The following is a 57,671-nucleotide window of genomic DNA, read 5'->3' as shown; positions in this document are numbered from 1 at the left end:
TGAATCATATTTATTTGTGTCTTTTTTGATTTTTTGTTGTCAAAATTCATTAAAATCTTGGTGAATTAAATTGATTTGATCATCTTTTTTGTTTAGTTTGACATTAATTTCAGCTACTTCGATAGCCTCTTGTTGAATTTCGACTGCATCAATTCTAAGTTTAGGATCACGATCAGCGAGAAAAATTGCTAGTGCACCGTTATTGGTTCCGATTTCCAAAATGTTTTTGATTTTCTGATTTATAAAAACAAAGTTACCAAGCAGAATTGTGTCGACAGAATAATTAAACATATTTTTATCTTGGTATACGTAAAGTTCACTATCAAAACCAAGAGAGTTTTTTACTAGTTTTCGATCTTGTATTGTTTTCATATATATCTATGCTATAGTTTTATTTTCACAATTTGCTAACATTGCATCAACTTTGCCACTAATAATGTCTGCGTTGGTAATTATTACATCAACAAAATCGCCGAGTTTAAATTTTTTGTTATCTTCAGCAATTAGTTCAGTTTTGAGTTCATTAGCTTCATATTTTTCGTCGCACATATTTGAAATATGAACGAGCGCTTCAGTTTTGTTTTCAAATTCTACAAACATACCGAAAGCAACTATGCTCACAATTTGAGCTCTGAAAGTTTGTCCAATTTTGTTTTGTCAATACTCTGCATATTTAAGATCATTTGTGTCACGTTCGATTTGAATTGCTTGCTGTTCTGATGAAGAATTTTGAGCGGCGATTTTTGGCAATGATTCAGCGATTAAGTCCTTATTATAGTGGTTTTCGCCAAAAACCAAATCTCTTAAAATGCGGTGAATAATCAAGTCGGGGTAGCGACGAATAGGACTGGTAAAGTGACAATAGAATTTGCTTGCCAAACCAAAGTGACCAATATTGTTTGGATCATACAAAGCTTTTGACATTGTTCGCAAAAATAGTAATTCTAGAAATTGATCGTCTCTGATCATTTTTATGTCATTCACAACTTTTTGAAATGTTTTTGGTGTGACATTATTTCTGTCGAAATCAACCTTAATATTAAGTTCGTCTAAAACATTTAAAAAGTAATCTAATTTTTCTTCACTTGGTTTTTCGTGAACACGATAAAGTGCTGGGAATTTTAATTTAGTTAATTCAAAAGCCACAGCTTCGTTTGCACGCACCATAAAGTCTTCAATTAGTTTTTCTGAAAAACCACTCTCACTGACTCGAATGTCTTTGACAGTACCATCTTCATTCAAAATCAAATTAGGTTCTTTAATATCAAAATTGACATAACCTTCATCTTCTTTGAATTTGCGTACAATTTTAGAAAGTTCAATGGCATCATCCAACATTGCATTAAGTTTTTCGTCTTCGAATTTCTTGCCATCATTGATATATTCATTAACTCGATCATAAGTTAAACGATACTTTGAATTAATAATACTTTGTGAAAGTTTTGTTTCCAAAGTGTTACCTTGAGGATCAATTACCATCACGGCACTTAATGTGAATCTATCAACATTTGGATTTAAAGAACAAATTCCATTCGATAATTTTTCTGGCAACATAGGAATGACACGATCCATTAAGTAAATTGATGTACCTCTTTTTAATGCTTCAAGATCAATTTGACTCTTTTCGCGTACATAGTATGAAACATCAGCAATATGTACTCCTAATTCATAGTTTCCGTTTGGCAACTTTTTAACATTAATAGCATCGTCAAAATCTTTGGTGTCATTACCATCAATAGTAACAATTAATTCATTACGAAAATCTATTCTGTTTTGCGTTGGTTCGTTTTCAATTGAGTCTGGAATGTTTTGGGCTTCATTAAGCACTTCGGCTGGAAAGTATTCTGGTACGTTTTGTTCAGTAATGTAAGCTTTGACATAACACATTTTGTCATTTGTGTTAGTGATTGCTTTTTTAACCTGAATTAGATACAAACCTTTGTTTTTGTCTTTAGGTTGATTAACAAATTCAGCTAACACCACATCATTATTTTTAATTGGAACATCAGAACCCTGAATTTTGAGTTTAAAAGTGTTGTAAAGTTTGTTAATTGGATTAAAAATTGGTGGTCCCATTTTAGGTCAAATTACCACTCCGGTTAAAGTTTTTTTCTTGCGTTCAACAACTTTTTTTATGCGCGCAAAAGTTAAGTTAGCACCATCTTCAATTAAGTAAATTTCGCCATCAACCACATCACCGTTAATTCCGCCATTGAATTCTACTTTAGGCACAAAATAACTTTCAGTTTCAGTTTCATTTTCAACTTCAATAAAACCAAACTTGCCTTCTTGAGCTAAACGAAACGTACCTTGAATGGTTTTTTGAAAAGAAATAGAACAAAAACTATCTCTTTTGTTCTCTGTGATTAATGATTTTGATTTTAATTCATTTAAAATTTGGGTTAATTCTCAATTCTTACGACTTGGAATTCTAAGTTTTTTCTGAGCTAATTCAAGATAGGAAATTCCAGGATTTTTTTTTATTACAGTTAAAACAGTTCGTGTATCAAGCATAGATTATTTCATTACCACTCTGAGTACTATTGCAAAAATTAATAACAAAATTCCTGTTACTAACATCGTATATTTAAGTACTTTTTTGATGCCCCTTTCCTTTGAATTTTTAAAAAGTTCTAAGTCATTTGATCCTACTAATGCACCTGAAAATGCGTTTGAATCTGGAGCCATCATTAAAGAAACAACAATAATTATGAGACTAAAAATTATCAAAAAGACTGTAACTGCAACCATTTTTTCTCCTATAAAATAAGCAAATTCAGATAAGTTAATATATTATAATAATAAAAATTTATTCTTACAGAAATAATGCAGAGAATACTAAGTTAAGAGGTTAGTATATGCCCGAAAAAAAGCCAATAATTATTTTCACAGGTCCATCTGGTGTTGGCAAAGGAACAATTGAAAAAGTTCTCTTTGCACATAAAGAACTAAAGCTTGCTTTTTCAATTTCAGCCACTACACGCTCACCAAGAGTTGGAGAACAACACGGTGTTGATTACTTTTTTGTTGACAAAAACACATTTGAACAATATCTTGCCAATAACGGAGTGATCGAATTTAGTTATCATTTCAACAATTATTATGGAACTTTATATAGTGAAATTGAAAGAATTCATGCTCAAAATCACATTCCTTTCTTAGAAATTGAAACCATTGGGGCTAGAAAAATTCTTGACAACCCACAAAATTTAGAAAAATACAACATTATTACTTTTTTTGTTTCGCCACCATCTTTTGCTGACTTAGAAAAACGAATTATTAACCGCAATACTGAAACCCCTGAGGTGATGAAAATTCGTCTCGAAAAAGCTAAACAAGAAATGGAAGAAAAAATTTACTTTAAATATCAAATTGTTAACGATGTTCCAGAACGAGCGGCAGCTGAAATTAGAGAAATTATTTTAAAAGAGATCAACAATGCTTAAGTATGCCACGTCGTCTTTAATTGGTAATTATCGAATTGAAAATCAAGATCGCATTAATTTTTTGCAAAAAGATAATTTTGCATTACTTTTAGTTTGCGATGGTATGGGTGGACATAGTTTTGGTGATAAAGCAGCCCAAATAACGGTTGATACATTTGCTCAAGAGTTTGAAAAAAATTACTTAGTTAGCGAATATCCTTTAAAAATAGAGTTATTTACTAAATCTTTAGAAAAAACAATTCAATTAGCACGTGAAAAAATGAAAGAAATCGCCAAGGATAACGAGGCGATGATGGATATGGGCACAACTCTCACCGGCGCGTTTGTTGATACCTTTTCTAACCAAATTTTCGTTTTTAATGTTGGAGACTCACGCACTTATGTTTTCACTAAAAAAAACGCTTTGTCTCAAGTTTCCATTGACCATAATTTATTGAACGAATTAATTACTGAATACAATTACACCAAAAAAGAAGCACTCGCTGTCCGCGAGTCAAAAAACTTAACCTCCGGGCTTGGCCCACTTAAAAAGGTTAAAATTGATGTCTTTAATTTAAGTGAGCATTACCACAAAGCAAAATATTTAGTTTGCACTACTGACGGTTTGCATAATTACGTCACGCCAAATTTTTTTCGTACCACGTTAGCTAACAATGATTCACTTGAGCAAAAAATTGAAACTCTTAATCACCAGGCTTTAAAAAATGGTTCGACTGATAATTTAACAATTGGTATTGTGAGTTTAGAGGATGAAGATGAATTATAAAATTCTCGAAAATAGCAATGTGTTTCGCAAGTACAAAATTATTAGTCAAATTGGGTCGGGCGGTTTTGCAAAAGTTTACAAAATTCAAAGAAAAGATGCTAAAGATAACACTTTTTATGCGTTAAAGTACACTACGTTGCCAGAAAATAGTAACTCAGAGTCAGTAAAAGTGCGATTTGAGCAAGAAGTTGAAATTTACTCGATGATTGCTTCTACTAAAGTGGCAGCTTTCATTGAAGGTTACATTGATGACTATGAGCAATATTTAATTATGGAATACATTGATGGTTTCAACTTGAAAGATAAACTTAAAGAAGGCCGTATTAACGTTTCCATTGCTGTCAATTATGCTTTGCAAATTGCCGAAGGTCTCCAAGAACTGCACAAAATGAATATCATTCACCGGGACATCAAGAGCAATAATGTGATGATCACAAAAGATCGTAACATCAAAATAATTGATTTTGGCCTCGCTCTAAATGACACCAGTCAACGTTACACGCAAGAACAAAAAATTGTTGGTTCAGTTTATTATATGGCACCCGAACTTTGTTCTTCACGTTCGCAACCAACAGTGCAAAGCGATATTTACGCACTAGGTATTTTGCTTTTTGAAATGCTTACGGGCGAGTACCCTTTTAAAGGCAAAAATTCCTTTGAAACAATGGCTAAACAAAAAAATGAGTCTTTGCCAGACATTATGAAAATGGTAGTAATTCCCCAAGCTTTGGCTAATGTAATTATCAAAGCCACAGCCAAAGATGCAGCCAAACGCCACGCCAGCACGGCAGACTTGATTGCAGATTTAAGCACTGCTTTAGATGTGAGTCGAGTTAACGAAAAACCACTCAATGCCAAAAAAATTAAAAGTAAATTAACTTTTCGTGGTTTTGTCAACAGTTTTGCGTTTATTTATTTAGGAATCGGGATAGTAAGTGCTTGTGTGCTGTTAGTAGTGGGTTTAATTTTAGGTTTAATGTAGGAGTCTATGCAAGGTAGAATTTATTTATCAATTGGCGGCAAATATCAAATTAAAGATACTGATGGAAATATACATTTGTTGCCAGCAGCGGGTGTGTTTCGTCACAACAACATCACCCCTCTAGTAGGAGATTATGTTGAATTTAACAACGGGTTTGTGAATCAAATTTTAGAACGGCGTAATTCGTTTGTGCGTCCGAAAGTGGCTAACATTGACCATATCATTGTGGTTATGAGTGCAGTTTTGCCTAACTTTTCAACTTTTTTGGTTGACAAATACCTTGCTTTAATTGAAGGTAACGGCGTTGAACCAATTATTTTTGTGACCAAAACCGACTTAGGCCATTGTCAGGAAAGCATTTGGTACCAACAACTTGGCTACCAAGTTTATGAAATTAATTACCAAACTTCAGAGTGACTTGAGACCACACGACAAATTTTTGACCACAAAACTTGTTCACTAATGGGTCAAAGCGGTGTTGGCAAAACTACTTTTATTAATAAATTATTAAATTTAAACCTTGAAACGCAAACCATAGCTAAGAACGCTCAACGCGGTAAACACACCACTAGAACAGTGCAAATTTACGATGTTTTTGCTGGCTACTTGATTGACACACCCGGTTTTTCTTCACTTGACATTCAACTTACCAAAGCTGAATTAGCTCGTTCTTTTAAACTCTTCAAAGAATTAGGCGCGTTCTGCAAATTCAAAACCTGTTTACACGAAAATGAACCAACAAATTTTTGTAATATTAAGTTAAATGTGGGAACTAAAATCCCGCAATTTCGTTATGACAATTATCTAAAATTACTAAAGGAGGCAAAATAATGAAAAAAAGAAGCGTAACACCATCAATTTTAAACGTTGAACCAGCTGACCGTGTTGCTATGGTAACACAACTAATTAGTCAAGGGATCGACTGGGTGCACTATGATGTTATGGACGGCAAGTTTGTTCCTAACACAGCAATTGAATTTGCTGAACTCGAAAACATCAATAAACTTTGCCCACAACACTTCAAAGATGTGCACTTAATGATTGAGAACCCGTTACAACAACTTGAAAAATATAAAGATGTTGCCGATATTATCACTTTTCACTTTGAAGCAACTGATGAAGATGAATTATTTGATTTTGTTCAAAAGCAGAAACATAACTTGAACTTAGGTTTAGCAATCAAGCCAAATACTTCAGTAACAAGCATTGAACGTTACTTGCCATATTTAGCTTTAGTTTTAGTAATGTCAGTCGAACCGGGTGCTGGCGGTCAAAAGTTTATTGAAACTACTTATGAAAAAGTCAAAGCACTCAAACTGTTAAGACTTAAGCACCAACACAATTTTCTAATTCAAGTTGATGGCGGCATCAACAATGTTACTGGTCCTTTAACTTTCAAAGCAGGCGCTGATGCGTGTGTGGCAGGAACATTTTTAATTAAAGAACCAACCAAAGAACGCATTGCCTCAATTTTGTACGGCAAAAAATAACTTTTCTAATTTAATTTTCATAAAAAATCTTAGGTACACCACCTAAGATTTTTTAAATAATTTCTAATTCTTTCAATTTTCAGTAAGCACCATCTTGTTCCACTTTGAGTGCAATGTCATCTGCGAGAGCAACTAATTTTTCGTCGTAAGTTCCTACTGAAACGCCATAAGCTGAATGTTCAATCATTTCGTAATCATTGGAACTATCACCAAAAGCAATTAAATTTTTATTTGCTTCATAACCAAGTTTCTTTGCGAGTCATTCTAAAGCGCTGTATTTGGTCACTCCAGTTGGTGTAATGAATAATCCTTTGTGTCATTTTGAATTCACATAAAGTGGCATTTTGTGTTTTTCAATGATTTTGTTAATAATTGTTTCTAGCTGTGCAGTAGTTTCAGGACCATAAGTTTGTAAGGTAATAATGTGAATGTGATTTTCGTCAATGGCCTCAAAGTCCATTAATCTCATTTTGGCTTTGTGTGAAGATAAAAATCAAGAACCTTTGTTAATACCTGGTGAGTGGTACAAAAAGTTTAAGTCAGTAACCATGAAACCTTCAAGTTGTGGCAAATCTTTAACTTCGTTGTAAATAGTTTCTAAGTCAGCTAATTTGATTGGATTTTCGTAAATTATTTTCTTATTTTTAATGTCGTAAACAAACATTCCGTTGGCGCCAATAAAATAATTTGCCGCAGGCACAAGATTAAGCAAAGAACCAATGGTAACAAACTCACGTGCACTATTAATCACAGATTTAATACCTTTTTGACTTAATAATTCAAACATTTTGATTGTGTTATCACTAAAATCTAAGTGCGCATAAGGCAAAATGGTGCCATCAATGTCAAACGAAGCAATTTTGATTACATTTTTAAGGTTTTGTTGCTCTGCTGTTAATTCTCTTTTTTTTATAGTTAGTCTCCTTAGTATTTAGTTAATCTATTTCCGAAAAGCCTCTTGACTTTTAATTGATTAGCGCATTGTTGCACAACCCCCAAAATGACATCAGGTTTTGTTTTGTCAGCGATAAAAAAATAAATTTGTTGAGTATTTTCCAAATGCTTAGCTTCGATAGTTAAACCATTTTTGAGTTGCGTGATTTCGAATTCTTCTAAAAAATAAAGTGGATATTGCAATTGTGGCGTTGGTACTGCTAAAAATTTTTCGTTTTGCATTTGAGCAAGAGTAAAATCAGCAATTTTTGTTCTTTTTAGTTCTTTTGCTAAGGCAAAAGTTTGTAAAAACAAACCTAAATCATTCGCTAAAGATCTTATATAAGTTCCATTAGACACTTCCAAAGAAACAGTTAGTTCTTGTGCTTGTTCGTCGAAGTCTAAAATTTTCACGTTTGAAACAGTAATTTTAATAGGTTTAAGGGCAATTTGCGCTTCAGTTTGATTGTTCCGAGCCAAGTGATAAGCCCTTTGACCATTGATTTTTTTGGCACTAAAAATAGGCGGTTGTTGTTGAGTTTGTGTTTCGAATCAAATTTTGATTTCGCTCAACATATCAGCAGTTACTTTGTTTTTGCTTGTGTTAATAATTTCACCGTCGCTATCAAAAGTATTGCTTTGATAACCGAATTTGATGGTAACTTCATATGTTTTATTTGAATTTTTAATGTATTGAATTAGTTTCGTGTCATCTTCAGTAGCAACTAGTAATAACCCGGTGGCAAAAGGATCAAGTGTACCGGTGTGACCAAGTGTTTTTATTTGATTTTGCCTTCCAAATTTTTTAATTTCTTGGAACGAGGAAACATTTTTTTCTTTATTAATTAAATAAAACATAGTTGCCTTTCATACTGAAAACTCGGGTTTAGTATTTTATAACAAAAACATCCAGATAGTATGCATTCTCTAATTAAAAGAATTGTTTTTGCTGTGATTAACTATTTAAGACAAAAAAATTTTGCACGAAATAAATTTTTGAACAACAAATTGTAAATACAATTTGTTCTATAAGACTATCTTTTAGATACGTTTGAATTTTGGTTTTTACAAAAAATATTTTTCACATTTTTAAAATGAAATGTGCATATAATAAGGCCTATGGCAATTAGTATGAAAAATGATAAAAAAAATTGTGACAACGACAAGTCAGTTTGCTTCAAATTAGGCGCTATGTGAAAAAACTTCGCGGTCAATGCTAGAAAAGGTTTTAAATTTCGCACAATAGATTTGGCGCTAATGGGAATTTTTCTTGGTCTGCAAATTATCGTTGTGTTTTTTGGTAAATATACTTTTTTTAGAAACTTTAATATTCGTTCTGAATTTCTTTTCTATATTCTTTTTGGCGCAGTTTTTGGTTTTTATAAGGGTGCAGTTCTATCTATTCTTTCAGATACTTTGATTCAGTTGATTATTTCAGGGATTGGAACTTGATTCTGAATGTATGCGATTATGCCGCCACTCATATCAATTACTTCTTCGCTTTTTGTTTATTTATTTTTCTTAAATAAAAAGAAAGATTCCATTTGAACTTTTGTCACAAGAATTGCTTTTTCATTATTAATTTTTGTTGGAACATTAGTAGCTCTCTTTTTTGTTTATTTCACAAGAATTAATGAAGATAATTCGTTTAAATTTACAAGCAAAATTTCTGTGAGTCAAGGTATAGTTATTACTTTTTTGGTTGCTTACATTTTGACAGCTTTTTCTGTTTATACTTGAACAATTTATAATTACATCAAGAAAAGACAACAAAAAATTCTTGATTACTTGTTAGTATTTACACTCGTGATTTTTATTTTAGCCATCTTTAGATGAATCTTAGATTCAATTGCATACATCAATTTTTACAATTGACTAAATAAAGGGACAACAGGAAAACTTAAAACTTACGGCAAAGATTTCACCATCACAGCTACAGGTATTATTGCTAAGTCAATTTTAACTTTACCAGTATATGTTTTGGTCTTAGTTCCTGTGTATCGCATCACATCAAGATTAAAAGATCAATATATGGTGAAAAACGTAGCTATAAAATATTAATTACCCATTTGTCTATATAATTTTCAAAGGTTTACTATGGAAAAGAAATTGTCGCAACATCAAAAACGAATACAAAGAATAAACGTTTTGTATCGTTATGAACTAATGAATTCACCAATTAACTTACAAGAAATTTTCGAGGATGATTTTATTTTGCTTAGCAACGAGCAATTTAAAAAAATTGAAGCAATTCAAAAAAATTACGATTACTACAAAAAAGTTATTAGTCGTTTTTTTAACTCTGGTTGAATTTGAGAAAGAATTGAACCATTTGTGCGAGGAATTTTGTTGAACGCCGTGAATGAATTCTTACTCGGTCTTGATCCTAAAATTGTTGTTAATGAAGCGATTAATGTTGCGAAAAAGTTTTGTGCTGAAAACATTCATAAGTGAATAAATGCAATTTTACAAAGTATTTATAAGTATTTTGTGCTTGCTGAAGTTGTTATGCAAAAAGAAGGTGTAATTAATGATTCTGAATCCGCGCAAAGAACAAATTCGAATCAGTAAAAAAATATTAATTCAAAATTCACTTTATAAAAACTACAAACTTGCCTTTGGTTTTAGAGGTTTTTATTTTAATCTGGAAAAAATTGTAATTAACTTTAAGTGGTCTTTTAATGATCAAAAATTAAGTGAGTTGAATCAAATGATTGGCGAAGGAAAACAATTTCACTTAAAAACTCTTCATAAATTAATTATGGATGTAATGATTATAAAAAATAAGAATGACTATGAAACTCGTTCTAATTTTTTCTTTTGATATTTGTATGCGATTTGTTCATTTGCTGTGCGCAAAAACAAAAAATTAAAGCTAATTCTTGACAATCCTTACACTACCAAATCAATTGATGAAGTTGACTACATTAAACGTAATTATTACTATGATTTTTTAAAAGGCATTCAAGTTTTAATTGGTTACAACCATATGATTAAAGACATTTTCAAACATATGCCATTTTTACTTACTCGCCCTTAATGAAAAAAAACGAATCAAGCTATTTTTAGCACTTAAACGCTAAGTTGAAAAAAGTGTTTTGGTTAAAAAAATGGTGTTTTTTAAAGATTTTTTTTAAAACTAAAAAGGCTTTCATTTATCTTCTTTGTTCAATTTAATTAGTATTATAATAACAATATGTTAATCAAAAATTAGCATATTTTTTATTATCGAGCAATTTGAGGGAGTTTTGGTGCTAAATGACAAGTTGTATGCAATCGTAAGTGTTAGTGTTACATTACTTTTATGTGCATTTTACCCATTGCAAAAACTTGGTCTAGCTTTAGGATTTTCGTTAGGAACTTGTTTTTCCTATCTTGCTTATGAAATAAGAAATTTTTTTGTAAACAAAACGATTGTGTCGAGGTTAAAAAAAGGCAAATTTAGCTTTAATTTTCGATATTTTCTTGCGTTTTTGCTAAATATGACAGTCGTTAGCATTGGTATTGTGAGTGCATTATTGATTAATAAACAAAGTCGTTACATTTTGGCTTATCGTTTGTATTTTGCACTTTATCCAATAAATATCATTGCATATTTATGTGGCCTTAGCCTCGCCCCCCTTCTTATTTGTTTGCAGCTATTATGACGACATTTAAAAGAAAGGAGGAAGAGTGGATAAATATGGCGAATGATAAATGAATGGCTTGAAATCAACCTCAACTTTTTTCATTGTTTATGACAGTGTTAATTTGTTTGATTATTTCACTTGTAATCTTTTTTCAAATTAAATATAAGTCTAAAAAAGATAAAGCTCCAACTGGTTTCTTAATAATAGCTGAAGGTTATGTTAACTTTTTTGATAAAACTTTTGATGAAACAACTCAAGGCAAATTATCAAAAACTCGCATTTATATCTTTACTTTAGCAACATTCCTTTTTGTCGGCAATTTGTTAGGTTTGATTGGCCTTGAACCAGTAGTGACTTCCTATTCAGTTCCTTTAACACTAGCTTTAGTTAGTTTTATTGGAATTTATGTGACTGGTATTTTTTATCAAAAATTCAGATTTTTCAAGCGGTATTTTAACCCGCTTGAATTGCTGAGTCAATTCACACCACTAATTTCCTTAAGTTTCCGGATTTTTGGAAACATTTTAGGTGGAGCAATGATTATGTTCATTGCTTATTCAGGATTTGGGTTCATTTGAGATGCCTTGTTCCAAACAACTACAACTTGGTATTTCTTTGCTCCAATTTTGACACCGTTCTTACATATGTATTTTGATATTTTTGGTGCTTTTGTTCAAGCTTTAGTGTTTTCAGTTCTCACGGTAATTTATTGAACTAGAGAAGCTGAAGGTGCTGTGGCAAAACCAAAAACAGATCAAAAACAAAATGTACAAGCAATTTCTTCACAATCGAATATCTATTAATTTTTTCTTATACGACTATAAAAAGTCTCTATTCGTAAAATCTACTAGGAGGTAAATATGGATGGATTAAAAGAAGGTTTAACTGCCATTGGCGTTGGACTTGCAATGATTGGTGTTTTCGGAACAGGTATAGGTCAAGGTTATGCTGCTGGTAAAGCTTCAGAAGCTGTTGGTAGAAATCCAGAAGCAGCATCAAAAATTCGTCAAATGATGCTTATCGGTTCTGGTATTGCTGAATCTGCTGCAATTTATGCACTTGTTATTGCTTTTGTTCTTCTTTTCAAAGGATAGAACTATTCTATAGAGTTATTCGTTAACTCTATAGTTTTAACGTTCGTAAAACCAATGACTCATCTTATGCAGCTGGCTGAAACTCAACCTGAAGGAGTAACGGCCCTTTCGCAAGATATTCGCGAAAAAGTAGAAAAAATCTTTCCTTCTGTGCCAATTATGATTGCCACCGTGATTGCTTTTTTGTTAACGATGGTAATTCTCTACTTTTTGGCATATAAGCCAATTAAAAAGGCGATTAAAGCTCGCCAAGATTACATTCAAAACAATATAGATAGTGCAAGTCAACTAAACGAACAAGCAGCAGAAAAACTTGTGCAAGCAAATCTTAAATTATCAGAAGCAAACTCACAAGCCGACCAAATCGTGCAAGATGGGATTGCAAAATCAAACAAATTAGTTCGTGAGTATGTGGACTATGCTCGAAAAACTTCAAAACGTATGATTGAAGAAGCACGTGTTAATATTGACAAAGAACATGCTGAATTTTTAACTTCATCACGCGTTTATATTGCGCAAGCAGCCACAGAGCTTTCACACAAAATTCTTGGTCAAAGTGTCAACCAAGAGATGCAAAGTCAAATTATTGATGCTTATTTGTGTGACGATTCATTATGCGAATCAAATCTCAATAAATTTGACAAACACGATAATAACTTAGACACAAACGAAAATGTTACAACTGTTACTCCCACACAAACTAGTGTAAAAAAAACTCAAAAGTAGGATAGGACTAGATTATGTATCAAAAAGTTAATTTAGATGCCTATGCGTTAGCAATTTTTGAAATTGCACAAGAACAAAATGTTGTTGACCAAACACGTCAATTACTAATAGCCCTATATCATAGTGTTAAAAACGACAATGAGTTAATTAATTCATTGCGTGATCCTGAAATTACCAAGCAAGAAAAATATAATTATTTAAAGCAAATTTTTGCGGACTTTCCGCAAAATGAATTAGTAATCAATTTCTTGATGGTGATTATCGAACACGGAGCAATTAGTAACTTACGCTGAATTTTGTCTACCTATTTAAAAATGACTAACGAAATGTTAAATGTTCGTTATGCCAAAATTTTTACCGCATTCCCGCTTTCAAAAGAAGTACTCAACAAATTTAAAGTGCGTTTGGAAAATGATTATCACTGTAAAGTTGACATTGTCAACATTATTGACCCCAACATAATTAGTGGTTTTAAAATCAAGATGGATTCAGTAGTGATTGAACATTCATTAGGTAAACAATTACAACAACTTAGCAAAACAATTAAAAGCGAAGGAGATCTCAATGGCTAATTCAATTCATGATATAGCAACCATCATTAAAGAACGCATCAAGAATTTTAGTTTGAGTAAAATCGATTATTCTGAAGTCGGACATGTGATTACCATTGGTGATGGCATCGCACTAGTAAGTGGGCTTGAAAAAGCAAAAAATGGAGAAATTATTCTCTTTAAAAATAATATTTATGGTTTAACACTTAATCTCGAAGAAGAAGTGATTGGTGTTGCCATTTTCGGTAACGCCGAAAGTTTAATGGAAGGTGATGAGTGTCACCGTACTGGTGAAGTAATTAGTGTGCCAGTTGGCGATGCACTGCTTGGACGTGTTGTGAATGCGCTCGGTGAACCTATTGATGGTAAGGGGCCACTCCAAACAACCAAGAAAGCTGAAATTTTCAAAGTTGCACCTGGGGTAATGACGCGGAAAGAAGTAAACCAACCTTTACAAACAGGAATTTTAGCTATCGATTCAATGATTCCAATTGGTCGTGGCCAACGTGAATTAATCATTGGTGATCGTCAAACAGGTAAAACTGCCATTGCAACTGACACCATTATTAACCAAAAAGATAAAAACGTGAAGTGTGTGTATGTGGCAATTGGCCAAAAAAATTCAACTGTGGCTCAAATTGTGCAAAAACTTAGTGATTTTGGTGCGATGGACTATACCACTGTGGTAGTAGCGGGTGCTAGTGAATTGGCTCCTCAACAATACATCGCTCCTTACTCAGGGGTTACTATCGCCGAAGAATGAATGGCTAATGGACAAGATGTGCTCATTGTTTATGATGATCTCAGTAAACATGCTGTGGCATACCGTACATTGTCATTATTGTTACGTCGTCCTCCTGGCCGTGAAGCTTACCCAGGCGATATTTTCTACTTGCACTCACAATTACTTGAACGTGCCGCACGGGTAACTCCCCAATTTGGTGGTGGTTCAATTACCGCTTTACCAATTATCGAAACTCAACAAGGCGATATTTCCGCTTACATTCCTACCAATGTAATTTCGATTACTGATGGCCAAATTTTTACTAAGGAAAGTTTGTTTAATGCTGGTCAAAAACCAGCAGTAGACGTTGGTTTTAGTGTTTCACGGGTTGGTAGTGCTGCTCAAATTAAAGCAATTAAGGAAACGTCTTCTTCACTAAAACTTGAACTTGCCCAATACAACGAAATGTTAGCTTTTGCTCAATTTGACTCTGATCTTGATGAGAGTACCAAAAACATTTTGCAACACGGTGCCAAAGTTTATGAATTTTTAAAACAACCACAATATAGTCCAATTAACGAAGCTACTCAAGTGGCAATTCTTCTTGGCATCAAAGAAAAAGTAATTAATCCATTACCACTCGATAAAATCGCACTTTACCGCCAAGAAGTTTTCGACTTTGTAAATCATTCAGCTGCCGGTCAAGAATACGTAAGTAAGCTACAAGCCAATAACAAAGCCCTCAACGACGAATTGAAGTTGTTGTTAATGACCAACTTAGTGCAAATTGTGCAAAAAATTATTGCCACAATTCCTAACTATGACCCAAGTAACTTTTTACCAATTCCACAACAATGATTGGATGCAATTAACAAATAATGGCAGGACTTTCAACTTTAAAAAACCGAATGAATGCCGTGCATTCGATTAAAAAAATTACTCACGCAATGGAATTAGTGTCAGCTTCAAAACTAAAAAAGAATCGTTATGAATATAACAATGTCAAAGTTTATGCTGACGCGGTGAAACGTTCTTTTGATGCGATTTTTCAACACATTGAACCGCAAGAAGTCAACCGTTTACTGCAAAGTAACAAAACAAACAAACACTTATACATAGTTTTCACTGGTGACCTCGGGTTAGCTGGTTCGTACAATTCGAGTGTAATTAAGTTAGCTCGGCAAACAATTAAACCGAACGACAAAGTGTTAGTGATTGGTTCTAAGGGAATGGCTGGGTTACACAAGTACTTTGAAAAACAAATTATTTACTACAAAAAAAGTGAAGAATTTATTGATCACTATTTGTTAGTGAAAGAAATTGCGCAGTTTGTGCAATTGCTGTACCGTGAAGAAAAATTTGAAACTATTCGTGTAATTTATAGTAAGTACGTTAACAACTTAGTGCAAAAAGAAACTTGTGAAAACATTTTTCCTTACGAATTCAAAAACCAAAGCAATTTGCCTAAAGACAGCAAATTCTTACACGCAGCCATTGAATTTGAACCTTCACCTGAAATTGTTATTCAGGAAGCAATTCCACAATACTTAAATGCTCAAATCTTTTTCGCTTATTCTTCTTCCAAACTAAGCGAACTAGCAGCTCGTCGGAGTGCGATGGAAACTGCCACCGACAACGCCAACGAACTCTTAGAAGATCTTAATATTAAATACAATCGCAAGCGCCAAAGCAATATTACCCAAGAAATTAATGAAATTGTTTCTGGTGCAAACGCAGTTTAGGAGGTTATATGTCACAATCTCAAGTAGCTAATTATGGCAAAATCATTCAAATCGTTGGCCCAGTTGTGGATGTGCGTTTTCCCAAAGGTAAGTTACCTGCGATCAATAATGCTTTGGTGATTAACTTTGAAGGTCAAAAATTCACACTCGAAGTAGCTCAACACGTTGGCGACGAAACTGTACGTGCTATCGCGATGGTTTCAACAAATGGTTTGGCTCGTGGGCTTGATGTTTTAGATACTGGAAAACCAATTAGCGTACCAGTTGGTAAAGATGTGCTTGGCCGTATGTTTGATGTGCTTGGTGACCCAATCGATTTGATGCCATTAGCTGATAATGTTCCACGCAAACCAATTCACGCTAAGGCGCCAACTTACGAACAACAAAAAACAATTTCAGAAATTTTTGAAACCGGAATTAAAGTTATTGACTTGCTCATCCCTTATGCTAAGGGGGGTAAAATCGGACTCTTTGGTGGTGCCGGCGTTGGTAAAACAGTTTTGGTGCAAGAATTAATTAATAACATTGCCACCCAACACGGTGGTTTGTCAGTGTTTGTTGGTGTGGGTGAACGTACCCGTGAAGGTAACGATCTCTACCACGAAATGAAAGCTGCCGGTGTGCTTGACAAAACCGCGCTTGTGTTTGGGCAAATGAACGAACCACCAGGGGCACGGATGAGAGTGGCTCTTAGCGGTTTAACGATGGCTGAACACTTCCGTGATGAACAAAACCAAGATGTGCTTTTGTTCATTGACAACATCTTCCGGTTTGTCCAAGCCGGTTCGGAAGTAAGCGCACTCTTAGGTCGTATGCCTAGTGCGGTTGGTTACCAACCAACTTTAGCAACAGAAATGGGTCAGTTACAAGAAAGAATCACTTCAACACACAAAGGTTCAATTACTTCAGTTCAAGCAGTCTACGTACCAGCTGACGATTTAACTGACCCTGCCCCAGCAACTACTTTTACACACCTTGATGCTAAAACCGTCCTTGACCGGAACATTGCTGCACTTGGTATTTACCCTGCTGTGGATCCACTTGAGTCATCTTCGCGTTTACTCCACCCATTAGTAGTTGGTAATGAACACTATGAAGTAGCTCACAGTGTAATTAACATTTTGCAACACTTTAAGGAATTGCAAGACATTATTGCCATCCTTGGTGTGGGTGAACTTAGCGAAGAAGATAAATTAACCGTGATTCGTGCGCGGAGAATTAGAAACTTTCTCTCGCAACCTTTCACAGTGGCAGAAAAATTCTCTGGTAAAAAAGGTCAATATGTCAAACTTGCTGACACCATTCGTTCATTCCGTGCAATTTTAGATGGTAAATACGATGATGTACCGGAAGATATGTTCTTCTATGCTGGTAGCATAGATGATGTTGATGCTCGTTACCAAGCTTACAAACAACAGCTTGCTCAAGCCAAAGCTACGCAAGCAGCTCAAAGTCAAGACACCACCTCAACCAAAGCGACTAACTAATGGCAAAAACTTATTTAACAATTATTACTGTTGACAACATTTTGTTCAAAGATGATGTTGATGCCGTGCAGTTACGCACCAAAGCTGGCGGAGAAATTGTCTTTTTACCTAACCACACACCATTTTGTAGCAACATTGATGTGTGCAAAATGACTGTTTTTGTTAACGACAAAAATAAACAAGTCTACTCAGTAGGTTCAGGTCTAGTTTATGCCGATGCTAAAGATGTTTACATCATTTCCGACGATGTGATTGCGCAAACTGACATTGACATCGAACGTGCTCGTAGTGACAGAGATTTATTTACCAAAATGGTTTCTGATGCTAAAACCGAAAAAGATCGTAAACTTTCTGAATTCAAATTACGCAAGGCCTTGAGCAGAATTGATATTTACAATCAGAAGTAGCACATAGTGCTATTAGTCAAATAATAAAAAAAGAAGTGCTAGTTTTTAAACACTTCTTTTTTATTTTTTTGAGAGTTTTTATAAGTAAAAAAAGATTTTATTTAAGTTGTAATTTGCTCTTAACTTTTTGAAATAGTTTTGTGTTTAAACCTTTGCCGTAGATAGATTCGCAAAAATTAAATAGTAAAACAAGATAATAAGACACTAGTAACTTGTGATTTTCGAAATATGATAAATAATATTCATCATAGTTATTTAAAAACAGTTCTTCTTGCTCCAAACTTAAGTTATTTATAATGCAAAATAAGGCTAAATCTCAATGTTTATCGCCCATTTCTCTAAAGTTTTGATTAAAATCCGCACTTTGATCTTTATTTCGCAAAATAACTCAACCATAATTAGGTCTTGTATCATTCATCTTAGCTAGAATTTGGTTAATTTTCTTAAATCAGGGATTGATTAAAGCAAAAATTTGACTATTTTTTGGTACGAAAGTTCTTAAAAATTTAACTTCACGAGCAATTAGATTTTTGTCAAAAGTTTCTTTTTGATTGTGTAATTCTAAAATTTTTTGAGCAAGAATTACGATTTCTTCGTTTGAAAATTCGTTTTGTAACGCAGTAAAACTTTCATTACTAAGTAAGCAATTAGCTCTTGCCAAAACTTTTTTAACCACTGGATCTTGAAGATTTAAATTTTCTAAGTTCATATTTTCTTGTGTCATTCTTGTTTCCTTTTTTAGGCATTGTTTGCCAAAACATCTATATTATAGATATTTTCGTAATTAAAAAAATTTCAAAAATTTATTTTCGTTTTTTCAGTTTTCGTATATTATTAACATACATTATATGCATATATTAGAGTTTTCGCAAACATACGGTAAGCAAGGCGGATTTATTTCGCTTTGTTTACTTTTATTGTTTACAAAAGTAGAGTAAAGGGGTGGCAATGAGTTTAGATGCTAAGCAATCTAATACAAATTACAAATTACGCAAATTTGGCCCAATCACCGAAAGACGTGATTATTCAACAACAAAACAAATTTTAAACATTCCTGATTTTCTTTCGACCAGCAGAGAATCTTTTGAATGATTTAAATCAAAGGGAATCGAAGAAGTTTTACGTGAACATTATCCAATTATTTCAGCAAATGGCAAGATTACCCTTGAGTATAAAGAAAATAGTGCTCGTTTGGAATTCCCAAAAGCTAAAGAGTATGACGCAATTCAAGATGCGAGAGTAAAAGGCATCAACTACGCAGCTAAACTTTATGCTAAATACCGTATCACAATTAATGACACTTCAGAAGTTAAAGACGATGAAGTGTTTTTAGGTGAAATTCCAATTATGACTTCAGGCGGAAGTTTTATTATCAATGGAAGCGAAAAAGTTATTGTTAGCCAATTGATTAGGTCGCCTGGAGCTTATTTTGGTCGTGCCGTTCGTAACAAACAATCTGATGACTTGTTCAACAAGCTTGAAATTTTGCCAAGAATTGGTTCGTGACTTGAAATTTCGCACAAAATTACTTCGAAAACTGTTGATACAGTTAAGATCAAAATCGATAAGAATAAAAACGTTAGCTTGACAACTTTTCTTGTGGCACTTGGTTTTACCATTGAAAGTATTTACGACCTTTTTGGTAATTCAGCTGAACTTGAAGAAACTATTCGTAGAGACAAACGGATTGATGAATTTCCAGAAGATCACTTAAAAAATGTGAAGAACTGTCAAGAAGAGCTTTTCAGAGTGATTCGTCGTGGTGACCGTTTAACTGATGAATCAGTAGCTAACTTAATTTCTGGCATTTTGTTCAACAAAAAACGCTACAGTTTAAGTCAAACTGGACGTTATATGCTCAACAAAAAACTTAATTTAGTTGACCGGATTTCAGAAACCATTTTAGCTGAAACACTAAAAATAAAAGATGAAGATGGTAGTGAAAAAATCCTTGAAGAAGGAACTTTTATTACTCACAAATTAGCTTTATTAATTCAAAAGAACTTTGATAGTGGCACATTGTCAGCGAAAGTAATTCCAGGTTTAGACGCTAATGTTGTGTATGGCAAGATTTTAAACCAATCACCAAAATTGGAAAAAATGATTAAGTACATTAGTCTTAATGTTTATCCAAGTCGTAAGTGAAAAGATCGAGGTAAAGCACCAGTTAAAGTTATTGGTAACGATCCTAAATCAACTGAAACACACTTAATTATTTCGGACATTGTTGCTGCGATTAGTTATTACTTTAACCTTTTAACCGGAATTGGTCAAGACGACGATCCTGACTCACTTACCAACAAACAGATTGTGGCTGTTGGCGAATTGTTACAAAACCAACTCAACGTTGTACTTGGTAAACTTGAAAAAACCACACGTGAAAGAATGGGTGCTAAGGAAGCAAACTTAATTACCCCTAAAAACATTACTAACAACAAACTCATTTCTAACCAAATGAAAACTTTCTTTAACTCATCAAAACTTTCACAATTTATGGACCAAATCAACCCTCTTGCTGAAATTTCAAACGAAAGACGTGTGACCTCACTTGGACCTGGTGGTCTTAACCGTGATACAGCGCAATTCGAAGTGCGGGATGTTCGCGCCACCCACTACGGTAGAATTTGTCCAATTGAAACCCCCGAAGGACCAAACATTGGTTTGATTCTTAATTTTGCTACTTATGCTAAAGTGAACGAGTACGGTTTTCTCCAAACTCCTTATTTTAAAGTGGTGGATGGCTACGTGCACTATGACAAAGTGGAATATTTAACAGCGACTGAAGAGTTAGGTTTTTACATTGCGCAATCAACCGTGGCAGTAGACGAAAACAACAAAATTGTTGATCCACAAATCACGATGCGTCACAACTATACCTATGTTTTAGGAAAACCGGAAGAAGTCGATTACATCGAAGCTGCGCCTAACCAAATGGTTTCAGTAGCTGCTGGTTGCATTCCTTTCCTTGAAAACGACGATGCGAACCGTGCCTTGATGGGTTCGAACATGCAACGTCAAGCTGTGCCATTGCTAGAAACTGAAGCGCCTTTTGTTGCTACTGGTCTAGAAAGTGCCATTGCTCGTTTTTCTTCAGCTAACATTACTGCTCGTCAAGCGGGAATCGTTGAATACGTTGACGGCGCCAAAATTAAAGTTAGAGACGATAAGGGCAAACTAGAAACTTACACACTGAAGAATTTCCAACGTTCAAACCAAGACACCGTGGTACACCAAAGGCCATTAGTTAAAATGGGACAACGTGTGGAAAAAGGCGACTTGTTAGTTGATGGATCTTCATTCAAAGATGGTGAATTAGCGCTTGGTAAAAACGTTGTGGTTGCCTTTACCACATTTAACGGATACAACTATGAGGATGCGGTCATCCTCAACGAACGTCTTGTGAAAGATGATGTCTTTACCTCGATTCACATTGAAGAACAAACCATTCAATTTAGAAGTTCGAGAGTAGGTGACGATGAGTTAACCGCTGACATTCCAAACGTGTCAAAATGAGCAACGCGGAACCTTGATGAACGTGGCATTGTCAAAGTTGGTTCGGAAGTGTTGCCAGGCGATGTGTTAGTTGGTCGCGTGTCGCCAAAAGGTGATGACAACCCAACTCAAGAAGAAAAACTTCTTTCTGCAGTGCTTAACCAACGGCAAATGAATGTAAAAGACACTTCACTCAAAGTCAAAAACGGTCATAATGGTACTGTTATTGATGTGGAAGTACTTGACCAGAAGAAAGATGATGTGCAATTTGAAGACGGTATTGAAACTATTGTCAAAGTCTCAATTGCTGTGAAACGGAAAATACGTGTTGGTGACAAAATGTCTGGTCGCCACGGAAACAAAGGCGTGGTTTCAATTGTGTTACCAGAAGAAGATATGCCTTACTTAGAAGATGGTACACCAGTAGATGTTATGCTCAACCCACAAGGTGTGCCTTCGCGGATGAACATTGGTCAAGTCTTAGAAATTCACCTTGGTATGGCCGCTCGTTCGTTAAACATTAAATTTGTTACACCTGCTTTCGATGGTATTAAGAAGGAAGAAATTTTCAATTTAATTCGTGAAGCCAACTTACCAGAAAGTGGCAAACAATACCTTATCAACCCAATTACTGGTCGTAAGTTTGACAACCCAGTTTCAGTAGGTGTGATGTACATGCTTAAACTTAACCACATGGTTGACGACAAGATGCACGCGCGTTCTGTTGGACCTTATTCACTCATTACTCAACAACCACTTGGTGGTAAGAGTCAAAATGGTGGTCAAAGGTTTGGAGAAATGGAAACCTGAGCGCTTGAAAGTTATGGCGCAACTAACGTACTGCAAGAAATCTTGACTTACAAATCAGACGACATCAATGGTCGGAACAGGTTGTATGCTGCCTTAGCCAAAGGGCAACCACTCCCAGAACCAGGTGTGCCTGAATCATTCAACGTGCTTAGTTACGAACTCAAAGGTTTGAAGATGAAACTTGACCTAATGCACGAAGCTGAACAAGAAGTTAATTACAACGCCCAAGGCGAGTCAGACTACCAACAATACTTTGAAAACTTAGAAATGCAAGGAGGCTTTAATGAGTAAGTGAATTAATAATAATCACACACACAAATTACTCGATGCTCCGATCAAACGGATTACTTTATCTTTAGCTAACCGCGAAGATGTTTCAGCTTGATCAATGGGTGAAGTCACCAAACCTGAAACTATTAATTACAAAAGTTATAAACCAGAACGTGAAGGTCTTTTTGATGAATTAATCTTTGGACCAACTACTGACTACAAGTGTCCAACTTGTGGTACTAAGTACAAAAAGAGCGACGAAAACTCAACTTGTACGAAAACTCCGATGTGTGAAAAGTTCCAATCAAAAATCTTGCCAAAAATTTCCCGTCGGAGCAGAATGGGACACATTAGTCTCCAGAACCCGGTAGTGCACTTTTGATTCTTTAAAATTGACCATTCAATTATTTCTAAGTTACTTGGTCTCAAAGTTGCTGGTACTAACCGTCCAGTTGCTAAAGCCGACCTTGAAAAACTCATCTACTACAAAAGTCACATTATCCTCGAAGACGGTGGTCTTAAGTCACTTAAGAAGAACACCATCATCGATATTAGTGAAGCAGCTATTATTTACCAGGAAGCTTTACTCGAATTAAGAAACCGTTTTGACCAAAGCACCGAAGAGTATGAACTCATCAACGAATCACTTGAAGAACTGCAAGAATATGCAACTTCAAAAGTCGGAAAAGACTATGGTATAGACTTCTACGAATACAACGAAGTAATTCACGAATACTCAGAAGCTAAAATTGACACTGGTTCGCGTGCCATTGAATACTTACTCAAAAAAGTGGATTTACAAGCCGAAGCTGCCCAAGTGGAAGAAGAAATTAAACGGATCAATAACCAAATTGCTCTTAACCCTGCTTCAACCAAAATTCAAGAACGTTCAAAACTTTACAAACGTTTAGCAGTACTAAATGCCTTTATTAATTCCGGTCAAAGTCCACTTGATATGTTAATTTACGACTTACCAGTCATTCCAGCCGACTTACGTCCACTTGTCCAACTTGATGGTGGTCGTCACTCAACTAGCGATATCAACGAACTCTACCGTCGGATCATCATTCGGAACAACCGTTTGCGTAAGTGAGAAGAAACTGACGCCCCAATGCTCATTAAACAAAATGAGTACAGAATGATTCAAGAAGCCGTTGACTCGCTTATCGATAATGCGCGGAAAAAACCAAACCCAGTCTCATCAAAAGACGGCCGTCCTTTGAAGTCAATTTCAGATGCGCTCACCGGTAAGAAAGGACGTTTCCGTCAAAACTTACTTGGTAAACGTGTTGACTACTCAGGTCGTTCAGTTATCGTGGTTGGCCCAGAACTCAAAATGCACCAAGTGGGAATTCCACGTGAAATGGCGGCTGAGTTGTTCGAACCTTGAATCATCAAAGAATTAATCCAAGGCGACAACCACATCAATTCAATTAAAGCTGGTAAAAAAGCAATTGAAAACCTTGATCCTATCATTTGACCTTACGTGGAAAAAGCCATCCAAGGTCGTCCAGTGCTTTTAAACCGGGCACCAACCTTGCACCGGCTTTCAATTCAAGCCTTTGAACCAGTGTTAATTCGTGGGAAAGCAATCAAATTGCACCCACTTACCTGTACGCCATTCAACGCCGACTTTGACGGTGACCAAATGGCTGTCCACGTGCCTATTTCTGACGAAGCAGTTCGCGAAGCGCGTGAATTAATGCTGGCTTCGAAAAATATTCTTGGTCCTAAGGACGGTGAACCAATCATCAACCCTGGCCAAGATATTATCTTAGGACTTTACTACCTCACCACCGAGCAAGAAGGCGTAGCTGGTGAAGGCCGTTATTTTGGTACTTACGACGAACTTATGACTGCCTACGAGAACAACCAAGTGCACTTGCACGCGCGTGTTGTGCTTCCACTCGAAGAAATCAATAAGTACTTCCACCTTTGAAACTATAACCGCAACAACCACTATGTGGTCTCAACTGTTGGTAAATTTATCTTTAACCGTTTGTTCCCAGAAAGCTTTGAATTCTTGTTTGGAAAATATGTTGACCCAATTTCAGGCAAGGAAGTGCAACACTCTTCAGCTGATTATGAACAAGTTAACCGTTATTTGTTGCCTTATGGTACTGATTTTAAAGCTTATATTAGCTCGCTTTCACTTAATGCACCACTAGGTAAAAAAGACATTTCTAAAATTGTGCGTAATGTTTACAACAGTTATGTCGCAACCATCAATATGGAATCACTTGCGAGTGTAATTAATGACATTAACGAAATTTTAGCTGACCCGACTTACGATGCACACGATGTGCAAAATAACTTGTTACTCCAACGTCTCCAAGGACTCCAAGACTACAAACACGAACCATTAGCATGATCACATGCGATCATCTTGGAAAACATTATTCGAAAAGAACACAAAGTCATTTTTGACCAAATCAAACGGCAAATGCACTTGAGTCAAAGCGAAGATGAACTTGGCAAAACTAACCACACTCAGCCTTTATGAGAAGTAAAACACTATACAGCTTTACTTGACAAAGTGTGATTCCAGTACACTAACATTGTTGCTTCAATCTTAGACCAACTTAAAGAAACCGGTTACCACTATTCAACTATTTCTGGTACCACTATTGCCGTTAGTGACGTGCTTACTGATCCAAATACCAAAACTAAAATTCAAGAGGGTGACAAGTACATCGAAGAGCTCAAATCATTCTTTGACCAAGGTTTTCTTACCGACGACGAACGTTACTCACTCACAATTGAAAAGTGAACTAGAATCAAGGAAGACATTGAGAGCGACCTCAAAAAACTCACCAAACAACACCCACATAACCCATTGTTCATGATGTTTTCATCAGGTGCCCGGGGTACTTCTTCTAACTTCGTGCAATTGGCCGGAATGCGTGGTTTGATGAACAACAACACCAAGATTTTAAAAGCCGATGCCGAAAACGAACGTGTCGTACGTTCAACGGTGGAAATTCCCGTGAAGTCATCTTTCCTTGATGGTTTGACTGCCTATGAATTCTATTCATCAACCCACGGGGCGCGGAAAGGTTTGACCGACATGGCGCTCAACACAGCCAAGTCTGGTTACCTTACTCGCCGTTTAGTTGACGTAGCGCAAGGAATTGTAGTCAAAGAAGACGACTGTGGTACTGACTATGGTTTTGTAGTTGAAGACATTCGTGATACCAAAACTAACACTATTATAGAAAGTTTACTCGAAAGAATCGAAGGTCGTTTTGCTAACAAAACTATCACTGATGCTGCTGGTAATGTTTTAGTGCACGCTGGTGAACTTATCACACCTGAGCTTGCCAACGATATTGTCAACGCTGGCATTGAACAAGTTGAAATTCGTTCAGTACTTTCTTGTTATACTCGTAATGGTGTATGTAAAAAATGTTATGGTAAGGACTTAGCACTTAACCGTGTAGTTAACATCGGGGAAGCAGTTGGTGTAGTGGCAGCGCAATCAATTGGCGAACCTGGTACCCAGCTTACCATGCGTACTTTCCACTCTGGTGGGGTTGCTGGTGTTGAAGATATTACCGGCGGTTTTGGTCGTTTGATGGAACTTATCGACGCCTATGATTCGCCTTGAGGTAAACCAGCAGTTATCGCCGCACACTATGGCACAGTGACAAAAATCGAACCTGTGTATGATCTCCAAAACAATCCAACTTCAGAATTAAGCATTACGTTGAGATACATTGACAATAACCAGACAACTTTCGATGATGTAATTTACGTCAAACGTGACCGTAAGTTACGGGTGGAAGAAGGTGACCAGGTGGCACCTGGCGACAAAATTGTGGAAGGCCCAATTATTCTTAATGAACTTCTCAAAGTCGCTGATACTCGCGCTGTGCAAAATTACATTCTTAAAGAGGTACAAAAACTTTATCGTTTACAAGGGATTACCATTAGCGATAAGTATATTGAAATCATTATTCGTCAAATGCTTTCAAAAATTCTCATTCTTGACCCAGGCGACTCACGCTTCTTCTCTGGTTCGTTAGTAGACATTTTGAATTACCAAAAAGAAAGTGCACGTTTAATCGCACAAGGTAAACGTCCTCCTTTTGGTGAAGTCAAAATTAAAGGTGCTAAACAAACGCCTTTACTTTCAGATTCTTTCTTGTCTGCAGCTTCTTACCAAGAAACACCAAAAATTTTGGTTAATGCCTCAATTTCAAGTCAAACTGACCGTTTAGAAGGTTTGAAAGAAAACATTATTTTAGGCCACAAAATTCCAGCAGGTACTAACGCAAACTTTGAAGACGGCGGTAAATACGATATTCGTGACCCACGTGTGTACTTTAAAGATAAATACGACTCAAGTCTTGAACCTGCTAAAGAAGAACTTGACCTTTCACTGGAAGAAGAAAACTTTGATATGGACGACGATAGTTTTAACCCGCTTTTAGGTCAAAGTCACGGCATTTCACGAAGTGGGTTTGAAAGTGATGACGAAGAAAACCAAGGTTTTAGCGACTTTGATCCTGACTTCGACACTGACCAAGTACAAGACGAAAACCAAGCTCCATTGTCAAATCTAGAAAAGTTTACTTCACAATTTGACTACGCCCAAGAAGATGAAACTGACGACGAAGAATCCGAATACGGCGGCGAAGTTACTTACCAAGACGAAGTTGACGATGAATACTAATTTTAATGAGATTACTCATTAGTTGTTATACAAAAAGCAAGCTTATTTGCTTGCTTTTTATTTGTTTTGTTCTAACTATCTTAAACAATACTTATTAAAGAGTCTACTAACTGTCAGTGTTAGCACGTGTTTGATTTAAAAATTTTTGATATTTTTCGTAATTTCTACTAAATGATTGAACAAGTGTTAAGAAATCTGTGTCTGCAAAGTCGATTTTATTAGTAGTAAGATATTTTTGTAAAACTGTTGCTAATTCATCGTAAATTGCAAGTCAAAGTTCAAGAAGTGACTTTATAGCATTGAGTTGAGCATTCGAAGAGAAGTCTTGTTGCACAATAAAATTGATAAATTCTTTTGTTTTTGCACTATGAGTTTTGAGTTTTTCGAAAAATTTTAAAAATTCTTTCTTGTTTACGGGATCTAGACTATCTAGACTAAATATAAAAATGCTAATACCAGCAGCATAAGATTTAAAAATTTCTTGGAACTCTTCATTATTATAAAGTTGTTCTCATTCCTCATTATTTTTAAAATGGGCCTCAAATTTTTTTTCCAAACTTCATATTTTATCAATTTTATAAGATGGAGGTAGTGTAATAAATTTAGATAGGTAAGATAATATTTTTTCCGCTGCAGAAAGCAATTTTAATAAGCTTTCACCATCCTCTTTACTAAAGGATAATTTTGCAGGTTCATCTACTTTGTAAAGCTCTCGTGACTCAGTTAAAATTACTTCGACAATTTCGCTTTCTACAAAAATTTTTCGTAAACCTGAAAAGGTGTTTGGCAAACCATTTTTCGTTTGTTCTCAAATTTTTTTTATGCCTTCGGCAAATTGGTTTGAATAAATTACTTCTTTATTTTCTTTCATTTTTTGAACAATAATTGCTAAAAATTCGTCAATTGTTCATGTTCAATTTTCGTTTTTTTCGTCCTTAACAGCAGCAATTTGACGTTGATTTGCGATGAATTTTGTTCAGAAACTATTTATCTGTTCAAAATGTTGTTCGTAATAAGCCTTGTATGCTTGTTCATTTAGAAAATAAAAGTCTTTTTGCTTTAATTTTGTTAAGTTAAAGTCATCTGAAGACTCAACTGTTTGAAAAGTCAACTTGTCAATTTCTTCTCGAACTTTCTTACTTATTACGGATTCAGGCACAACGTCTTTGTCTAAAGCAAGGGTTTTAGCAGCAGCAAGTGTCAACGAAGTCTTAAAATCAGCAATTTTATTATTAGTAACTAAAGAAGTGAAAAGAGGAAGAAAAAATTTTATTGTGAGTAAGTTGCTTCACTTTTCAGTTAAAATGGTGTAAGGATTTTTACCTTGTGAAACAGAATTTAAAAGCGTTTCCAAAATATTTGTTTCGCCAAGAAAAATATCTTTGTTTAAATAGTCTTGTAGAGCCTCAAATAGTGAATTTTGTTGTTTTACTTCTTTTTCATTACTTGCTTTTTCGTTACTTGTTTTTTCATCACTTGAATTGCAGGCAACTGTTACAAAGGCAACAGGAGCAGCAGCTGTAATTGCGACGGTCGATAGTCATAGTTTACGTAATCTCATAAATTCTCCTTATTTAAAAATGCTATAAAGCAATAACTTTTAAGTATATATTACTATTTGATTTATTAATATTATACGAATAATAGTTTTAATCACACAAATGAATGTCAAACATTTAATAAAATTCTATTAAAAGTGAAATCATTTTTTCAGGTGTGTCGTAATATGATGAATTGTGTAGTTTCATAGTTAAAAAACTGCCTTTGTAAGTTTGTAACTTATTTTTCGATAATTGATAATAATTAAATTTATTAAGTTCTTTCAAACCAATTCTTAACTAGCGCGTAAGTTTGTTTAGTTAACTTACGCAAGATTTTGTTTTTTTGTATTAAAATACTCTTACAATTAACTTTGTATTCACTGCATTATTAAACTGATAATGTCTATTTAAATTTCATAAAAAATCATTAAATTTATTTATGAATTTGAACGTTTACTATATAATAGTAAATGCAATTTTGCTAACTATCAAAAATAGAGGAGGAATCGTGAGACAAACAACCATTGTTAATCGAGAAAAAGCTAATAAAAAGTGATTTGTCGTTGATGCTGAAGGTCAAGTACTTGGTCGTTTAGCTGCTTTCGTTGCTTCTGTATTAAGAGGAAAAACTAAACCAACTTTTACTCCTAATGCGGACATGGGCGATAATGTGATTATTATTAACGCTGAAAAAATTGTTTTAACTGCAAAGAAAGAAGAACAAAAAGTTTATTACCACCACTCAGGTTATCCAGGTGGACTTAAAAGCATCACAGCAGCTAAATTGAGAGTTAAAAAACCAACTGCTTTAGTTGAAAAAGCAATTTCAGGTATGATTCCTCACACCAAATTAGGAAACAAACAACGTAAAAACTTATTTGTTTATGCTGGTCCAACACACAAACACGAAGCACAACAACCAGAAAGATTAGAGGTAAGATAATTATGGCTAACATTGAATACCGTGGCTTAGGACGTCGTAAGTCTTCAACAGCACGTGTTATTTTAAGACCTGGAAAAGGTAAATTTGTTATCAATAACCGTGATGCTAAAGATTACTTAACTTCTGATTTATACATTCAAGACGCTGAACAACCTCTTACAATTACTGAAACTAAAGGAACATTCGATATTACTGTTAATGTTCGCGGTGGTGGATTAAGTGGTCAAGCTGGTGCAATTCGTTTAGGTATCGCTCGTGCTTTATTATTAGCTAGTGAATCATATCGTGCTAAGCTTAAACCAGAAGGTATGCTTACTAGAGACGCGCGTGTTAAAGAACGTAAAAAACCAGGTTTGAACAAAGCTCGTCGTGCACGTCAATTCTCAAAACGTTAGTTAGTAAAAAAATTCTTTTGCTACGAATTAATAACAAATAATCAAAAAATGTGGTAAAATTCGTAGTACATTATGCGAGCGTAGCTCAGCTGGTTAGAGCACACGACTGATAATCGTGAGGTCGATGGTTCAAGTCCATTCGTTCGCACCATTCCAATTGAAAAATTGTCCAAAAAACTACTCTGGTGAGTAGTTTTTATTTAACACTATGAATTAGATACAAACAAAAACTTTGTTCTTTCAAACAAAGTCTTGGAAGTATTCAAAATTTAAAAACAAAGTTTAAATAATTCAATCAATGATGCTTCGAACAAAATTTCTGCAGAACCATTTTGGTCTTGAAAAGCGGCAAAGGTTTGACTTTTACCAAGGTTCTCAAAATCTTCGTTGGCATCAAAATATGAACTAAAAGCAACTGACGAATTTAAGTTATCAAATACAAAGCGAACAAATTCTAAGTTAATAAAACTTTGAATTTGTGTCTCCTGCTTAGCTACAATTTGATTTTCAAAAGTTAAACGATATTCGTTTTGATATCTAACATAATTAGCAAAAAAGTGCATTGCAAAGTTATACAAATTTGAAAGAGCTAGCTGCGGGTCGTTGACTAATTCGAAGGTGAAAACAAAGAGTTGTTTTTTGCTGTTTTGCTGTTGGAAAAGATCTAAATTAATCAACTTAAATTTGGCATTTTCTTGCTTTTGATAGCTTGACATTAATGCGTATTTTGAAAGCTCTTGCAAGTTGAATTTTACCTTTTCTAAAGCATTAATTTCATTTGAACTAAAAAAATCTTTAAGTCAAGTTTCGAATTTTGTTAATTTTAAATTTGCATCTATAACAAAGGGTTGTTTGTCGCATAACGACCAATCTAATTGATATTTTTTATTTCCTAATTCTATTGGCAAAGCAAAATAAACTGTTGTATTTTTGATCTTCGTAAATTTCGTTAAATTCGTTAATTCAGCACTCATTGTTTTAGTCATTTTGCACTCTTCCTTGTTTAAAAGATATAATAACTTTAATTATACTTATTTTAGTTTGTAGAAAGTATCGAGATGAACCAAAAATCACGTAAAACTTCGTTTTGAGAAGTGTTTTTATTTGTTTTAAAAATTACATTTATTGGTTTTGGCGGCGGTAATGCTTTAATGCCTGTTATCAAAAATGAAGCTGTTGACCGCAAAAAATGACTTACCTTAGAAGAATTTGACAAAATGGTTATTGTTACTAATATGTTGCCTGGACCTTCAGTTATTCAATCAATTAGTTATATTTGTATTAAGCATTTTGGCAAATTTCTTGGTTCGATTTTAACTTTAGTAGCTATTTTGCCTCATGTTTTGATGGCTTTTGGCCTCTATTTAGGTGTTTCAAAATTACCTTTACAATACCTTTATGTTATTGCAGCAGGTGTTTTAACTGCTATTAGTGGTGTTCTTTTTGCTTTTGGTTGATCGTATATGAAAAGTTCAAAAAATAAAATTAACACACCGCTTTGACTGTTTCTTTTCATTTTCACCTTTGCGTTTTGTTTCTTTGTGCCTACCCCATACAACATTCCAGTTATAGTAATGATTGCGATTTTTTTCATCGTCGGTATTATAGAATTTGTGCTTTATCGCAAAGCTAAAAAAATGCGCAGTAACAAAAACAATAATAATGAAACACAAAATTCAAATAACTCTGAGGTGGCATAATGCTTTATTTAGTGGTTGCTTGTGCAGTTATTTTAATTTCACTTTCTGTTTTTGGCGGCGGACAAGTGTTCATGCCTATGTTTAAGTGACTTTGGGAACTTATGTCGGGAACATTTGGTGTGCCAATCACTGAAGAACACATTAATCAAGTTTTTACAATTTCTAACGCTACGCCAGGTGTTGTTTCCACAAAATTCGCCTTTTTTACTGGTTTTTTACTTGGTAACCAAGCAGATGGTTCATCAAGTTGAATTGGATATGTGGCAATGTTTATTACATATTTAATTTTCTGTTTACCAGCAATTTTAATTATGGCTTTAGCAATGAAATACATTAGTAAATTTGAAAAGAAAAGTTTCATGAAAAGAGTTTTATTGTTAATGAAACCAGTTGTGGCAGGCATAATAGTTGCTGTTGGTGTGCAGTTATTTCTTGCGATTTTACTTCCTTTTTTCAAATTTAATGACACTAATGGTTATTGACAATACAACAAAGAGTTTCCTAAAGCAAAATTTTTCAGCGGGTGAAGAGGAATTGTACTTTACATTTATGCGCCGCTAAATGTCATTGTTTCCTATATTCTTTACAAAAAGAAAGTTTCATTATTTGTTTTAATACTTGCAAGTATAGCAATTTCGTTAATAATTTTTCAACCGTGGTTGTAATTCATAGTTTGTCAATACCCCTATAAAATTAAGTCAATTTAAAAATGACGTTTTCTCAGAATGTCATTTTTTTAAAATTTGTTTCAGTTTGTTTTAGGAAATGTGTTAAAAGGTAATTAAAGAGGTTTAGTTTTGATATCTTTGTTTAAGAAAATTTTTGCAGTTTCATACTATTTATTTATCTTCTGCAGATACTTCTTCATAAGATTTTAAAATTGCTAGTCCGATGGCTTTTCCTAGCAAGGGTGGCACAGCGTTGCCGATTTGCACTAATTGTCATTTTTTAGCGCCCTTAAAAATAAAGTCATCAGGAAATGATTGTAAAGTCGCCAATTCTCTTGGAGTCATTAACCTATTTAATATAGGGTGAATATTAACACCGCCATGGTTTTCTTTTACGGTGCTCGAAGGTTTATCTCAAAAAACTTTTTTTCAACCATCACTATAATTTTTATATAAACTTTTTCCAATGGGCAATTCACGAATTTTTTCAAGTATTTTGTCACTTGTGTTTGCAAAAATATGATTTTTCTCAATGTTTTCCGGCATATCTAAATATTTTGCCAAAACATCACCAACGGTGACTCTGTTAGTTTCATCTAAAAAAGGTTTGGGATGGTAATTAATTGCATTAATTCTATTTCCGACAAAAATTACTCTTTCGCGATACTGAGGCACTCCATAATCAGCGCTATTTAATACTGTTACATTGATGTCGTAACCAATTTTTTTATAATCTTGAATTATTTTTTCTTCAATCTTGCCATTTAACATGGATCTTAAACCCTTAACATTTTCCATTAAAACAAAGTCAGGCTTAAGAGATTTTACAATTTCAAGCATTTCTAAATATAACGAATTTCGAGGATCAGTGACGGCGCGATTACCAGCTAAGCTAAATCCTTGACATGGAAAACCGCCAGCAATAAGATGAATATGTTTACCTTTCACTGAGTCTTTTAGTGTTTTTTTAACTTCTGGGTCGCAAATATCTCTATCGGTAATATTATCTTCGAAATTTCTTACTTTTGAAAAGTTATATTTATATGTTTCGACTGCAGGTTTAAGTATTTCAACCGATCCAACAGGAGTCATTCCTGCCATTACAAGTCCACACGACAAGCCACCTGCTCCTGTAAATAAATCAATAAAGAAAAAGTCTTTTTGTTGCCCTCTATCTTGCCAGGCATCTACTCTTTTCATATCTTCTTTGACTTCAAGTCAATTCACTTTGTCAACTTTTTTGCGAATTACTTCTTTTTGTTTCGATGATTTTTTGATTTTTCTTCCTGGTTTGTCTGATTTTAAAGTTTCAACCCAAGTTTTAAAATCAAGTTCATTAATAATAAATTTGTTTTTTTGCTTCTCAGCTTTTAAAGCTCCAAGTGCAATTTCTCGTCTGATTGATTTTATGGTTTTTCCAGTTCTTTTTGAAATGTCCATAATGGAAGAAAAATTCATATTTCCTCATTCTTTATTTTGATTTAGTTTTAAAAGTATTCACAGTGAAATAAATAATTAGTTATTTTGTTTAAGGAAAAAAAGAAAATTGAAATTAATTTTCAATTTCTTCTTCTCAAATTGATGTCAATTCAACATCTGGTTTACTTGTTTGTTCTAAAAGGTTCAATTTTTCTTGTTCGCATAATTCTTTATCAACTTCTACTCTTGCTCTGCGAATTGCTTCGTGAATAACCGGTTTTAAATTAACTCAATTTTGGCGAGTCAAATGAAACACGTTGTACTTTTTGGCACGAATAAATTCAATAGTGTCAAGGTATTTTAAATAAGCATCAATATTTCCAGCATATTCGTAAGTGTCGACAAGGAAGCAAATTTGGTCGCTTTGTTCAGAACCAATTGTCAAGTCAACTCGAATTGTTCCGATGTTTTTGTTCTTTTTCAAAACTAAATTTGAACTTTTAATCATTTGTTCGAGTTCAAAAATCACTTTTTTGTAAAAAGTGTCATTTTCTAGGTGCGATAAAGATGAACTAGATTCGAGTCTTCTTTCAACATAAGTTTTACGATCTTCGTCTGAAAGTTCAAGAAAAGCAAGTCAATTTCGGAAAGTTTGTAAGTCTAAATTGTCGTTGTTAAAAATTGTAACTTGGTTGGATTTAATTGACTTAATAACAATAATTTTATCTTTAGCACGACTAATAGCCACATTGAGCGCGTTGCGCCCCCCAGGACGTCCCACATAAGTTCCGTGGATTCCAGTAGTAGCATCGTAACAAACTGTAGCAATAACTAAATCAGCTTCATCACCTTGAATGTTTTCAATGTTCCGAATAATCAGTTGACGAGTATTCATTGCTTCTTCGATTTGACTATATTTTTCAAGCACGATAGTTTGAATTAAGTCTTGTTGCTTTGAGTTAAAACACAATAAGATAATTTTTTCGTAAATTGGTAAGTATTTCAATAATAAATCAATAGCAAATTCTGCTTCCTTAGTGTTTTTGTTATCTTCTCACTTACCGTCAATGTCATAAACTTCAATTGGAGTTTTGCTTACATTACTAAAATTGTCAATAACATCTAAGCTTTCGTTATAAAACTCTTTGGAACTAAATGTCATTAAGGCCGCATAGTTTGAACGGTAGTTTTTGTCAAGCAAAATATTGTGTCCTACTGTTCCTTTGGCATAATCTAACAACGATGGCACTGATGAATAAACGGTATTGTCATCGCTAATTCTGATGCTAAACCAGTTAGTTGGTTTCATTTGTTGGTCATCACCTGCCAAAATTTTGATTTTGGCCAAATAGAGTAACGGCAAGCCCTTTTCAAGGAAAAGTTGGCTTGATTCGTCAATAATTGCATAGTCAAATTCTTCTTTGTTTCAAGGTGTCAAGTCAATATCTGGGTTAACAACAATCACTGGAAACATTTTTTTAATAATAGCCGCGAATTTTTTAACAAAGTTGTACACTGGCATTTTTTTCGACTGCACCACAACAGAAAATTCAGTGAGTAAGGCGTTTTCTTCATAAGAAAAGTTCTGAATTTTTTCGTTAATTTGTAAAGCAATCATTGCTTTAATGAGTTTAATGTCATTTAATCTTTTATTATGTTCCGGAGTTTTGTTATTAATTAACAAATCACATTTTTCATAATCATCAAGACTTAAACCATCAAAGTAAGGTAACACATCGTTCAAATTTCAGTTAAATTGTTTGAACATTTCAAACATTGCTTTAGCTTCTTTTTTGATGTATCTGTTCTTTTTATCAAAAGTTTTTCATTTTACATGATTGAGACTAAGTAATGCGTTTTGAAATTCGTTGGCTGTTTCAAAATTAAATTCATTAGGCAGCTTAATTTCACGGTCAAAAGTGACCAATTTTTCTCACATTTCTTTTGTAATTAAGTGTCAAACCGGCGCAAAGTTATCAAAAATATTTTGCAATCTATCAAGGTTTTCTCAAGATTTAATTTGAGCTAAATTATCCAAATAATCTACTTCACTTTGGTTTAAAAAATGTAGCGGACGAAGTTTAACTTCTTTATTAATATCAAATTGACGCACATATTTAAGATACTTTTCAATTTGTTCATAGAAAGAAACTTTAGATGCTACTCTACTATTGTTGATTAAATTTAGAGTAAAGAGTTTGAGTTCACCTAGTCTTTCGATGATAACGTCGATAGCAGCTTTTTTCTCAGAACAAACAACAGTACTGCGACCAAAAAGCATTGCGTTAACTAAAACATTGACGATAGTTTGGCTCTTACCAGTTCCTGGAGGTCCTCAAATAATTGTGTTTTGAATTAAAGAAGAAACAATAGCACGATCTTGCGAGTAGTTTGTGTGTGAAATTTTAAAAATCGATTTTTTGGGGTTGAAAATGACTTTATTGATATTGTTTTTGTATACATTAATGTTGAAAGTATTACTAATTAGAATTGATTCAAGTTCTGCTTTGTTCAAAATTTCAAGCATTCTGTTACGAACATAACCACCTGCTGGTTGGAAAAGCCCAAGTACACAACCACCATAAAACTCAAGAAGTTTTTGGTTTTTAATATCTTCAGATTTAAAACGATTAATTTTTTGAATAACTTGTTCAAGAGAGACGTGAAAATTCAAAAATGAACCAAGCTCAACGTTAAGGAATTCAAGAATGTCTGGGAATTTTTTACCTTCAATTTTTTCGTTGGTTAAGTCAATATCAAAGTTTGACTGTTGGAGAATGAAAATTAGTTTTTCATTAAGTTTAAAATCGCCTTCAGATTTAAGGAAAACTTTCGAACCTTTTTTAACAAGACTTACTTCTTTAAAAATTAGAGGCGCATAAACTGACTTAGTTTCAATTAAAACTTTCACAAAAATATAACCAATATGCATTGGTCAAGTACTTGATTGTTGGAAAATATCTTCTGCTTTAACTTTAAATTTTTTTCACTTGTTATTTTGACGTTGAAATTCACTTTCAATTTCATCGATGATTTTATTTTTAGCAAATTCAAAGTTGTTTTTGATAAGCTTTTCACGATTTTCACTAAGTTCATAGTGTTCGTAATTTCTTAGTAAATTAATAAGCACAAATGGATCGTTAATGCGTTTGACTTTATTTTTTAAATCATCGTGTCAATTTTGTACTAATTCAATTTCAAAGTTAGGATCATAAACAATTTTTTCTACTGCTTTTTTACCAAAAGTAGTTAAAAAGTCAAAATAACTAGTATTGTCAATGTTGGTGAAAATACTACTGTCAAATTGCTTAATATCAAGTAAATTAGATAAGATATTTTTATATTCTTGCTTTTTATTCATATGTCAAGCCTCTATATTTAATTATTAATATATAGTAAAATTATAAACATGAATGACACAATTACAGCGATAAGTTCGGGCGGAAAAATTAACCAAGCTATTTCAATTATTCGGATTTCTGGTGATCAAGCCTTTGCTGTAATCTCGAAGATTTTTTCTGGAAAAATAGGGAAAAATCGAGAAGTTACTTTTGGAAACATAATTGATAATTTTCATAATAACACCATAGTTGATGAGGTTTTGGTTGCTTGATTTTACGGGCCAAACACTTTCACGGGCGAAAACACAGTGGAAATTAATTGTCATGGTGGCGTTGTTGTTACAAACCAAATTTTGAAATTAGTCTTAGCTAACGGTGCGCGCTTAGCTTTGCCAGGCGAATTTTCACAAAGATCGTTTTTAAATGGCAAAATGGACTTGATTAAAGCTCAAGCAATCAATGATTTAATTCACGCTCAAACTGAACGTCAGACGCAACTGGCGCTCAAAAAATTTTCTGGTGTTGTTTCGCAAATGATTAATTCTTTAATGAAAGATTTGATGTATTTAATTGGTGCAATTGAAGTTAACATTGACTATCCAGAATATGATGATGTCGAAAATGCTCTCGGTTCAGAGTTGTTACTGAAACTTAAAGCTTTCGACGAAAAGGTCAGCGTTATACTGGACAAAAGTCAAACAGGAAGGTTAATTTTCGAAGGTGTCAAAGTCGCGATTTTAGGGCAACCAAATGTTGGGAAGTCATCAATTTTGAATTGTTTGTTGGAAGAAGAAAAAGCAATTGTCACAGACGAAGCAGGTACTACGCGTGATGTCATAGAAGCTACTTACCAAATTGATGGCTTTTTATTCAAACTAATTGATACGGCTGGTTTACGAGAAACCACGCAAAAAATAGAAAAATTAGGTATTGAAAAATCACTTGATCAAATTGCTAAAGCCGACATTGTAGTTCATATTCAACAACCAAATGCGCCAGCCAATCAATTTGATGCAAAAATTATTGAAACTTGTCAGCAATTACACAAAAAGCGTATTGCTGTGATCAACAAAAGCGATCTGTTACCAGCTAATTTCGTGCAAGAAGCAGACAAAATTTATGTGAGTGCCTTGACTCAAAATATTACAGATCTTAAAAATGCTTTAGTTAACGCTTTTGATTTAAATTCTTTTGCTGAGTCAGAGGTAATCTCAAGCGCGCGTGAAATCGCACTTATTCAACAAGCACAACAAAATATTCGCGATGCTATTACAACTTTAAAAAATGGTTTAGATGCAGATCTGACTATTGTTGATATTAGACGAGCATGAGCGAATTTAGCTGATATTAGTGGCCGTGCTGATAATGAAGATTTATTAGATGAAATGTTTAGAAATTTTTGTTTAGGAAAATAAGGAGAAATTTATGGCAATTAAGTATGTTGATGCACACACCCATCCGTTAAAATGTTACTATAAAGATAATTATCAATATTGCGAAGAAGCCTACAATAAAGGAGTAGCCGTGATGATGGTCACAGGTTGCGACCCGCAAGAAAATGAAGAGGTTTTACAACTTTGCAAACATTTTGATCATACTTTTCCAGTAATAGGAATTCACCCAACGCTTGCAACAGGGAAACAAGATGGTGAAATTTTAGCAAAACAAATCACACCAGAAGTCAAAGCAATTGGCGAAATTGGTTTAGATTATTACTGAAAAAATGTGCCTCGTGAAATTCAAATTGAATCATTTGACGCACAAATTGAAACAGCGAAAAAATTTAATTTACCAGTAGTTGTGCATATGCGTGACGCCTATGAGGATTTATACGAAGTAATTAAGAAACGCGCTGACCAAGTTACTTTTATGATTCACACTTTTAGTGGTGATTTATATTGAGCTAAAAAATTCTATGAATTGGGTTGTTACTTTAGCTTTAGTGGCATTGTAACCTACAAAAATGCGCAAAAAACCATTGAAGTACTGGAATGATTGCCGGTTGAGCGAATTTTGACTGAAACTGACGCACCTTACTTGTCACCGGCACAAAAACGTAACGAATGAAATGATTCAACGAATGTGATTTATGTTACTACTTTTATTGCTGGGTTGAAGAAAATGCCTTTTGAAAAATTTGCTGACCAGGTGCTCAAGAACACGAAGGAACTATTTAAGTTAAATGTTTCAAGAAAAAAATAAACAAGTTTTTGCCAAGAAAAAGTTCGGGCAAAATTTTTTAATTAATCAGACTTTAATTAAGAAAATAGTTGCCTTGATCGAACCGGCGAACAAACACCTCATAGAAATTGGCCCAGGACGCGGTGCTTTGACGAAAATGCTTGCGCCACAGGCTCAAAGGTTAACTGCGTTTGAAATTGATCCTGATATGAAAAATTATTTACTAGCTCAAAACATTTTGAATGAAGAGCAAATTGTGTTGCAGGACTTTTTACAAACAGACTTAAATTCATATAAAGGTTATGAAGTAGTTGGTAATATCCCTTACTATATTACTAGTGATATTTTGTTTAAACTTTTTGATTATCGTTACTGTTTTAAAAAAGCTTATTTGATGGTGCAAAATGAGGTAGCAGATCGTTTGGTAGCTAAGCCAAATACTAATGCTTATTCCAAATTAACGCTTACAGCACAACATATTGCAAAGGTCACTAAGTGTTTTAAAGTTCCTAGTTCGGCGTTTAATCCTATGCCAAAGGTTGATTCAGCAATTATAATGTTAGAATTTTACCAAGATGAAACTGACAATTATGATCAACTCAAAGAGTTTTTTAAACTTTGTTTTTTGGCTCGTCGCAAAAAACTTTCATGAGCGCTGCAAACCAAATATACGTCAGCGGCAATAAAAAATACGTATAATATACTAAATTTAAATGATTTAACAAGAATTCAGGAGTTAAATTTAGAAACAGTGTTGAAACTTTACGAGTTGTTGAACGAAAGGACTAATGATTAATTACATTTACGAATACGACTTTTTAGATTTATTGAATTTGTATCATAATCGACCAGATCATGACGGCAAGAAGCAAAAAACTACCTATCGCCGCAAGCGTAATTGACGAATTATCGGTTTTAGCTTAGCTTTAATTTTTGCTGTAGTGTTTATTCTAGCGCCAGTACTTTATTATTTTGCAATCGCTAAAAAAACCATCGAAACTAATGACATAACAATCCTTGTTTTAACTTCAGTTGCGGGCACTTTTTTACTTATTGTTGGTTTTATGGTTTTAATGTTTCACGTTTTCGTGCAGAAAGCACTCCGCGCTGAACTTAAACATAATGATCGCACCACAGCCTTGGCGGCGTATCGTCAGGCGTGCAAATGAGCATTGAACTTTGGGGCAATCAAAAAAGCGGAACCAACACAACCAAAAGCAAAGAAAACAAAAAAGAAAGCTAACTAAGGAAAATTATGGCGAAAATTACTTTTATTGGAACAGGCGCCTGAGCAAGCGGCTTGGCAACAATTTTGGCAGAAAATAATCACAAAGTAACAATGTGAGGAATTAACCGGGACGAAATCAACGATATAAATCGTGGACTTAACCGTGTTTATTTTGGCAACAACAGTTTTAAGAACGCACGCAAAATTGAAGCAACTGATGATTTAGAAAAAGCTCTTGCAAGTGTGCACTTTTTAGTTTTAGCAGTACCATCAAGTGCTTTTGATAAAGTGATTCCAAACATCAAAACATATTTAGGCGACCGTCAAGTTGATGTTATTAACGTTGCTAAAGGTATTGATGCGCAGACACAAATGTTTTATTCAGAAATTGTGCGCAAAGAATTTGGTTCAGCACTACAAAATTACTGCACTATCTTGGGGCCTTCATTTGCCACTGAAGTATTTGCTGGTGATTTAACTGTTGCCAACGTGGTTGGTCCAAAGCAAAATTACTTGAAAAAAGTTGCTCGTACCTTTAATAATTCCCACTTCAAATTGGTTCCTCATAAGGACGAAAATTCTGCACAATTATTTGCTGCGTTGAAAAATGTTTATGCAATTGGCACTGGCATGGCGGGTGTGTTATTTCCAAGTAAAAATACAGAAGCGGCTTTGCTTACTATTGCTGTCAAAGAAATTAATGAAATTAAAAGTGTAATGTTCCCACATAGTTCTAAAACTTTTGGTTTTGAATACGCTGCGATTGGTGATTTATTTTTAACTTGCACTTCTCTTAAAAGTCGTAATTATAGTTTTGGTGTGCAAATTGCGCAAGTTGGTGTTACTAGTGCTCTTGAGTTAAACACTAAAACAATTGAAGGCTATCGTTCAGCTTCAATTTTTCGCGAACTAATTGAAGGTTCAGAGTATCAACACTTAAAATTGCCATTTCTCAAAAACATTATGAAAGTACTTTTTGAAAATAAACGTCCTGATAAATTACTTGTTTTCTTAGCTAACGTTGATTAAACAAAAATGACTCACTTGTGGAGTCATTTTTTTAAATTTGTTTTCTTTATTTAATTAGTGTTTTTTTGCAAGTTCAAGTAGGTCGTTTTCTACTTTTTGCAAAATTTCTGCGTTGCTTAGACCTGCATAAGCAGCTGTTTTTGTACCGGCAATTAGTAATGAATTAATTTTATTAACACCTAAAAAACGGAAAGTGCCTTCAAGTTGTTTAAGATGATTGCCGAAAGGATATCAGTCCGCTGGCGCTCCTTGTGTGCCCACAAGTAAAACACTCAAATTATCTAAGTATCCAATTGAGCGATGTTTACCAGCATACTTATATGAAAATGTTTTTTCAGCCACACAAATTCCGTCAATAAAGTTTTTTAAAACACTACTGTAACCAAAATTGCTCATTGGCGCACCAATGATAAGCACATCAGTGTTTTTGAGTAAATTAATATAATAATCAGAATTTACTTTGGTCAAAAAACTCTTGAAACCATCAACCGCATTGAGAGTTGTAGTAGCAAAAGGTGTTTGGTTAAGGTCTAACAAACTTACTTCGGCGTTAGCGTGCACATTTTTAATGTTGTTTGCCACCGCTTGTGCTGCTTGTCACGAAAGTGAATTTTGATTCAATGAAGAATTAACTACAACAAGTTTAAGTGGTTTTGTCATCTTTGCTCCTTTAGGTAAATAATTTAAATTATAAAGATATAAAATTAAAATTCACATAAGTTCAGCAAATGTTATTAAATTCACTAATAATTGCTAAAATCAACAAAAATCAAGTTCCTCTAAGTAACATTTATTCTTGGATTTATTTCTCAGAAAAAATGGCTGTGAGGTAAGACTAAATTGAATTAGGAGACAAAAAATAATGAGTTTTACGAAGTTTAAACAAACTTATGTAAGTTTTCTTGATGGTGACGAAATCATACTTTTTACAAAAAAGATCCAAGTCAAGTGAGAAAAGTTAGCGATAAAAAAATCGAAAAAAAGTTTGTATGAATTAAACACAACATGCGAAACACCGTATGTAAAACTTTTTGTTCCGGAAAACATTGAATTAACAGTTGATGTTCGTAAAAAATATGTTTCTGATTTTTATAAAACAGTTTTAACTGCTTGTATTGAACCAATACAGCGCAAATACGAAAAACTTTTTGGTTTACCAATGGGCGACTTCATTGTGACAAAAAAATATAGTACTTGAGGCACATGAATTTCAAATTTGGTTAGTCTAAGGCCTAAAACTAGTGATTGAAAAATTTCATATTCACTCAGTTTAGTTTTACTTAATCAAAAATATATTGAAACAGTCGTTGTGCACGAATTAACACATTGTTTTTTCGATAAACATAACAAAGAGTTTATGCAGAAGACACAAGAAGTGTTGCCTGATTTTATGGAACGAGAATTTGAGTTAAACCACATTTGCGCTGAAATAAACTAAAAAATAAACTTTATTTTTGTCGCCGGCTGTTTCCATATTTTAGTAATGCAAATTAAAATTAAAATCAAGTAAAGTTTGCAAATATAATTATGTTATAGGGTTAATTGTTAAAATTATGGCAAATTTTAATTTTGTATAATTGCTTTAACTCACAAAATTATTTAGTCTATATATAATTTCATTATATATAGTTAAATTTTATTTTAACACTTGCCAAAGTGGAAAATTGAGGTGATTATGAGCACTAATAATGAATACGGCGCACAAAGTATTAAGATTCTTGAAGGATTAGAACCAGTTAGAGTTAGACCCGGAATGTATATTGGTACAACAGGACTTAAAGGTCTTCACCATTTAATTTGGGAAATTGTTGACAATTCCGTGGATGAATGTATGGCAGGTTATGCCAACAAAGTAAGTATCACTTTGACTCCTGATGGTTATGTGATTGTGGAAGACAACGGTCGTGGAATTCCTACCGCTATTCACGAAGCTACAGGCGTTTCTACTGTGGAAACTGTTCTTACAGTCTTACATGCTGGCGGTAAATTTAATCAAGATAGTTACAAAGTTGCTGGTGGTTTACATGGTGTTGGCGCCTCGGTTGTAAATGCTTTGAGTGCTGAATTAGAAGTTTGAGTTAAACGTGAAGGCAAAATTCATTATGCTAAATTTGCTAATGGTGGCCAAACTATTCAATCATTAGTTGTCATTGGTGAATGTGACGTAAATGAGACTGGTACCAAAATTAAATTTATCCCTGACTTTACCATTATGGAAAAAAATGCCTTTGACAAGGACGTAATTGTTGACCACATCAAACAAACTGCTTATTTAACGAAAGGCTTGACAATCTCATTAACTGACCAAAGAGATGGTACTTTCAAAGAATTTATGTTTGAAGGCGGGATTATTGATTATGTCAAAGAACTTAACCTTGGGCAAAAGTTAGTTCACAACGATGTTATTTATGCTGCAGGCGAATCTGCTTATGGCGGCCAATTTGCAGTCGGTGTTGAAGTTGCAATGCAATACAATGAAAGAATTCCTTCGAATGTTGTTTCGTATACAAACAACATTATCACCGTTGAAGGTGGCACACACGAAAATGGATTTTATGATGCCTTAGTACGTTTAATCAATAATTATGGTGTAGATCAAAATTTAATCAAAAAGGATGAAGATAAAGTTACTAAGGATGATGTCAAAGAAGGTTTAGTAGCTATTATTTCAATCAAACACAAGGAACCGATTTTCGAAGGACAAACCAAAGCAAAACTAGGTAACAAAGACGCCCGCGTGGCCGTGAATAAAGTCTTTAGTGAAGCTTTTGAACGTTTTCTTAACGAAAATCCTACCGAAGCTAAGTTAATTGTTCAAAAAGCTCTAGCGGCTAAAAAATCTCGTTTGGCCGGCCAAGCTGCTCGTGATGCGGCACGTAAGAAAACAGTGTTTGATGGCGGTGCAATGCCGGGCAAACTTGCTGATTGTTCATCTAAAAATGCCGAAATTAGTGAACTTTACATTGTCGAAGGTAATTCAGCTGGTGGTTCAGCTAAAATGGGGCGTGATCGCAGTTACCAAGCGATTTTGCCACTACGTGGTAAGGTTATCAATGCGGAAAAAGTTGCACCTTACAAAGTTTTTTCAAACGAAGAAATTCAGTCACTTATTACTGCTTTTGGTACTGGTGTACTTGATGACTTTAACATCAACAAACTCCGTTACCACAAGATCATCATTATGACTGATGCCGACGTTGATGGTGCCCACATTCGAACTTTATTATTAACTTTCTTATATCGTTACTTCCGTCCTTTGATTGAGTATGGTTTTGTGTATATTGCGCAACCACCTCTTTACAAAATTCAAGTTGGGAAAACTATTAATTACGCTTATAGTGATGACGAAAAAGCCCAAATTTTGGACGGACTTAGTCCTAATGTAAAAGTTACGATCCAAAGATATAAAGGGCTTGGTGAAATGGATCCTGAACAATTGTGAGAAACCACAATGAATCCAGAGACTCGTTTAATGATTCAAGTCCAAATTGACGATGCTGCACGCGCTGACTGGGCCTTTACTACCTTTATGGGCGAAGAAGTTTTGCCAAGACGTGAATTTATCGAACAAAACGCCAAATTTGTCAAAAATATTGATTTTTAGTATTTTTTTGTATCAAAAATGCACTTTTTGCTTTTTTGGTACTTTTTTTGTTCTATAATAATTTCAACTTTTATAGGAGGAAATATGCTTAAAGAAATTTCAGTACAACAATATCTTGATGAATATAAAGGACACAAGAAAGACTATGTTTTAGTATTTCACGCTGAATGATGTCCTGCTTGCAAAATGTTTAAACAAACTTTAGATGAAGTTGCTCAAAAAGAAAATGTGGAAGTAATCCGTTTGAACATCGACCACGACCCAGACAAGAAACTTGTGAGCGAATTTGGCGTTAGCTCAATTCCTTTCTGAGTAATGTTTAAAAACGGCGAAAAAGTTTTTGAATCATTAGGTTTCTTGCCAGTTGATGCTTTTACTCAAAAAATAAAAACTTACTTGAAATAAAACAAAAAGGCTGCAGCGCCTTTTTTTGTTACTCTTTTGCATTCAATCCTAACACATAGTTATATTGACAAAATTAGTGTGAAAACTGCTAATTCACTTTAACGGTGATAAAATTGTAATGTTATTCTTACATCTGTATCTATTTCTTAAATCTAATTCATAATTAAAGGAGTTGTTGTGGAGTATAAGCGCATTAAAGGTACTCGTGACATTTGTGGTCGTGAAGCCAGAGTCCAACAATACTTAAAAACATTGTTTTTTCTAGAGACTACAAGTTTTGGATGTGACTGAATAGAATTACCAATTTTAGAATCAGCCGAATTGTTTCGTCGCAACCTAGAAACTAGTGATATTGTTAAAAAAGAAATGTATGAATTTGAAGACAAAGGCAAACGCAAAGTTACTTTACGTCCAGAAGGTACGGCTGGCTTTGTGCGCGCGTTTGTGGAAAACAAATGATATGCTGACACAACATCATTCAAAAAGTTCGCATACTTAGGCCCAATGTTTCGTTACGAGCAACCACAAAAAGGAAGATATCGCCAATTCAACCAAGCTGGTGTTGAATTTTTATGTGATAAAAATCCTTTTAATGACGCTGAAATAATCATTTTTGCTTATACTTTCTTGCAAAAATTTACTCCTAACATTAAACTCAAGCTCAACTCACTTGGTGATAACGAAACTCGTGCGCAATATCAACAGGCTTTGAAAAACTATTTAACCAAGCACAAGAAGCAACTTTCTCCTTTAAGTCAAGAACGTTTAGAAACTAACGTATTAAGAATTTTGGATGATAAAGTCGATTCAAAACTTGAAATTATGGACAATGCTCCAAAATTAGAGTCATACTTAACTCCAAATTCAAAGGCATACTTTGAAAAATTAAAGACAATTTTGGCAGCAAATGGCATTGATTTTGAACAAGATGACAAACTAGTGCGCGGCCTAGATTACTATGATGAAGTGGTATTTGAAATTGTTTCGCAATCAGATCAGTCTGGTTCGCAAAACACTTTAATTGGAGGTGGCAGATATTCTAATTTAGTAAGCGAACTAGGCGGCCCACAACTTTCAGCATGTGGGTTTGCACTTGGTGTAGATCGTTTGGTCGATTTGTTACTTGAAGAGGAAACTTTGCCTTTCGTCAATTCACACTTGTTCAAAGTTCACAACCAAAGCATTGATTTATTAATGTTTGTTCAATCTGAATCTGATCTTGATTGAGCTTTTAAATTTGTGTTCCAAGCTCGTAAGGAAAGCATCAATATCGAATTAATTAAAGATACAGGTTTAAAAACAAAGAAAATTTTCGAACGAGCAAATCGCTATCAAATTCACAATCTTATTTTCTTTGATTCTTTTGCTTCGACGAATACTTATCTTTACAAAAATACTCAAACTAACGCAAAAGTTACGCTTGATTTTAATAATGTTGACTGAAACCAAATTATTGAAATGCTCAAACTTAACATCAAAGCGTAAGCTTAGAAAAGAGATTTTATGAAATCAAAAACAATTAATAACGGACAAATTAACAGCAAACATTTAGGCAAACAACTTACAGTTCATGGTTGAGTTGCAAACAAAAGACGTTTTGGTGAGTTAACTTTTATTGACTTGCGTGATCGTAGCGGTATCATCCAATGTGTCTTTAATCAAGACTTAAAAGTTAACAAAGAAAGCGTGATGGAAGTTACCGGCGAGCTTGTTCGTAGAATAAAACCAAATCCAAATTTGCCAACTGGGGAATTTGAACTGGTTGTAAATTCATTTGAAATTTTCACGCAAGCACCTGAGGAGCTTCCTTTTGCAATTCGTAACGACATTGATGTTAAAGAAGATTTGCGTCTTAAGCATCGTTACTTGGATTTAAGACGTCCAAAAATGCTTGAAAATTTAATGTTGCGCCACAAATTAATTACCACAATTAGTAACTTTTTAACTAAAGAAGGTTTTTTAGGCGTAGAAACTCCTTTGTTGGCTAAAAGTACACCCGAGGGAGCACGTGACTTTCTTGTGCCAACTCGAAACAAGGGAAACTTTTGAGCCTTACCACAAAGTCCACAATTATTTAAACAAATTTTAATGATTGGTGGCATCGAAAAATATTACCAATTCGCAAAGTGTTTTCGCGATGAAGACAGTCGTAAAGATCGTCAGCCTGAATTCACCCAACTAGATATTGAAGTTTCATTTTTAACAGTTAAAGACTTTCAAAAATTTATCGAAAAAATGTTCAAGCACACTTTTAAACAATTAGGGTTGGAGTTAGCTAAAGGGGCTTTCCCTCGTTATAAATATTTTGATGTTTTAAGAGATTATGGAACTGACAAACCAGATCTTAGATATGGTTACAAAATTCAAGATTGTAATGACTTTTGCGTTGATACTGAATTTAACATTATTAAAGATGCGCCCGCTAAAAGATATCTTTTCGTTGACAGTATTATCACCAAAAAAGATTTTGTTGAATTAGAAGAAATTGCCAAGAAAAATGGCGCAAACATTCTCTTTTACTTTGTTGTACAAAACGGAAAAGTTATTCTAACTAACTTTGCGAACAAAGTTCCAGAAGCTGTGCAAACGTTAATAACACAAAATGAAAATCACGACGGAACCTATTTTATAGTCGCAAATACATACGAGAATGCTTCTAAGGCACTTGGAGCAGTTCGTGTTAGTTTAAATGAGAAGTTTCACTATGCTAACGATGATATTTATCATTTTTCATGAATCACTGATTGACCAATGTTTGAAAAAGATGAAGAAAGTGGCACTTGACAAGCAGCCCACCATCCATTTACACAATTTGACCACGAGATTAGCAAATTGGACAAGTTGCCAATGGAAAAAATCAAAGCTAAATCATATGATCTTGTTTTAAATGGTTTTGAACTTGGTTCAGGTTCAGCGAGAATTTTTGACCCAATTGTACAAAAGAAAATGTTCGATTTAATTGGTTTAACAAAAGAACAACAGCAAGCAAAATTTGGTTGATTCTTAGAAGCTTTTTCATACGGTGTGCCGCCACATTGCGGCATTGGTCTAGGTCTGGAACGTTTGTTGATGATAATTGCTAAAGAGAAATCAATTCGTGATGTGATGGCGTTTCCCAAAAATGCAAAACAAATTGACGTATTTATGGAAGCTCCAAGTACTGTTGATGCCACACAGCTAAACGACCTTGGCCTTGAATTATCCGAAAAATAATTGTTTGATTTAGCTATACAATTTCACAAATTAGATTTTTGAATAATAAATTTGTAGATTTATTTTCTAAATCAGAATTTAGAAACAAAAAATTGAATATATTAAAAAACAAGCTTTGAAAAAAGCTTGTTTTTATAATCTTTATTTCTTTAGAGTTACAACTTTTTCGGCATAAATATTCGAATTTAGAGTTGAGTAAACTTTAACTTTAAATACAAGAGAAGTTTCATCAGCGTTAACAAATTCAGCACTATAAGCTAATGATGGATGTTTTAGAAGCAATGGCACATTTTTACCACCATCAATAGCATTTCCTGAAACAAGTTCACTTTTGAATTCAGATGCTTGAGAAATTTTTCTGTTCCCTAAATAGTTAAATCAAATTTGTTGAGCATCCAAGTATTTGTTGAGTTTGTCTGAAGTGAATTCTTCTTTTGCCAAACCAGTCAACTTAATGGCTTTTGAACGGGTAAGTTCTCATTCAGGATTAGTAGTGCTTATAAGAGTGTAATTAACATATAATTCACCCTTTGTTTCATCATAATAATTTTCAGGCAATGAAAACTTAACAAAAACTGGAATTTCTATATTTAACCTGCTATTTTTTTGTGGCAGCAATTCGTATTTATTGCCCCAAATACCATCGGTAGCGTCAAATTTAGCCTCAAAAGAAGGCAAGAATGACACATTTGGTTGTTGATTGAATGCTGACATTAAGAAATCAGTTACGTAAGGAACCGCTTTTTCTCACTTGTTATAAATTTTGACGGAGTCAGGTAGATCGTAAGCAAAGTTATTAGCAAATTTTAAAAATTCATTTTTTGATTTAATTTCTTTTTTAAACCCATCGAGAACAAATTCTTTGCTTACAGAATTAATAGTTCTTCCTGTGTTGGTATTGACCGTTGACACAGTTAATGTTAATTTAATTGTGCCTTCTTTATCGTTTGCAATCGCAGTATCAAGAGAAGATGCTATCTGGAAATGATTTGCAAAGGCTCCATCCTTAAACAAGAATCTTTGTTTTGCTAGGTTTTTACCTCATTGAACACTGGTTAGTGATGACAATCCTTCGTTGTTAACTAGCATAATTTTTAAATTGTCACGATATTGGTTTTTTAGTGAATTAAGAACTGCTGAGGCGCTTCTAAGAAATAATGGTGTATTTTCTCAAGAATTATTTCTTTCATTAAAAATAACGGCTTTTGTAAACTTGTTATCAAGAGTATCATTCAATTTGGCTTCTGTATCATATTTTTTACCAAAATTATAAGTAAATTTCCTTGTAACAGAGTTACCAAAAGTATCCAAAATTCTAACAGTATATTTCTTCGAGTTTTCAACAGAATCATCGTCCATATCATCTGATGATATTTTTACTACAAGGTTTTTAAAGTTACTATTGTCTCCAAACGGACGATAGTCTTTGACTTCTGGATCAAAATATTGCAATGACATAGAGTCATCAGAAATTGTTGTAGAACCCACTTGTATTTCCGTTTCCGATGACGATGATCAAGAAGATACATAGTTTATGTAATTGTCATAGCGATTTTCTTTTTCAAATGAAAGTCTTAAATTTGCTCAAATGCTGTCATCGACTTTATATGAATTTCTATTAATATTGAAACCAAAAATTGGCACAGTTTTTGTATATGTTAGTCCATCAGTTAATTTAAAAGTAGTTCTTAAATTATACGTTCCAAGTTGATCGTTATATGGGTTAACATCTAATCGTTCAAAACTAACTCCCTCAAAATTACTATATATTTTTGATAAGTTATGGTTTAAGTAAAGTCCATTGTTTAAATCTATTTTGCGTGATATAACAAGATTATCAAATTCGCTCGCTGTTAACTCATAGTAGTTTTGTTCATAATTGTTATTTGTTGGAATAATTACTTGCAGGTCGTTAAGAGCATCTACTTTTTTCTTAAGAGATGCAAAACCTTGAATTTCTGATGCCACAAAGTTGTTGATTTTAACATTTTCTTTATATTGAATATTTGGATCACTTTTTAAGCTAAATTTCGCCATTACTGTTGCATATCCTTCAGCATCATTTGCTTCGTAAGAAACGTTTGGAAGAAATTCAACATTGACATCTTTTGCATATTGATCAAACGCTAATTTTCTTTTTGTAATAATGTCAGAATCGTTTTGCTCATCTATAGGGATGTTTGTTGAGTTTAAATCGTCTACAGCAAGTTCGAAATTTAATAAGTTTGTCTTATTTTGATAATAAGAAGGTAATTGATTAATAGTTGAAATAGCGTTGGTTTCGTCGGTAGCTAATTTTGCATAACCTTCTAAATTAATTTTAGTTAAATAATTTTGTAAGGCCTTCACGCTTTTTTCAATTTCAAAACCATAAACTGTGTATTTCTTTGTATAACTTTCATTAGGATTGGTTTTTGACGTTATAGTAACATCAAAAGTTAAAGTTCCGTTCAGATCATCGATGCCATTTTGCGCTAACTTTCTAGTAATTGTATGTGAACGTCCATCGAAAACTGTGTTGTTTAAGTCGTTTAAATAATTAGAATCAGAATTAGTTTTTACTAATCTTATTAAGTTGATGTCATTATCAATGTTAATATATTTAACAGCTTCAGAAGGTTTTAAGCTTGTTAGAAATGTTCTTTTTTCAGGGCGTAGATACAATGCTGTTGCATCATTCAAAATGTTTTTAAAAGTATCATGATCAGGTTCGAAATTTTGAAAATTGTCTAAAGTGGTTAGGAAAGTTTTACTAGTTCCATCTTTATTAAGAGAAGAAATTGTAATTTTAATGTCTATTGAATTGTTAGTGTTTTGAGAAACAAATTCATACTTAAAAGTATTTTTTGGAAGCATAGAAGTAAGTTTTATTAATTCATCTTCGCTATATCATAATTGTTTGTTTTCAGAGTTTGCCAAAAGAAATACGTTAATTTCATCAGTAACAGTTGGCAAAGCATTCTTAAGTTGTTCTGGAGTGAAGTTGAGAAATTTTTCGTAGTTTTTGCTAGTAAGATTTAATGAAGCTATTACTCTGTTGTTTGTTCCAAAAATTTTATTTCAGTCTGAATCTGTTCATCCGTTTTTAATTACATCATTAAAGTTTTTGAAACCTCAAAGATCAACGGCATCTAAAAAGAAAGTATTATTTTGATTTGCTTCAGATATTTTTAGAATGACAGCTTTTCTTATAAGCCCTAATCTATCATTAGACATCGGTGTTGGTTTAGGATAAAGTTTTGCAACTTCATCGTTTTGATCAAGAAAAAAATTGAATATTTATTCGTCAATTCCTTTAAAGGGTCTATTTCAACAATTTGGTTATTTTCGTTGATAACTTTAGCTTTTACGCTAATTTTGCTGATATCAATTTTGGGAGTCTTTGTTTCTTCATCTTCTATCATTTCGCTTTCTGACAGAAATTTTGACGAAGCATCATTTAAAATCACCGAAAATCAATTCGGATTTTCGACATATTTAGCGAACATAGCTGGAAGAGCTTTAGTATCAACAAGGTTTTCAAATATAAAATCTTTTTGCGCTGTTCCAAGTACGAGTCCATCGTTACTATTTACAATTGCACGAATTATTATTTTGTTTGAAAAAGGATCGAAGATAGGCACTTCGTATTGAATATCAACATCAGGTACAATCAGCAAAATATCCTTTGTTAAATTGTCATCTTTACTTACTGTGTATAACGTAAAGAAGTTTTTAAGCGTTGAATTTACAAAATATTTTAACTCATTCCTATCTTCGTACATTTGTTGTCATGAACCAGAAAGATTCTTTTCTATAAAATTTGAGAAATTACTGATTTGTTCTCTAGCGAACACAAGTTTTGTTCTAGAATCATCAAGTAAAGCTTGCAAATCTTTAGATTTTTTTTCATCAGCTTTTGATTCTGCTTGTCCAGAAATGCTAGCTGCTTTTGCCCCTGAATCTTTTTCATCATCAGTAGACGATGAACCACAAGAAATTGCTAAAACAGGAGAAAGAGCAAGTATTGAGCTTGTTGCAAAAATTAAAGAAAATTTTCTTTTTAATTTCATAATTTTTTACCTCTTTTTTAAAAGAACGTTTTGTTTGCACACATCATAAAAAAAAAAAAAAAAAAAAAAAAAAAAAAAAAAAAAAAAAAAAAAAAAAAGACCACGTTTTTGACAAACTAAGCAAAAAAATTATGAAAATTTACAGAAAAGTCTACTTTTTTACATAACAAACCAAATTTGTTTACAGTTTTCGTCATCCTAGTTAGAGTGGTTTAGTGTTTAAGTTTTATCTTTTGGGCAGTTATTTTTTTGAAAAAAAATTGATAAGGTTCAAAATTCCAATTAAATGTAACTTACTTTGTTTATAGTGCTATGACATAGGGTTAACATTGAAATTTACTAAGAAATTTAAAAACCATTTATTCAAAAGTGCTGGTGCAACAAGGTTGTTGGAACTAATTTTCGAATACGCTTAGCTCATAGAGTTAGAAATGAAAATTGCATTAAAAAAATACTAGGGCAAAGCCTAGCATTTTTTTGATCATAATTAGTCTTCGTCTTTAACTTGAATGTTACGACGCTTGATGATTTCGTCAGCGATGTTCTTTGGACATTTTTCATAGTGATCGAATTGCATTTGGTAGGTACCTCTACCAGCAGTCATTGAACGAATGTCAGTAGCATAACCAAACATTTCTTTCAATGGCACAAGGGCACGAATCACGTGTGCGCCGTCGTTTCTGGTTTCGTTATCTTGAATTTGACCACGACGACGAGTAAGGTCGCCCATTACATCACCAAAGTAGTCTTCAGGAATTACCACAGCTACGTCCATAATTGGTTCAAGTAACACAGTACCAAGTAAATCTTTCGCTTTGGTTAAAGCTTTGGAAGCTGCAATTTTGTAAGCTAATTCACTTGAGTCAACATCGTGGTATGAACCATCATAAAGAGTAGCTTTAATGTCGATCATTGGGTAACCAGCAAGAATACCAGCTGCCATTTTGTCTTCAAGACCTTTTTGGATAGGTTTGATGTATTCCTTAGGAATCTTACCACCAACAATTTTGTCGATGAATTCAAAACCTTGGTCTGGGTTTGGCTCGAATTTAATTCACACGTGACCGTATTGACCTTTACCACCTGATTGTTTTACGTGTTTACCTTCAACTTCAGCTGATTTTGTAATCGTTTCACGGTATGACACTTGTGGTGCACCAACTTTGGTTTTAACTCCGTGTTCACGTCTAAGCCGGTCTACAATAATGTCAAGGTGTAACTCACCCATACCAGCAATGATGGTTTGACCAGTTTCATCGTCAGTGTAGGTTTTGAAAGTAGGGTCTTCAGCAGCTAATTTTTGGAGACCAAGCGCAAGTTTTTCCATTGCATCTTTTGATTCAGGTTCAAGCGCTTGTGAAATCACAGGTTCTGGAAAGACCATTTTTTCAAGAATGTAGTGTGGTGATTTTTCGCCTACTAAGGTGTCACCAGTAGTAGTTGACTTAAGACCTACAGCAGCGTTAATGTCACCAGCATAACATTCATCAATTTCTTGACGTGAGTTTGCGTGTATTTGGATGATCCGACCAATTCTTTCTTTGACATCCTTAGTTGAGTTATATACATAGCTACCTTTTTTAAGGACACCAGCATAAACTCTAAAGAAGGTAAGCGAACCTACATAAGGGTCGGTCATAATTTTGAAAGCAAGTGCGGCAAAATCATGGTCATCAGTTGCCGGTACTTCGATTTCTTTGCCATCAAGTTCAGCTTTAATTGCTGGCACATCAAGTGGTGATGGTAAGTAGTCAACCACAGCGTCAAGCATTTTCTTAACTGCTTTGTTTTTGAAGCTGGTACCGCACACAACTGGGAAGAATTCACTAGTTAAAGTTGCTTTCCGGATCACGCTTCTAAGTTCCTCAGCACTTGGGTTGTGACCTTCCATCACTTGCATCATAAATTCGTCGTCAAAAACAGCAACTGCTTCTACTAATTCTTGACGTTTTTGTTCAGCTACAGCTTGAAGATCGCTTGGAATTGGGATTTCTTTGGCAATTTCTTCAGGTTTGCCATCATATTCTCAAGCTTTCATTTCCACCAAGTCAATAATTCCGTTGAAGTTTGACTCAGCACCAATTGGCACTTGGATAGCAACTGCGTTAGCATTTAATCTTTCACGCACACTACGGACTGACACAAAGAAGTCAGCACCAGCTTTGTCCATCTTGTTAACATACACAATTCTTGGCACACGGTAGTTAGTTGCTTGTCTTCAGACAGTTTCAGTTTGTGGTTCCACCCCACTTTGAGCATCTAAAACAGCCACAGCACCATCAAGTACACGCAGTGAACGTTCTACTTCAACAGTAAAGTCCACGTGTCCTGGGGTGTCAATGATGTTAATTCTCTTACCATTTCAGTAAGCTGTGGTTGCAGCTGAGGTAATGGTGATACCACGTTCTTGTTCTTGCTCCATTCAGTCCATTTGTGAAGCACCATCGTGGGTTTCACCAATTTTGTGGATTTTACCAGTGTGGAGCAAAATCCGTTCAGTAGTTGTAGTTTTACCAGCGTCAATGTGCGCCATAATTCCGATGTTACGGTAGTCTTTTAATTGATATTCGCGAGCCATAAGTTTCTTTTCCTATCATCTAAAGTGAGCAAACGCACGGTTGGCTTCGGCCATTTTGTGTGTGTCTTCACGTTTTTTGATAGCTCCCCCTGTTTTGTTTGATGCGTCAATAATTTCGTTAGCAAGTCTAACGTCCATAGTTTTTTCGTTTCTAAGACGAGCGTATTGAACTAATCATCTTAAACTTAAGGTTTGTTTACGACGGTCAGAAACTTCGGTTGGTACTTGGTAGTTTGAACCACCAACTCTACGAGTTCTTACTTCTAATTGTGGTGTGATGTTAGCAATGGCTTGTAAAAATACTTCCATTGGGTCTTTGTTGGTTTTTTCTTTCACAATGTTGAAAGCTGAGTAAAGGATATCTTGGGCGATTGATTTTTTACCATCAAGCATAATGGTGTTAATTAATTTTGTGACTAAAACAGAATTAAAAATTGGATCAGCTAAAACTTCTCTCACAGGTGCACTTTTTTTTCTTGACATAAGTTTCTCCTATCTAGCTAAAAATTAGCTTTTCTTCTCTCTTTTAGTTCCGTAAAGTGAACGACCTTGTTTACGGTTGTTAACACCAGCTAAGTCTTGGGTACCACGCACGATGTGATATCTAACCCCAGGTAAGTCCTTAACTCTACCACCTCTAATTAACACCACTGAGTGTTCTTGTAAGTTGTGGCCTTCACCACCGATGTAAGCGGTAACTTCCATCCCGTTTGATAATTTAACACGAGCGTATTTACGCATCGCTGAGTTAGGTTTTTTAGGTGTCATTGTTGCCACCCTAGTACATACACCTCTCTTAAAAGGTGCTGACAACCTTAACTGTTTCTTGTGTAATGAGTTATAAGCTAAGTTCAAAGCAGGTGCTTTTGACTTACGAACCTTATCAACTCTTCCACTTGTAACAAGTTGATTTGTTGTTGGCATTTAATTCCTTTCGTTAGTTTTAATAATTAATCTAAATGTCCAAAAAACTAAAGTTATCATTATTTTTTAATATAAAAAAAGTAGCTAAACAAATAGCGAAGTTATTATATAACAACCGTTCCGTGCGTATCAAAAATTTTTTGTAATTTTTATAAGAACTAGCATTAAACAAAAAATGCTTTGACATAGGGTCAAAGCACAAATGGACTTAATCTTGTTTGAGTACTTTTTGGAGATAAATTCCCGTGTAACTTTTTGGATTTTGTGCCACAGCTTCGGGTGTACCAGTGGCAACAACTTGGCCGCCGTGACTACCGCCTTCAGGACCAAGATCAATGATGTGGTCAGCACATTTGATCACATCTAAGTTATGTTCAATCACAAGCACAGTGTCACCATTATCAACAATGCGGTTTAAAACATTTAGTAAATTCTGCACATCATAAGGGTGTAAACCAGTTGTTGGCTCGTCTAAAACAAAAAGTGTTTTTCCAGTAGCTTTCTTTTGCAAGTGAGTTGCAAGTTTTACCCGTTGTGCCTCACCACCAGAAAGCGTAGTTGACGATTGTCCTAATTTAATGTAACCAAGCCCAACATCTTGCAAAGTTTGTAATCTTTTTACAATGTTTGCACGCATTTGGAAAAATTCAATAGCTTCGTCCACTGTTAAATTTAACACATCAGCAATATTTTTACCGTGGTAAGTAATTTCAAGTGTCTCGCGGTTGTAACGATTACCCTCACAATCATCACAAGTGATGTAAACATCAGGTAAAAAGTGCATTTTAATTTGCAATGTTCCGTGCCCTTGGCATTTTTTACAACGACCACCTTCGATATTGAAAGAAAAACGAGACATTTGGTAACCTCGCACTTTTGCTTCAGTTGTGTTAGCAAAAATAGCACGAATGTCGTCAAAAACTCCGGTATAAGTTGCGGGGTTAGAACGAGAAGTTTGCCCAATTGGTGCCTGTGTTACTTGGACTACTTTATCAATGGCCTTGGTGTTTTTGAAACTTGAAAAGGCACCAACTTTTATATTTGTAGTGACAGCACGCAATGTTTTCAGAAGACCATTAACCAAAATAGAATTAACTAATGTACTTTTACCTGAACCACTTACACCTGTGACGGCAATAAATTTGCCAAGTGGAAAATGCACATCAATGTTTTTTAAATTGTTTTCCCGCGCGCCGAGCACACTGATGCTTTGACCCTTACCAGGG

Annotated in this window: 48 protein-coding genes, 1 tRNA gene and 1 pseudogene (2 of these 50 only partly in view); 33 read left to right on the top strand and 17 right to left on the bottom strand. The window is 34.1% G+C overall.

Annotation, left to right across the window (positions count from 1 at the left end):
- The 3 genes in view from EXC55_RS01025 to secG are tightly spaced (at most 6 nt apart) and all read right to left on the bottom strand, a layout consistent with a single transcriptional unit that may run on beyond the window.
- Window positions 1-372, bottom strand: partial view of a tRNA1(Val) (adenine(37)-N6)-methyltransferase gene (locus EXC55_RS01025; protein WP_129622845.1) — the 5' end (the start) only. The gene continues 417 nt to the left of window position 1, outside the view; only the first 372 of its 789 coding nucleotides appear in the window; its start codon is at window positions 370-372; the stop codon falls past the left edge of the window.
- 6 nt (window positions 373-378) lie between these two features.
- Entirely contained in the window at window positions 379-2,514 is a 2,136-nt protein-coding gene (gene rnr, locus EXC55_RS01020) for a ribonuclease R (RefSeq protein ID WP_129622844.1), read from the bottom strand.
- Window positions 2,515-2,517: 3 nt separating this feature from the next.
- On the bottom strand, window positions 2,518-2,751 hold the full coding sequence (secG, locus tag EXC55_RS01015; protein ID WP_129622843.1) for a preprotein translocase subunit SecG: 234 nt from the start codon (window positions 2,749-2,751) through the stop codon (window positions 2,518-2,520).
- Window positions 2,752-2,858: 107 nt separating this feature from the next.
- On the opposite strand from secG, the gene gmk reads away from it, so the two are divergent.
- Genes gmk through EXC55_RS00990 form a run of 5 tightly spaced genes read left to right on the top strand, consistent with a single transcriptional unit; the run spans window position 2,859 to window position 6,684 of the window.
- Window positions 2,859-3,446: a guanylate kinase gene (gmk, locus tag EXC55_RS01010; protein WP_129622842.1), complete on the top strand. Its 588-nt coding sequence runs from the start codon at window positions 2,859-2,861 to the stop codon at window positions 3,444-3,446.
- Window positions 3,439-4,212, top strand: coding sequence for a PP2C family protein-serine/threonine phosphatase (locus tag EXC55_RS01005; protein ID WP_129622841.1), 774 nt, complete (start codon window positions 3,439-3,441; stop codon window positions 4,210-4,212). Before gmk ends, EXC55_RS01005 begins: the two co-directional genes overlap by 8 nt.
- On the top strand, window positions 4,202-5,194 hold the full coding sequence (locus tag EXC55_RS01000; RefSeq protein ID WP_129622840.1) for a serine/threonine-protein kinase: 993 nt from the start codon (window positions 4,202-4,204) through the stop codon (window positions 5,192-5,194). Before EXC55_RS01005 ends, EXC55_RS01000 begins: the two co-directional genes overlap by 11 nt.
- A gap of 6 nt (window positions 5,195-5,200) precedes the next feature.
- The gene (rsgA, locus tag EXC55_RS00995) at window positions 5,201-6,025 is read left to right on the top strand and encodes a ribosome small subunit-dependent GTPase A (protein WP_129622839.1); all 825 of its coding nucleotides are present in this window, start codon (window positions 5,201-5,203) and stop codon (window positions 6,023-6,025) included.
- Window positions 6,025-6,684, top strand: a complete 660-nt coding sequence (locus tag EXC55_RS00990) for a ribulose-phosphate 3-epimerase (RefSeq protein ID WP_129622838.1) — start codon at window positions 6,025-6,027, stop codon at window positions 6,682-6,684. Before rsgA ends, EXC55_RS00990 begins: the two co-directional genes overlap by 1 nt.
- Before the next feature lie 52 nt (window positions 6,685-6,736).
- Here the strand turns inward: EXC55_RS00990 and EXC55_RS00985 are convergent, their stop codons facing one another.
- Complete coding sequence (locus tag EXC55_RS00985; RefSeq protein ID WP_408634039.1) at window positions 6,737-7,543, bottom strand: YcsE-related riboflavin metabolism phosphatase; 807 nt, start codon at window positions 7,541-7,543, stop codon at window positions 6,737-6,739.
- A gap of 65 nt (window positions 7,544-7,608) precedes the next feature.
- The gene (truB, locus tag EXC55_RS00980) at window positions 7,609-8,475 is read right to left on the bottom strand and encodes a tRNA pseudouridine(55) synthase TruB (protein ID WP_129622836.1); all 867 of its coding nucleotides are present in this window, start codon (window positions 8,473-8,475) and stop codon (window positions 7,609-7,611) included.
- Window positions 8,476-8,736: 261 nt separating this feature from the next.
- On the opposite strand from truB, the gene EXC55_RS00975 reads away from it, so the two are divergent.
- The 11 genes from EXC55_RS00975 (at window position 8,737) to EXC55_RS00925 (ending at window position 17,977) form a co-directional block, all read left to right on the top strand.
- The gene (locus EXC55_RS00975; protein ID WP_165001861.1) at window positions 8,737-9,678 is read left to right on the top strand and encodes a hypothetical protein; all 942 of its coding nucleotides are present in this window, start codon (window positions 8,737-8,739) and stop codon (window positions 9,676-9,678) included.
- A gap of 36 nt (window positions 9,679-9,714) precedes the next feature.
- Window positions 9,715-10,188 (top strand): transcription antitermination factor NusB, encoded by a 474-nt coding sequence (locus EXC55_RS00970; protein ID WP_129622834.1) that lies wholly within the window; start codon window positions 9,715-9,717, stop codon window positions 10,186-10,188.
- On the top strand, window positions 10,148-10,657 hold the full coding sequence (locus EXC55_RS00965) for a hypothetical protein (protein ID WP_129622833.1): 510 nt from the start codon (window positions 10,148-10,150) through the stop codon (window positions 10,655-10,657). The genes EXC55_RS00970 and EXC55_RS00965 overlap by 41 nt, the downstream gene beginning before the upstream one ends.
- A gap of 642 nt (window positions 10,658-11,299) precedes the next feature.
- Window positions 11,300-12,049, top strand: a complete 750-nt coding sequence (locus tag EXC55_RS00960) for a F0F1 ATP synthase subunit A (protein WP_129622832.1) — start codon at window positions 11,300-11,302, stop codon at window positions 12,047-12,049.
- Between the two features lie 66 nt (window positions 12,050-12,115).
- Window positions 12,116-12,340 carry an ATP synthase F0 subunit C gene (gene atpE / locus EXC55_RS00955; protein ID WP_197722276.1) on the top strand — a complete coding sequence of 75 codons (225 nt, stop codon included), beginning with the start codon at window positions 12,116-12,118 and terminating at the stop codon, window positions 12,338-12,340.
- 66 nt (window positions 12,341-12,406) lie between these two features.
- A complete protein-coding gene (gene atpF / locus EXC55_RS00950; protein ID WP_129622830.1) occupies window positions 12,407-13,066 on the top strand; it encodes a F0F1 ATP synthase subunit B in 660 nt (219 codons plus the stop codon).
- 14 nt (window positions 13,067-13,080) lie between these two features.
- The gene (gene atpH / locus EXC55_RS00945) at window positions 13,081-13,638 is read left to right on the top strand and encodes an ATP synthase F1 subunit delta (RefSeq protein ID WP_129622829.1); all 558 of its coding nucleotides are present in this window, start codon (window positions 13,081-13,083) and stop codon (window positions 13,636-13,638) included.
- A complete protein-coding gene (gene atpA / locus EXC55_RS00940) occupies window positions 13,631-15,220 on the top strand; it encodes a F0F1 ATP synthase subunit alpha (protein WP_129622828.1) in 1,590 nt (529 codons plus the stop codon). The genes atpH and atpA overlap by 8 nt, the downstream gene beginning before the upstream one ends.
- Window positions 15,220-16,083: an ATP synthase F1 subunit gamma gene (gene atpG / locus EXC55_RS00935; protein WP_129622827.1), complete on the top strand. Its 864-nt coding sequence runs from the start codon at window positions 15,220-15,222 to the stop codon at window positions 16,081-16,083. The genes atpA and atpG overlap by 1 nt, the downstream gene beginning before the upstream one ends.
- 8 nt (window positions 16,084-16,091) lie before the next feature.
- Window positions 16,092-17,570: a F0F1 ATP synthase subunit beta gene (atpD, locus tag EXC55_RS00930; RefSeq protein WP_129622826.1), complete on the top strand. Its 1,479-nt coding sequence runs from the start codon at window positions 16,092-16,094 to the stop codon at window positions 17,568-17,570.
- Window positions 17,570-17,977, top strand: coding sequence for a FoF1 ATP synthase subunit delta/epsilon (locus tag EXC55_RS00925; RefSeq protein ID WP_129622825.1), 408 nt, complete (start codon window positions 17,570-17,572; stop codon window positions 17,975-17,977). Before atpD ends, EXC55_RS00925 begins: the two co-directional genes overlap by 1 nt.
- A gap of 97 nt (window positions 17,978-18,074) precedes the next feature.
- Here EXC55_RS00925 and EXC55_RS00920 read toward each other — a convergent pair whose 3' ends face one another.
- The gene (locus EXC55_RS00920) at window positions 18,075-18,701 is read right to left on the bottom strand and encodes a hypothetical protein (protein ID WP_129622824.1); all 627 of its coding nucleotides are present in this window, start codon (window positions 18,699-18,701) and stop codon (window positions 18,075-18,077) included.
- 224 nt (window positions 18,702-18,925) lie between these two features.
- On the opposite strand from EXC55_RS00920, the gene rpoB reads away from it, so the two are divergent.
- Complete coding sequence (gene rpoB, locus EXC55_RS00915) at window positions 18,926-22,570, top strand: DNA-directed RNA polymerase subunit beta (protein ID WP_129622823.1); 3,645 nt, start codon at window positions 18,926-18,928, stop codon at window positions 22,568-22,570.
- Window positions 22,563-26,891 (top strand): annotated as a pseudogene (locus EXC55_RS00910) (DNA-directed RNA polymerase subunit beta'); the annotation flags it as partial. The gene rpoB and the pseudogene EXC55_RS00910, both read left to right, overlap by 8 nt.
- A gap of 439 nt (window positions 26,892-27,330) precedes the next feature.
- Here the strand turns inward: EXC55_RS00910 and EXC55_RS00905 are convergent.
- Window positions 27,331-28,785, bottom strand: coding sequence for a hypothetical protein (locus EXC55_RS00905; RefSeq protein ID WP_129622821.1), 1,455 nt, complete (start codon window positions 28,783-28,785; stop codon window positions 27,331-27,333).
- 488 nt (window positions 28,786-29,273) lie between these two features.
- Here EXC55_RS00905 and rplM point away from each other — a divergent pair, with 488 nt between their 5' ends.
- The 3 genes from rplM (at window position 29,274) to EXC55_RS00890 (ending at window position 30,254) form a co-directional block, all read left to right on the top strand.
- On the top strand, window positions 29,274-29,708 hold the full coding sequence (rplM, locus tag EXC55_RS00900) for a 50S ribosomal protein L13 (RefSeq protein ID WP_129622820.1): 435 nt from the start codon (window positions 29,274-29,276) through the stop codon (window positions 29,706-29,708).
- A gap of 2 nt (window positions 29,709-29,710) precedes the next feature.
- Window positions 29,711-30,103 carry a 30S ribosomal protein S9 gene (rpsI, locus tag EXC55_RS00895; protein ID WP_129622819.1) on the top strand — a complete coding sequence of 131 codons (393 nt, stop codon included), beginning with the start codon at window positions 29,711-29,713 and terminating at the stop codon, window positions 30,101-30,103.
- Window positions 30,104-30,177: 74 nt separating this feature from the next.
- Window positions 30,178-30,254 (top strand) — tRNA-Ile (locus tag EXC55_RS00890).
- Between the two features lie 118 nt (window positions 30,255-30,372).
- Here the strand turns inward: EXC55_RS00890 and EXC55_RS00885 are convergent.
- Complete coding sequence (locus tag EXC55_RS00885) at window positions 30,373-31,089, bottom strand: hypothetical protein (protein WP_129622818.1); 717 nt, start codon at window positions 31,087-31,089, stop codon at window positions 30,373-30,375.
- A gap of 72 nt (window positions 31,090-31,161) precedes the next feature.
- Here EXC55_RS00885 and EXC55_RS00880 point away from each other — a divergent pair, with 72 nt between their 5' ends.
- Both EXC55_RS00880 and EXC55_RS00875 read left to right on the top strand, forming a co-directional pair.
- Window positions 31,162-31,803, top strand: coding sequence for a chromate transporter (locus EXC55_RS00880; protein WP_129622817.1), 642 nt, complete (start codon window positions 31,162-31,164; stop codon window positions 31,801-31,803).
- Window positions 31,803-32,468 (top strand): chromate transporter, encoded by a 666-nt coding sequence (locus EXC55_RS00875; RefSeq protein WP_129622816.1) that lies wholly within the window; start codon window positions 31,803-31,805, stop codon window positions 32,466-32,468. Before EXC55_RS00880 ends, EXC55_RS00875 begins: the two co-directional genes overlap by 1 nt.
- Window positions 32,469-32,642: 174 nt before the next feature.
- Here EXC55_RS00875 and EXC55_RS00870 read toward each other — a convergent pair whose 3' ends face one another.
- On the bottom strand, window positions 32,643-33,929 hold the full coding sequence (locus tag EXC55_RS00870) for a DNA cytosine methyltransferase (RefSeq protein ID WP_129622815.1): 1,287 nt from the start codon (window positions 33,927-33,929) through the stop codon (window positions 32,643-32,645).
- Window positions 33,930-34,023: 94 nt separating this feature from the next.
- Window positions 34,024-37,251 carry an AAA domain-containing protein gene (locus EXC55_RS00865; RefSeq protein ID WP_129622814.1) on the bottom strand — a complete coding sequence of 1,076 codons (3,228 nt, stop codon included), beginning with the start codon at window positions 37,249-37,251 and terminating at the stop codon, window positions 34,024-34,026.
- A gap of 48 nt (window positions 37,252-37,299) precedes the next feature.
- On the opposite strand from EXC55_RS00865, the gene mnmE reads away from it, so the two are divergent.
- The 5 genes from mnmE to EXC55_RS00840 are packed head-to-tail and all read left to right on the top strand — an operon-like array spanning window position 37,300 to window position 41,669.
- Window positions 37,300-38,646, top strand: a complete 1,347-nt coding sequence (gene mnmE, locus EXC55_RS00860) for a tRNA uridine-5-carboxymethylaminomethyl(34) synthesis GTPase MnmE (RefSeq protein WP_129622813.1) — start codon at window positions 37,300-37,302, stop codon at window positions 38,644-38,646.
- A 10-nt stretch (window positions 38,647-38,656) separates the two neighbouring features.
- A complete protein-coding gene (locus EXC55_RS00855; protein WP_129622812.1) occupies window positions 38,657-39,433 on the top strand; it encodes a TatD family hydrolase in 777 nt (258 codons plus the stop codon).
- Complete coding sequence (gene rsmA, locus EXC55_RS00850; RefSeq protein WP_129622811.1) at window positions 39,414-40,208, top strand: 16S rRNA (adenine(1518)-N(6)/adenine(1519)-N(6))-dimethyltransferase RsmA; 795 nt, start codon at window positions 39,414-39,416, stop codon at window positions 40,206-40,208. The genes EXC55_RS00855 and rsmA overlap by 20 nt, the downstream gene beginning before the upstream one ends.
- A complete protein-coding gene (locus EXC55_RS00845) occupies window positions 40,201-40,659 on the top strand; it encodes a hypothetical protein (protein WP_129622810.1) in 459 nt (152 codons plus the stop codon). Before rsmA ends, EXC55_RS00845 begins: the two co-directional genes overlap by 8 nt.
- Before the next feature lie 8 nt (window positions 40,660-40,667).
- Window positions 40,668-41,669: an NAD(P)H-dependent glycerol-3-phosphate dehydrogenase gene (locus tag EXC55_RS00840; protein ID WP_197722268.1), complete on the top strand. Its 1,002-nt coding sequence runs from the start codon at window positions 40,668-40,670 to the stop codon at window positions 41,667-41,669.
- 54 nt (window positions 41,670-41,723) lie between these two features.
- Here the strand turns inward: EXC55_RS00840 and EXC55_RS00835 are convergent, their stop codons facing one another.
- Window positions 41,724-42,329, bottom strand: coding sequence for an FMN-dependent NADH-azoreductase (locus tag EXC55_RS00835; RefSeq protein ID WP_129622808.1), 606 nt, complete (start codon window positions 42,327-42,329; stop codon window positions 41,724-41,726).
- Window positions 42,330-42,531: 202 nt separating this feature from the next.
- Between EXC55_RS00835 and EXC55_RS00830 the strand changes: the two genes are divergently transcribed.
- From EXC55_RS00830 to aspS, 5 genes are all read left to right on the top strand, one after another.
- The gene (locus EXC55_RS00830) at window positions 42,532-43,107 is read left to right on the top strand and encodes a YgjP-like metallopeptidase domain-containing protein (RefSeq protein WP_129622807.1); all 576 of its coding nucleotides are present in this window, start codon (window positions 42,532-42,534) and stop codon (window positions 43,105-43,107) included.
- A 237-nt stretch (window positions 43,108-43,344) separates the two neighbouring features.
- Window positions 43,345-45,273: a DNA topoisomerase (ATP-hydrolyzing) subunit B gene (gene gyrB, locus EXC55_RS00825; protein WP_129622806.1), complete on the top strand. Its 1,929-nt coding sequence runs from the start codon at window positions 43,345-43,347 to the stop codon at window positions 45,271-45,273.
- A gap of 84 nt (window positions 45,274-45,357) precedes the next feature.
- Window positions 45,358-45,678 carry a thioredoxin family protein gene (locus EXC55_RS00820; RefSeq protein WP_165001860.1) on the top strand — a complete coding sequence of 107 codons (321 nt, stop codon included), beginning with the start codon at window positions 45,358-45,360 and terminating at the stop codon, window positions 45,676-45,678.
- 177 nt (window positions 45,679-45,855) lie between these two features.
- Entirely contained in the window at window positions 45,856-47,163 is a 1,308-nt protein-coding gene (gene hisS, locus EXC55_RS00815; RefSeq protein WP_129622804.1) for a histidine--tRNA ligase, read from the top strand.
- A gap of 18 nt (window positions 47,164-47,181) precedes the next feature.
- Window positions 47,182-48,891: an aspartate--tRNA ligase gene (gene aspS / locus EXC55_RS00810; protein WP_129622803.1), complete on the top strand. Its 1,710-nt coding sequence runs from the start codon at window positions 47,182-47,184 to the stop codon at window positions 48,889-48,891.
- 141 nt (window positions 48,892-49,032) lie between these two features.
- On the opposite strand, the gene EXC55_RS00805 is transcribed toward aspS, so the two are convergent.
- The 6 genes from EXC55_RS00805 to uvrA all read right to left on the bottom strand — a co-directional run.
- Complete coding sequence (locus tag EXC55_RS00805) at window positions 49,033-52,107, bottom strand: lipoprotein 17-related variable surface protein (RefSeq protein ID WP_129622802.1); 3,075 nt, start codon at window positions 52,105-52,107, stop codon at window positions 49,033-49,035.
- Window positions 52,089-52,943 (bottom strand): hypothetical protein, encoded by an 855-nt coding sequence (locus EXC55_RS00800; protein WP_129622801.1) that lies wholly within the window; start codon window positions 52,941-52,943, stop codon window positions 52,089-52,091. The genes EXC55_RS00805 and EXC55_RS00800 overlap by 19 nt, the downstream gene beginning before the upstream one ends.
- Before the next feature lie 487 nt (window positions 52,944-53,430).
- Window positions 53,431-55,521 carry an elongation factor G gene (gene fusA / locus EXC55_RS00795; RefSeq protein WP_129622800.1) on the bottom strand — a complete coding sequence of 697 codons (2,091 nt, stop codon included), beginning with the start codon at window positions 55,519-55,521 and terminating at the stop codon, window positions 53,431-53,433.
- Between the two features lie 12 nt (window positions 55,522-55,533).
- Window positions 55,534-56,004, bottom strand: a complete 471-nt coding sequence (gene rpsG / locus EXC55_RS00790; RefSeq protein WP_129622799.1) for a 30S ribosomal protein S7 — start codon at window positions 56,002-56,004, stop codon at window positions 55,534-55,536.
- Window positions 56,005-56,028: 24 nt separating this feature from the next.
- Window positions 56,029-56,445, bottom strand: a complete 417-nt coding sequence (gene rpsL, locus EXC55_RS00785; protein ID WP_129622798.1) for a 30S ribosomal protein S12 — start codon at window positions 56,443-56,445, stop codon at window positions 56,029-56,031.
- 208 nt (window positions 56,446-56,653) lie between these two features.
- Window positions 56,654-57,671: the final stretch of an excinuclease ABC subunit UvrA gene (gene uvrA / locus EXC55_RS00780; protein ID WP_129622797.1), read on the bottom strand. The gene runs 1,823 nt beyond the window's last position; 1,018 of the gene's 2,841 nt are visible here — the last part of the coding sequence; its start codon lies off the right edge, out of view; its stop codon occupies window positions 56,654-56,656.

The organism is Mycoplasmopsis columbinasalis (assembly GCF_900660705.1).
Classification (GTDB): Bacteria; Bacillota_I; Bacilli_A; order Mycoplasmatales; family Metamycoplasmataceae; genus Mycoplasmopsis; species Mycoplasmopsis columbinasalis.
Note: the sequence above shows the minus strand (reverse complement) of the source record. Positions and strands in the feature narration are given on the sequence as shown.